Origin of the sequence: Nonomuraea jiangxiensis, from assembly GCF_900099965.1 — a bacterium.
Lineage (GTDB): Bacteria > Actinomycetota > Actinomycetes > Streptosporangiales > Streptosporangiaceae > Nonomuraea > Nonomuraea jiangxiensis.
Genome location: NZ_FNDJ01000052.1, coordinates 1 through 46,005, shown reverse-complemented (window position 1 = coordinate 46,005; position 46,005 = coordinate 1). Strand labels below are relative to the sequence as shown.

The following is a 46,005-nucleotide window of genomic DNA, read 5'->3' as shown; positions in this document are numbered from 1 at the left end:
CGGTGGCCAGGTGACGGTGGCCAGGTGACGGTGGCCAGGTGACGGTGGCCAGGTGACGGTGGCCAGGTGACGGTGGCCAGGTGACGGTGGCCAGGGACCTGGTGGCGGGGCCGGGTGACACCGGCAGGGGAACGGGGGCGGGGTGGGTGGGGTGTTATGTCGTGAGTTGGGCGGATGCGCTGGAGAGGAGCATGTCGAGGGCTGTGGGGTAGGCGCTGTTGTTCATGCGGGCCACCAGTAGCGGTGCTGTCGCGGCGATGTTCGGGTGGGTGCGCGCCGGCAGCCGTGCGTACGTGTCCCGCCACACCTCCTCGTCCGCCTCCCGGGCGGGCGCGGGCAGCGCCAGGGTGGCGGCGTCCAGGATGGCGAAGGCCAGGCTCTGGTCGATGAACGCGTGATAGATGCGCACCGCGTCGGCGTCCGCGAACCCGGCCCCGCGCAGGATGCCGAGGATCGTCTCGTCGCTGGCCACCTCGTTCGGCCGGCCCGTGACCCGGCTGGCCGTCAGCAGGGCGGCCTGCGGGTGGGCCAGGTAGGCGTGGTGGATGCGCAGCCCCAGGTCGCGCAGGTCTGCCCGCCAGTGGCCGGTGGGCCGCCAGTCCGCCATCGCGTTGGCGAACACCTCGTCCGCGATGGCCAGCACCAGGTCGTCCATTCCACGGAAGTACCGGTAGACGGTGCTGGCGTCGGCTCCCAGGGCAAGGCCGAGGCGGCGGGCGGTCAGCCCGGCCGCGCCGTGCTCGCGCAGCATCCGTAGCGCGGTCTCCACGATGAGCCGGTGGGTCAGCACCTGCCCCTGCTTGGTGGGGCGCCGCCGCCGGCGCGCCGTCTCCGGCACCACCCGCTTGGTCGTCATGTTCCCACCTTATGCCAACACCATTGACGTTGAAGACTCTACTGGCGTTTGATGAACGACATACCCCACAAAAAGCGTACAAAAGGGGATAAATCGCTATGCGCATCTTGCTTGTCGGTGCCGGCGGCGTGGGAACCGCCATCACCCGGATCGCGGCCCGCCGCGAATTCTTCGACCATATGGTGGTCGCTGACTACGACCTCCCCCGCGCCAAGGCCGCCGTCGCCGCACTCGGCGAACGGGCGGCCAGATTCACGCCCGTCAAGATCGACGCCGCCGACTCGTCCGCCGTCACCGCCCTGCTGACCGAGTACGAGTGCGACGTCCTGCTGAACGCCACCGACCCCCGTTTCGTGCTGCCGCTGTTCGACGCGGCGCTGGCCGGCGGGGCCGACTACCTCGACATGGCGATGTCGATGTCCAGGCCGCACCCCGACCGCCCGTACGAGGAGGTGGGGGTCAAGCTGGGCGACGACCAGTTCGCCCGCGAGGCCGAGTGGACCGCGCGGGGCAGGCTCGCGCTGGTCGGCATGGGCGTGGAGCCCGGCCTGGCCGACGTCTTCGCCCGGTACGCCGCCGACGAGCTCTTCGACGAGATCGAGGAGATCGGCATCAGGGACGGCGCGAACCTGACCGTCGAGGGCTACGACTTCGCCCCCTCGTTCAACGTCTGGACCACGATCGAGGAGTGCCTCAACCCGCCGCTCATCTACGAGAAGGACCGTGGCTGGTACACCACGGAGCCGTTCAGCGAGCCCGAGGTCTTCGACTTCCCCGCCGGCATCGGCCCCGTGGAGTGCGTGAACGTCGAGCACGAGGAGGTCGTACTCGTCCCCCGGTGGATCCCGGCCCAGCGGGTGACCTTCAAGTACGGCCTCGGCGACGACTTCATCGACAAGCTCAAGACCCTGCACGCGCTGGGCGTGGACCGCACCGAGCCGGTCGCGGTCAAGACGGACCGCGGCACGGTCAAGGTGTCGCCGCGTGACCTAGTGGCCGCCGTACTGCCCGACCCGGCGGAGCTCGGCGACCGCATGCACGGCAAGACCTGCGCGGGCACCTGGGTGAAGGGCCGCAAGGACGGGCGGCCCCGCGAGGTGTACCTGTACCACGTGGTGGACAACCAGTGGTCGATGCGCGAGTACGGCTCCCAGGCCGTCGTCTGGCAGACCGCCGTCAACCCGGTCGTCGCCCTGGAACTGCTGGCCGGCGGCGCGTGGCATGGCGCGGGCGTGCTCGGCCCCGAGGCGTTCGAGCCCCGGCCGTTCCTGGACCTGCTGGTGGAGTACGGGTCCCCGTGGGGGATACGCGAGCAGTAGGCGGATCATGGAAGGGCCACGAACCGCATCACCGGAGGAGTGCCCTTGAGCATCGCCGAGGATCCCGACCGCGCACCGGCCCGCTCCCACCTTTACGCCATGGGCATGTCGGACGAGGACATGCGCCGCCCGACGGTCGGCATCGCCACCACCTGGACCGGCACCATGCCGTGCAACCTCACCCATCGCGAGCTGGCCGCCCACGTGGCCGACGGAGTGCGCGCGGCGGGCGGGACGCCGATGGAGTTCAACACCATCGCGGTGTCCGACAACCTCACCATGCACACGCCCGGCATGCGCGCCTCGCTGATCAGCCGGGAGGTCATCGCGGACTCGATCGAGCTCATGGGCCGGGCGCACGGCTTCGACGCCCTGGTGGCCATCGTGGGCTGCGACAAGACCGTACCGGCGGCGATCATGGCGCTGGCCCGGCTGGACGTGCCCGCCGTCGTGCTCTACAGCGGCAGCATGATGCCGGGCCGCTGGCGCGGGCGCGACGTGACCATCCAGGACATGTGGGAGGCGCTCGGCGAGCGGGCCGTCGGCCGTCTGGACCAGGCCGACCTGGACGACCTGGCCCGGCACGCCTGCCCGGGCGCCGGCACCTGCGCCGCTCAGTACACCGCCAACACCATGGGCGCCGTCGCCGACTTCCTCGGCCTGGCCCCGTTCGGGGTCGGCGACATCCCTGCGGTGGCCGAGGAGAAGAACGCCGCCGCGCGGCGGGTGGGCGAGATCGCCATGGGCGCGCTGGCCCGCGACGCCCGCCCGTCGCGTGTGCTCACCGAGGACGCGCTGCACAACGCGATCGTGTCGGTCGCCGCCATGGGCGGCTCCACGAACGCCGTGCTGCACCTGCTGGCCATCGCCCGCGAGGCGGGGCTGCCGCTGCGCGTCGACCGCATCGGGGAGGTCTGCCGCGAGGTCCCGATCATCACCGGGCTCAAGCCGAGCGGCGGCGAGCACACGGCCCTCGACCTGTGGCGGGCGGGCGGCACCTCGCTGGTGGTGCGCCGGCTGCTGGCGGCCGGGCTGCTGCGTGAGGACGTCACGCTGGTGGACGGCCGCACGCTCGCCGAAGTCGCGGCGGACGCCCGGGAGAGGCCGGGCCAGGCCGTGGTGGCGAGCGTGGCGGAGCCGTTCAAGCCGCACGGCGCGCTGGCCATCCTGCGGGGCTCGCTCGCGCCGGACGGGTGCGTGCTCAAGCTGGGCGGCAAGCAGGATTTCCGGCACGAGGGGCCCGCGAAGGTGTTCGACTCGGAGGCCGAGTGCTCGGCCGCCATCGACGCCGGTCAGATCGTGGCCGGGGACGTCGTGGTCGTCCGCTACGAGGGTCCGGCGGGCGGTCCCGGCATGCGCGAGATGCTCTCGATCACCGGCCCGCTGGTCGGCCGTGGCCTCGGTGACTCGGTGGCGCTGGTCACCGACGGGCGCTTCAGCGGGGTTTCGCACGGGCTGGTGATCGGGCACGTGGCCCCGGAGGCGTACCACGGCGGGCCGATCGCGCTGGTGCGCGACGGCGACCCGGTGGTCGTCGACAGCGCGGCGGGGACCCTGGACCTGGTGGTGCCGGAGGAGGAGCTGGAGCGGCGCCGGGCGGCCTGGCGGCGGCCCGAGCGTGCGGTGGAGCGCGGGGTGCTGACGAAGTACGTCGCCACGGTCGGCTCGGCCTCGGACGGCGCGGTAACGACCTGACCCGAACGGAACGAGCACCTGGCGGGGGCGGTTAAGCTGCAGTCAATCATGCCGTCCCCGCAGAAGGAGACCTACGCGATGTACAAGGAGTTCGCTCTCGAGGCCGTGATGTGGCTCGTCCCGGTCGTGGTGCTGATCGGAGTGGCGCTTCTCGTCACCGCGTGAGGCCAGGGGACCGGCCGGGGGTCGACCGGCCCCTGGCGGTCACTCAGCGGTAATACCGGTAGGACACCGAGGTGCGGGCGTACTTGTTGAAGGACCTGAGGTCGCCGTCCAGCCAGGTGTTCCAGTAACGGTCCAGCGTGGCGGTGCGGATCGTGCAGGACGCGTTGCGGACCTTACGGGCACGGATGGTGCCCACGCTGTCGTAACAGGTCCCGACATTGCGGCCGTTGATCGTGAGCCTGGCGTTGAGCTTCACACTGAAGAGGGTCTTGCGGGAGATGTTCGTGATGCGGACCTTGATCTGGCAGGTGTCCTTGCACCGGCCGAACGACAGCTTGGTCCGGATGAGCTGAGGTCTGGCGGCGGTCGACTCGACGGTGGCCGTGCTGGTCGCGGACGCGTTGGCGGGTGCCGCCAGGAGGGTGGTCGCGGCAGCGGCGACTAAGGCCATGCCGGCAAGACTTCTGAGCATGTGGTGCCCCCAAGTGATGAAACGGCCGCTTCCCCCTGTTGGCAGCGGCCAGTACCTGATCGAACTCTTTCAAGAAATTCGCCGGCCCGACTTTCGCCGGACACTACCGATACGAAACGGTTATCCGCTTATATCGCCCTTATGCGGCTATCTCCTGCGAAGCCCCGGGGCAGGAGCGGACCTCCGGCAGCGGGCTCTACCCGGTGTACGGCGGCGAATTCCCGGGTTCGTTGAGTTCAGCGATGGCCAGCTCGGCCGTGCTGCGGATGTCGAAGAACTTGTCCAGCGCGGTGATCGCGAAAAGGTGCTTGCACCGGCCGTTCAGCCCGGACAGCAGCAGCTTGCCGCCGGAGGCGGTGACGGCCTTGTGCAGGTAGACCAGCACGGAAAGCCCGGAGGAGTCACAGACGCTGACCGCCTGCATGTCGATGACCAGCAGCGGGGGCTGGGTGAGGTCGAGCGCCTTGGTGACGCGGTCGCGGACCTCGGCCGCGGACCCGAAGTCGAAATCCCCCGTCAGCCGCGCGATGACGCAGGGTCCCTGGAGCCCGAGGCTGATCGACAAGGCCTGGTCCGAAGTCACCCAGCTCCACCTACCTGTGCTTTGCTCTCCCGATCTGACCTACTTTACGAGAAGTAGCGTTTCGGGTTGAACACCAGCATCTGCTCAATCTGGTCATCGGTCACACCCGAGTGCAGCAGCGCGGCCAAGACGTCGTCGTGAATGTGATCGTAGCGCCAGTTCGGCGCGAGCGTGGGGCGGGCCTCGTCCCAGGTGCCCCCAAAGTAGTCCATGAAGCAGGCCGTATCGTGGCTGAGGACCATGCGGTCGGCGTATCCCCGCTGGCAGAGCGCGGCGATCGTGGCCACCCGCTGGGCGGTGGAGTTGTAGACATCCAGGCCGAATCGGTCCATCCCCAGGATCGCGCCCGTGTCCGCCATCCGCATGAGGTAGTCCAGGTCGTTGCTGTCGCCCGCGTGCCCGACGACCACCTTCGTCAGATCGACCCCCTCCTTCCCGAACAGGTCGAGGGCGAGCAGGCCGCTCTGGGCGAAGGCGTTGGTGTGCACGGTGATCGGCGCGCCGGTACGCACATGCGCCCGCGCGACGGCTCGGCAGATGCGCTCGACCCCGGGGGTCAGGCCCTTCGCCTCCACCACGCACTTGAGGAAGGCGGCCCTGACCCCGGTGTCGGCGATGCCGTCGGTGAGGTCGCGGACGAAGTCGTCGATCATCGGGTCGGGGCCGTCGATGATCAGGCCGGGGCCGCGGTACTCGTACTGGTGCGGGAGCTCCTCGAAGGAGTAGATGCCGGTGGCGACGACGATGTTGAGCCCGGGCACCTGCTCGGCGACCCGCTGGACGCGCGGGATGTAGCGGCCCAGCCCCCACACCGTCGGGTCGACGAGCGTGCGCACCCCCTTCGCGGCCACCGCGTTGAGCTTGGTGACCGCGTCCGCCACCCGGAACTCCTCGTCCCACCAGGCGCCCTTGCCGTAGTTGTCCAGATGCTCGGTGGACACGATGAAGATGTGCTCATGCATCAGGGTCTGACCGAGTTCGTCCACGTCAAGGGGGCCGCGAATCGTGTTGACGGTGGGCACGAGCACCTCCATACCGACTGGTTGGTCGCGCCGCCAACCTAGGCTCCTATGCGATCTCCGTCAACCTTCGCCGCGAGCCGCCGGAACAGCGGCTCCGGCGGCGGCAGCCGGTCCCCGCGCACCGCCGCGGCCACCCGCGCCGCCGCCGTCGGCAGGAAGGGCTCAAGCTGTACGGCCAGCTCCCGGCACGCGTGCACGAGCGTGGCCAGCGACACCTCCTGCTCCGCCCGGGACTGCCGCCACGGCTGGGCCTTCTCGACGTACTTGTTGGCCTCCTCGACGATCGTCCACACGGCCGCCGCCGCCCGCCGGAAGTCGAACTCCTCCAGCGCCTCGTGCACCGCCTCGGACACCTCGGCCAGCGGTCGCGCGGGGACCTCGGGCACCCGGCCGCCCAGGAACCGGTGCACCATGGTGACCACCCGGTTGACCAGGTTCCCCAGGCCGTTGGCCAGGTCCTCGTCGGCCCGGCCTGCCAGCCGTTCCTCGGTGAAGTCGGCGTCGCCGACGCGCGGCACCTCGCGCAGCAGCCACCACCGCACGGCGTCCACCCCGTACGCCTCCACCAGCGCGAGCGGGTCGGCGGCGGTGCCCGACGACTTGCTGATCTTGCGGCCGTCCACCGTGAGGTAGTCGTGCACGAAGATCTCGGTGGGCAGCGGCAGCCCGGCCGACAGCAGCATCGCCGGCCAGTAGACCGCGTGGAACCGGATCACCCCCTTGCCCATCAGGTGGGTCTTGCGGCCCTCCGACACCCACCAGCGCCCGTAGTCGCCGTCCTGGAGCGCGGTCACGTAGTTGGCCAGGGCGTCCCACCACACGTACACCACCTGGTCGGGGTCGCCGGGCACCGGGATCCCCCACCCCCGGGCGCGTACGGCCGAGCGCGAGACGCTGATGTCGGCCAGCCCCGCCCGGACGAACGCCAGCACCTCGTTCCGCCGCCCGGCCGGCTCGATCCTGAGCCGCCCACCGTCGATCAGCTCCAGCAGCGCGTCCTGGTAGCGGGACAGCCGGAAGAACCAGTTCTCCTCCGACACCCGCTGCAGCGGCGCCTCGTGCCCGTCGGGGCAGGGGTCCGCCGGGTAGAACTGCTCGCAGCCCACGCAGTAGAGCCCGGTGTAGTGGCGCTGGTAGAGATCGTGGCGGGTGGCCGCCCAGATGCGCTCGACCCCGGCGCGGTGCCCCGGATGGCTGCTCGTCCTGATGAACGAGTCGAAGGACAGGTCCAGCGGCCGCCGGAGCCCCTCGAACGCGGCCGCGTTCCTGTCCACCAGCTCGCGCACCGGCACGCCCTGCGCCTCGGCGGCCAGTACGTTCTTCAGCGAGTTGTCGTCGGTGCCGGTCTGGAACCGTACGGGCTCGCCCCGCCGCCGGTGGTGCCGGGCCAGCACGTCGCCCTGGACGAGCTCCAGGGCGTGCCCGAGATGCGGCCGGGCGTTGACGTAGGGGATGGTCGTCGTGATGTACATCGGATGCCTCCAAGGGCCCCGGACACGACGAGAGGCCCCGCTCGCAGGGCCTCGACAAGACGTCGCCGGTGAAAGCCCCTAGGGGGCCATCATCACCAGGCAGGTCGTCATGCCCGCCATGCTAGCCCGCTGTAGGCGGACCCCGCCAGCCGATAAGGCCCCGTCAGTCGGCCTTCTCCGGGGCGGGCACCACCAGCACCGGCCGTCTGGTGTGGTGCAGCACCCGGTCCGACGTGCCGCCCAGCAGCAGCGAGCGCATCCCGCCGAGCCCGCGCGTGCCGGTCACGATGAGGTCGGCGTCGATCTCGTCGGCGACGTCCACGATCGTCGACCAGACGGACAGCGAGTCCGTGTCGCAGCGCGCGCTCGCCTCCAGCCCCGCCTGCCGGGCCAGCTCCGCGCCCTGCTCGGCTAGCTGCCGCATCGCCTCCCCGATCGCCTCGTCCTCAAGACCGGACTGGTCGAGCGTCAACATGAGCCCCGCCGAGGCCCGGGAGGCGGCCATCGCCACCCGCTCCCACACCGTCAGCACGACCGCGCGCTGCCCGGGCATGATCCGGCCCGCGACGGCGATGGCCGCCTTGGCATCGTCGGAACCGTCATACGCCACCAGAATCGTCATTTCAGTCCTCCCGCGTCAAAGTAGGCACATCCCCTTTCCCGATCAACGCGTTTCACGCATCTGGGCAGCGAAAAGGCCCCCGGGACGCCGAGCACCCGGGAGCCTGCAAGACGACGCCGGCCGGTTACGCCAGGGCGGCCCCGACCGCGGCGTGCCGCACCCCGGGCCGCAGCATCGACAGCGCGGCCAGCGCCAGCACTCCCAGTTCCGTGACCACCACGACCCGCTGGGTCAGCCCGGCCGGGATGTCGTCGTTGGTCAGCGGCACCCCGAACATCCGCACCACGTACGGGATCACCACCAGCAGCAGCGCCCCGAGCGCGATCCCGCTGAGGACGCGCACCGCCTTGGCGTGGCGGATGCGGGCCCTGGCGAGCAGCAGTCCCACCACGGGCATCACCAGGAAGGCCACGAAGGCGGCGTAACGGTGGATGCCGCCCGACAACGACAGCGGCACCCCGGGCCGGTCGGTCGGGAAGGCGCCGATCAGGAACATGCTCGCCGCCCACGTCAACAGCAGCGCGAAGACCCAGCGGCTCATCCCGGCCCGGCGCAGCGCCTCGGCGATCAGCGTGGCGCCGATCGCGAACAACGTCAGCGAGGCGGGCAGCAGCCAGCCGCCGGTGTGGAAGGCGTACTCACTGATGACACTGTGCATGGGGTCGAGCCCCGCCTCGGCGTGCAAAGTGAGCATGGCGCCCGTTCCGGTGCCGATGGCCGCGAACCCGCTGACAAGCAATCCCTTCATGCCTACAAAAGTCCTGGAAAGCGGCCACGCGCAGTATCGGAGATGGACCCCAACCGGCCCTGAAGGATCCCTTAATACCTTGGTCGGTGTCTCCCCTGAGAGCACCTGGTGACCTGTGCGAACACGACCCTTGGTAGGGTCCGCCTCCTCAGGGTGGGTACAGGGGTCCGCACCCCGGTTTGACTTAGAGCGCGCTCTAAGGGCGAACCTGGTGTCATGAACAAGCGCACTCTAGGGCAGGGCAACCTTCAGGTCTCCGCGCTGGGGCTCGGGTGCATGGGCATGTCCGAGTTCTACGGCCAGACCGACGACAAGGAGTCGATCGCCGTCATCCACCGCGCGCTCGACCTCGGCGTGAACTTCCTCGACACGGCCGACATGTACGGCAGGGGCGCCAACGAGCAGCTCGTCGGCCGCGCCATCAAGGACCGGCGGGACGAGGTCGTGCTGGCCACGAAATTCGGCATCAAGCGTGAGGGCACGACCCGCTCCGTCGAGAACAGCCCCGAGTACATCAGGGCCGCCTGCGACGCCTCGCTGCGCCGCCTCGGCGTCGACCACATCGACCTCTACTACATGCACCGCCGCAATCCGGAGGTGCCGATCGAGGAGTCGGTCGGCGCCATGGCCGAGCTGGTCAAGGCCGGCAAGGTCGGCCACCTCGGCCTGTCGGAGGTGGGCGCGGACACGCTGCGCAGGGCCGGGTCGGTGCACCCGATCGCCGCCCTGCAGAGCGAGTACTCGCTGTTCACCAGGGACCTGGAGGCGGAGATCCTGCCGGTGGCCAGGGAGCTGGGGGTGGGGCTGGTGGCGTACTCGCCGATCAGCCGCGGTTTCCTGGCCGGCACGGTGCCGCCCGCCGACGAGCTGCCCGACGACGACTTCCGCAAGTGGATGCCGCGCAACTCGGGCGAGAACGCCGCGCACAACGCGGCGCTGGCGGCGGAGGTGAAGAAGATCGCGGACGCGGCCGGGGTGACCGCGGCGCAGATCGCGCTGGCGTGGGTGCTCGCCCAGGGTGAGGACGTGGTGCCGATCCCGGGCACGAAGCGGCTGAAGTATCTGGAGGAGAACGTGGCCGCCGCGGACATCACGCTGACGTCCGAGCAGCTCGACGCGCTGACGGCGGCCGTGCCCGCGGACGCGGTACGCGGCACCCGTTATCCCAACATGTCGGAGATCGGACGCTGATCCAGCCGGTCCGGGAGGTCCGGTCCATGCGGAAGGTCCGGATGGTCCTGCCTCTCCGGGAGGTCCTGCCGGCCCCGGAGGTCCTGCCGGTCCGGGATGTCGAAGTAGACGCGGACCGCGGTGCCGCCGGCCCCGGTGTGGACGCGGACGAGGTCGCTGAGCAGGTTGACGATGAGCAGCCCGCGCGAGCCCGCCGCACGCGGATCGACGGGCTTCCGCCCGGCCAGCGGGTCGGTGATGTGGCCCGCGTCGCTGACCTCGCACACCAGCCGCCCCTCCGCGACCCACACCCTGATCAGCCCCGCGCCGCCGCCGTGGTCGAGGCTGTTGGCGCCGAGCTCGGCCACGGTCAGCCGGACGTCGTCGCGCCGGTCCTTGCCGAACCCCAGCTCGGCGGCCCGGCGCCCGGCCAGGCCCCGCACGGCGGACAGGTTGCCGTGGTCGAACCGCAGCGAGACGAACTCAGCGGGCTCGTCGAACGGCCGGTTGTGCCCGTCGATCACCAGGTCCGGCGCGTAGTCGGCGCTGGGCCACTCCCCCGTGGCGTCCCGCAGCACGGGATGAGTGCGGGCGGCCTCGCGGAGGATCGCGGGATCCAGGCGCTCGGCGTCGTACGGGCACAGGATCGTCATGTGCCGCCCCGCGAACGACAGGTTGATCAGAGCCTCGTGCTGCGCGCACGCGGGATATTCGGTCGCCGTCCGGCCCGGCCAGATCGGCTCGCCGATGATCCACACGTGCCGGCCGTGATGCCGGTCGGCGAAGTCACGCAGCACGGCGGGGATGATCCGCCCCGGGTTGCGCCCGGCCCTGCTCATGTCGAGCAGGTGCACGGCCTCGGCGTCGGAGCCCAGCGCGGCCTCGATCAGGCCGAGATTGCCGGCCGGGACGGCGACCGCGACGGGCTCTCCGGCGGCCAGCCCGGCCCGCACGAAAGCCGTGGTGGCAGCCAGATATTCCCGCTCCCCCCGATAGAAGAGCGCCGGGTGTAGGAAGGGTTCCGCCAGCATCAGCACCAACGCTACCCAACGGGAACGACTTCATGACGAACCATTGGGTACGTACGTGTCGTGAAGAGAGTCCAGGTCACCCCCCGCCCCCGGCCGATCCGACGACCGGCTCCCGTCGATCTGCGCACCCCTTCTGGCCGACATCTCCCGTTCTGAGCGCCGCGAACCTATGCTCAAGGCATGTCGGAATTGCAGATGCGGGTCTCCGACGAGGACCGGGAGCGCACCGCGCGGCGCCTGCAGCACGCGTTCGCCGAGGGCCGCCTCAACCAACTGGAGCTCGAAGACCGTCTTGAGCTGGCCCTGAGCGCGAAGACCTATGGCGACCTCCTGGGCCTGATCAGTGATCTGCCCCAGGAGCAGCCCCCGGTCAGCGACGTGGTCGAGCTGGAGGCGAAGAACGGCCACCTCAAGCGTTCCGGCGACTGGGCGGTCCCGCGCCGGCTGCGGGTGACCTCCAAGCACGGCAGCGTCGACCTCGACCTCTCCGAAGCCGTCATCGACCACCAGGTCGTCGAGATCGAGCTCAACCTCACCTACGGCTCGGCCCGGATCACCCTGCCCGAGGGCGGGGTGGCGAACGTGGACGGGTTCAGGAGCGACTGGGGCCACGCGACCTCAAGCGTGCCGAGCAGGCCCCGCCCCGGCGCGGTCCACGTGGTGATCAGCGGCCGGTCGAAATACGGCGGCGTCACGGTGCGCTATCCGCGCAAGCGCTGGTTCACCCACTGATGGAAGGCCGAGATGTGGTGCTCGCTGGGCACCAGCACCCCGCCGTCCCGGTAGGCGCGTGACGACATCCCCGGCTGGGTCTGCTCGCATGCCGCGAAATCCTGCTCGTTGACCCGGTGGAACAGCTCGACCGACGCCGACAGGTCCGCCCCCGAGGCGACCACGTCGGGGTGGTAGAGCCAGTCGCACTCGACCACCGTCCGGTCCACGGCCAGCGGGAACATCCGGTGCATGATCACGTGGTCGGGCACCAGGTTGACGAAGACCTGCGGCTTGACGGTGATCGCGTAATAGCGGCGGTCCTGCTCCGGGGCCACGCCGGGCAGCTTGCCGAACCCCGCGCGTCCGTCCACGGTGAACCCCTCCGCCCGCTCGGCGAACGCGGCGCCGTGGCCCACGTAGGACTGGGCCGCGTAGCCGCCGACGAACTCCGGCAGCACGGCGGTCAGCTCGGGGTGGATCGTGGCGCAGTGGTAGCACTCCATGAAGTTCTCGACCAGGAGCTTCCAGTTGGCCGCGACGTCGTAGACGATCCTGCGGCCGAGCGCGAGCCCTTCCACGTGGTAGTGCTCGATGGCGGCGGGGTCGCCGAGCCGCTCGGTGGCCGCGTACGTCACCGTCTCCTCGAACGAGGGCGGCCGCTCGGCCAGGCACACCCAGGCGTAGCCGAGCCATTCGCGCAGGTGCACGGGGACCAGGCCGTATTCCACCCGGTCGATGTCGGGCATCCGGGCCAGGTTGGGCGCGGCGGCGAGGCGGCCGTCGAGGTCGTAGGACCAGGCGTGATAGGTGCACCTGATCGTGCGCCTCACCTCGCCGCTGTCCTCCAGGCACAGCCGGGCGCCGCGATGCCGGCACACGTTGAGGAAGGCGCGCAGCCGGTCGTCGCGGCCGCGTACGACGATCACGCTCTCCCTGCCGACCTGGACCGTCCTGAACGCGCCCGGCGCGGCCAGGTCCGCGGCCCGGACCGCGCAGAACCAGAGGTTTTCGAAGATCCTGGTCTGCTCGTCGGCGAACACCTCCGGGTCGGTGTACGAACGGCCGGGCAGCGTGGAGATCAAGCTGGACGTGGTGGTCAACCCGCACCCCTTGTTGCGTATTACGCACCGAGTTGCTCTATATGCGAATATTCGGGCGGGCCTCACGAGGTGTCAAGGGGCCGTCGCCCGCCGGGCGTTCCCCGGCCGCGGCGCGGATTTACGCTCACTTGACGCCCGCGGTGTTAGTGGGGTGCAAGTGACGATCAAGCGCTGATCCATAATGTTCCCTTCGTTAGTAAATCTACGAAGGGCACGGAAATGACACCCCCTCGTCGTCGCCTCGCCGTTGCGGCAGCGACGCTGACTCTTGCCGTTCTCACCACGTCCTGTGGTGCGGTCGGCCAGGCCGTGGACTGCGCCACGCTCAGCCAGGAGATCACGAAGATCACGAGTGAGCTGAGCGCCGCGGCGGCCGACCCCACGGCCATCGAGAAGGCGAGTCAGGACGCCTCAGGGAAGCTCAAGACCCTCGCGGGCAAGTACGACGGGGAACTCGCGAGCGCGGTGAACGACCTGGCGACCATCTTCGGGAGCGTGAACTACGACGACCCGACCGCCACCACGAACGCGATGTCGAAGATCCCCGAGATGCAGGCCAAGATCGTCTCGGCCTGCGGCTGATCGACGCGGCCGCCGCGTACCGGCCTGTGGGGGGCAGGTCGCGGCGGCGGTCGCGTCCCGACCGGTCGCCGCACCGCCCGTGGGGGGCAGGAAGGTGCGGCGGCCGTGTCATGTAAGGGGCTATGAGGGGCCGCTTCGTGACCGGCGCGCCGCCTGCTCGTACGCCCGCTCGAACCCCTCCAGCACGGTCGGCCACGAGCCCGCGGCGGGCGGCGTGGAGCGATTGTGCGCGGCCATCGCCTCGCGCAACTCCGCGTCCACGCACAACCGCGCCACCGCCCGCGACAGGTCGCCGAGCGTGCGCCCGAGCAGGCCCTCCGTGCCGTGTTCGACGAAGTCGGCCACCCCGCTCTGCGCCCTGGCCACCACCGGCAGCCCCGCCGCCCGCGCCTCCAGCGCCGCGATGCCGAACGACTCGCGCGGCGCGGGCGCCACGAACACGTCGGCCGACTCCAGCACCTTGGCGATCTGCTCCCTGGTGTAGCGGCCGGGCAGGGAGACCCAGCCGGTCATGCGGTGCCGGGCGAGGAAACGCTCCATCTGGCCCCGGGCTGGACCGTCGCCGACGATCGTGGCCCGCAGGGGAATCTCCGCGGGCACCCGCGCCCGTGCCGCCTGGAGCAGCTTCAGCAGGCGTACGGGCTGCTTTCGCGGCGCCAGCCGGCCGACCGCCACGATGTGAACCTCGTCACCGCGCCGCGGAGTCCCCGGCGGCGGCGCCCAGCCGGACAGGTCGAGGCCGTTGGAGATCACCCGCACCGGCACCGCCGGCCCCGCCACCGCGCGGATCGGGGCCGCGGCGGCGTTGCTGACCGTGGTGGCCACCAGCCCCCACCTCTGCCAGCCGAACACCAGCCGCAACAACCGGTAGGCCCCCCGCGTGAGCGGATCCCACATGCTGTGCACGGTCACCACGCACGGCACCCGCGCCCGCACCGCCGCCCGCACCCCCATCCAGGCGAACGGCGAGACCGCCCCCGCGTGCACGTGCACCACGTCGGGCCGGTCCGCGGTGATGCGGCGGATGAGCCGTCCCACGCCGAACGGGTGCACCGGCAGGTCGAAGGGCATCCTCGCGACGATCCTGTGCACGCCGGGCAGCGGCTCCCCCCGGGTCGCCGTGGCCACCGACACCTCGTGCCCGGCCTCCCGCTGCATCCGCACGAGGTCGGCGACCTGAACCTCGATTCCCCCCAGTCGCGGCAGGTAACAGTCACTCACGTGGAAGATCCGCACCCCTCCCAGACTAATCTGGGCGTGTGCCTCCACGTACCGCTGTGTTCTTCCATGCCCATCCCGACGACGAGGCCCTGCTGACGGCGGGCACCATGGCGATGCTCGCGGCCGAGGGACACCGCGTGGTGCTCGTGGTGGCCACCGCGGGCGAGCGCGGGCTGGCCGAGATGGAGCCGGGCGAGGCTCTCGGCGAGACCAGGCTCAAGGAGCTCTACAAGTCGGCCGCGCTGCTGGGCTGCGCCCGGGTGGAGTGCCTCGGCTACGGCGACTCGGGGCTGAGCCCCAAGGGCGGCATCGCCGAGGACCGGCCGGACAACGCCTTCATCGACGCCGACAGCGAGGAGGCTGCCAAGGCGCTGGCCGCCATCCTTCAGGAGGAGCAGGCCGACGTGGTGGTGATCTACGACCCCGCGGGCGGCTACGGCCATCCCGACCACGTGCAGGTGCACCGGGTGGGCAAGCGGGCGGCCAAGATCGCGGGCACGAAGGTCGTCCTGGAGGCGACGGTCAACCGCGACCCGCTGGTCAGGCTGCTGCGGGTGGCGGGCAGGTTCTACAAGTTCCCGCCGGAGTTCGACGTACGGACGTTCGAGAGCGCCTACTCGTCGAACGAGACGATCACCCACCGGGTCAACGTCCGGAAATACACCAGGCAGAAACGGGCCTCCATGTCCGCGCACGCCTCCCAGGCCAGCGGCGGCGACAGCGACCGCACGCTCGCCGTCATGCTCAAGGTCCCGCGCCCTCTCTACCGGCTGGTCTTCGGCACGGAGTGGTACGTACGCCGCGACCTCCCCCCGGGCACCCGCCTCACTCATCCCTTCGATCGGTGGCCGAACTAATACTTGAGTCTGACGAGGCCCCCCGTCACCAACGGGCAGACTGGATCCCGATGAAGAACAAGTGGCTCCAGATCATCCTCTCCGTGCTGTCGCTCGGCCTGGCCGCGCTGCTCGTGTTCTACCTGCCGCAGCTCGTGCACGCGCTCACCGGCAAGCCCGTCTCCTGGCAGCAGATCCTCCAGGTGTTCGGCACGCTCGACGGCGGCGAGATCGCGCTGATGACCGCGCTGTGGCTGCTGAGCCTGCTGGCCTACACGTTCGTGCTGACCAGCTCCCTGCCCGGCCTGAACAACCTTCAGGGCCTCACGCTCAACGCGGCGGGCAGCGCGGTGAGCAACCTGCTGCCCTTCGGCGGGGCCGTGGGGGTGGCGCTGTCCTTCGCCATGACCAGGGGCTGGGGCTTCACCAGCCGCGCGTTCGTGGTCATGACGCTGGTCAGCGGCATCTGGAACACGTTGTTCAGGTTCATCCTGCCGGCCGTCGGGATCATGGCGCTGCTGGCGGCGGGCAAGGCGCCCAACCCGACGGTCGCGAGCGCGGGCTGGACGGGCGCGGTCTCGATCCTCGTGTTGTGCGCGGTCGTGGCCGCCGCCCTCTACTGGGACCGCGCGGCGAACGTGCTCGGCCGCGCGGTCGACGGCGTCGTCCGGCTGCTGCGGCTGAAGTTCCACGCCTCGCAGGCCTTCCAGCGGCTGCGCGCGGACACCGCGGGCGTCGTCAGGACCCGCTGGCCGGGGTTGTCCCTCGGCATGGTGTTCTTCCTCGGCTTCCAGTGGGCGATCATGGCGGCCTGCATGCACGGCACCGGCGCCTGGCCCGGCCTGGCCGAGTCGATCGCCGTCTTCGCGCTCTCCAGGGTCCTGACCAGCGCTCTGATCACGCCCAGTGGCGCCGGGATCATGGAGAGCGGCGTGGCCGCGCTGCTGATCACCTTCGGCGTGCCGGCCACTCCCGCCATCGCGACCGCACTGCTCTTCGGCTTCTGGACTTACACTATCGAGATCCCGTTCGGTGGCCTGGCTCTGGGCGCGTGGGCGCTCCTGCGCAGGCGCAACGGCCGGAACGCCGGCGCGGAGCCCCCGTCCGCGATCCCGAAGGCCACCCGGTGACAATCCCAAACCCAACAGATGCTAATCAACCACGGGACTTGTGCGTGATTCCTAGGCACGCATAGCGTGGCGGCTGACATGGTGGCGTTCCGAGTTCTGGGGCCAGTCGAGGCGTACGAACACGACGACGAACTCGACCTCGGCGGGTTGCGGCAGCGGGCCGTCCTCGCCCGACTGCTCGTGGCACGAGGTCAGGTCGTGCCAGTTGACACACTTCTTTACGATCTGTGGGACGACGACGCAGCCAAGGGCGCGCAGTCGGGCCTGCAGGTCTACATCTCGCGCCTGCGCCGGGTGCTGGAGCCGGGCCGCCCGCGCGGCGGGCCCAACCGGCTGCTGGTGACGGTCGCCTCCGGCTACGCGTTGCGGGTGGCCCCCGACCAGGTCGACGCGCTCAGGTTCGAGCAGCTCGTACGCGCGGCGGGCGAGCACCTGGAGGAGGGCGACCCGCAGTCCGCCCGCGGCCGTCTGGAGAAGGCGCTGGGCCTGTGGCGCGGCACCCCCTACTCCGACTTCGCGGACCAGCAGTGGGCCGAGGCCGAGGTCAACCGGCTGGCGGAGCTGCGCGTGGTGGCCCGCGAGCGGCACTGCGACACCGGCCTGCGGCTGGGCCTGCACGCCGAGACCGTGCCCGACCTGGAGGCGCTCACCACCGAGCACCCGCTGCGCGAGGAGGGCTGGCGGCTGCTCGCGCTCGGCCTCTACCGCTGCGGCCGTCAGGGCGACGCGCTGGCCGCGCTGCGCAGGGCCAGGAACATCCTGGCCGACGAGCTCGGCATCGACCCCGGGCCGGCGCTGCGCAAGCTGGAGTCCGACATCCTGGCCCAGTCGCCCGAGCTGGAGCTGGCCACCCCGGCCCGGCCGCCGAGGCCCGCGCCGGTCACCGACACCTGGCCGCCCCGGCCGGCCACGCCGGTCGAGCCGCCGCCGCTGGAGCCGGAGCCGTTCGTCGGCCGCGACGCCGAGCTGGCCCGGCTGACCACGGCGGCCTCCCGCACCGGCCGGTTCCAGGTCGCGATCGTTACCGGGGTCGCGGGCGCGGGCAAGACCACGCTGCTGCGCCAGCTGGAGAGCAGGCTGGCCACGGACGGCTGGATCGCCGCCTCCGGCGCCTGCCCCGACTCCAGCGCCACCCCGCCCGGCTGGGCCTGGGTGGAGATCCTGCGCGCGCTCACCGAGACGACGGGCGCGGGCGAATACGCGCAGCTGCTCGCGCCGCTGCTCGACGACGCCGCCCCCGACCCCGACGAGGACGAGGTGTCCGGCGGGTTCCGGCTGCACCGCGCGGTCGGCGGCTACCTGGCCGGGGTGGCGCGCCGCGCGCCGGTGCTGCTGACGCTCGAAGACCTGCACTGGGCCGACGACCAGACGCTCGCCCTGCTGCGGGCGCTGCCGAGCCTGCTGGCGACCAGCCGGGTGCTGCTGGTGGTGACGTGCAGGGAGAGCGAGCTCGACGACCGCCAGTCCGACGTGCTGGCCGCGCTGGCCAGGCTGGGCCCGGTGCGGGTGGGCCTGTCGGGGCTCGATCCGAAGGCCGTGGCCGAGCTGGTCAGGGCGACGTGCGTACGCGAGATCGACGAGGACGCGGTCGAGTCGATCGTCGAGCGCACCGGCGGCAACCCGTTCTTCGTCCGCGAGACCGTGCGCCTGCTCGACTCCGAGGGCGCGGCCGACCGGGCCAGCGCGACCGAGGTGCTCTCGCGGGTGCCCTCCGGCGTGCGTGACGTGCTGCGGCGGCGCATCTCGCGGCTGCCGGCCGGCGCGCAGCAGATCCTGCTGCAGGCCGCGGTGATCGGCCGGGACGTCGATCTCGACGTGCTGGTGGCCGTGGCGGTGGACGAGGAGTCCGTGATCGAGGCCGTGGAGGCGGCGCTGCTGGCGGGGCTGGTGACGGAGCCGGGTCCCGGGCTGCTCAGGTTCGACCACGACCTGGTGCGCGACACGCTCTACTCCGACGCCTCCCGGCTGCGCCGCACCCGGCTGCACGCGGCAGTGGCCTCGGTGATCGAGCAGCGCACGCCGTCCGACGTGGCGGCGCTGGCCCACCACTACTTCCTGGCCGACGCGGCCGGGAAGGCGGTGCACTACGCGGGGCTGGCGGCCGAGCAGGCCGAGCGGCGGTTCGCCCACCGCGAGGCGGCCACGCTGTGGGAGCAGGCCATCGCCGCGTTCGACCGGTCGCGCAACGACGACCAGGGCGGCCCACAGGAGCCCGAGCGCGCCAAGGAGCGGCTGCGGCTCATGCTGCGCCAGATCAGGGCGCTCGCGCTGTGCGGTGACATGACCGCGGCCAGGATGCTGCGCCGCCAGGCCATGGACGCGGCGCTGCCGCTGGGCGACCTGGAGATCACCGCGAAGGTGGCGGCCTCGCTGGCCGTGCCGCACAAGGGCATGGCCCGCGACTTCACCCGCACCGCGTGGGAGATCGTCGACGTCACCGAGAAGGCGCTCATGGAGCTGCCCGCGGGCGAGCAGCGGCTGCGGGCCAGCCTGCTGACGACGCTCGCGCTGGAGCTGGAGGGCTCCTCCTCGCCCGAGCGCGGACGGCAGGCCTCGCTGGAGGCGCTGGAGCTGGCCAGGCAGAGCGGTGACCCGGCGCTGATCGCGGCGGCGCTCAGCGGACGGCTGCGCCAGTCCTACGACATCCCCGCCGTGGACACCCGCGAGAGCATCGGCCGCGAGTTGCTGGAGGTGGCCCAGCGCTCCGGGCAGATGGCCACGCAGGCGCTGGCGCACCTGGTGCTGCTGGAGTGCGCGGCGGCCCGGGGCGAGTTCGCGGTCGCCGACGAGCACGCGGCCGCCGCCGACACCCTGGCCAGACAGTACGACCTGTCGGCGCCCGCCGCGGTCGTCGTCTGGTACGCGGGCCAGCGGCAGATGATCGCCGGCGACTACGAGAGCGCCGAACGGACCTACCGCGAGGCGGCCAGGATGACGCAGCGGGCCGGCATGCTGGAGGGCCGCCAGGACCTGCCGCTGATCACGCAGTTCTGCCTGCACCTGGTGGCGGGCCGGGCGGCCGAGACGGTCGATCTGCTGGCCGAGAAGCACATGCAGGGCGCCAAGTGGACGCTCGACGCCTACGCGCTGGCGCTGGCCTCGGCCGGGCACCTCAACGACGCCAAGGCCGTGGCCGCCACCCGCCCGCCGGTGCGGCCGGACTTCCTCTACGAGCTGGCGATGACCTGGCGGGCGCTGGCCGGGATGCTGCTCGACGACCGGGAGCGGATGGTCGACTGCTACGACAAGCTCAAGCCGTTCGCCGACCGGGTGGCGGGCGCGGGCACCGGCGTGGTGGCGCTGTGGCCGGTGGCGCTGACGCTCGGCGACCTGGCCGTGCGCCTGGGGCAGCCGGAGGCCGCGCGTGACCACTACAAGAAGGCTCTTGAGGTGGCCGAGCGGGTCGGCGTGCCACGCTGGGTGGAGGCGGCGCGGCAGTCGGTCAGCAGCTGACCTGGAAACGGTCGCTCTTGATCGCCTCGGCGCCCGCGACGGACAGCTCAACGCGATACCAGCCCGGGTCGCCGGAGACGTGGAGCCGCCACTCGGCGGTGTCCGTGCCGCCGGAGAAGCCGTCGTAGTCCGCGAGATAGGTGCGCCAGGTCTTGGTGGCCTGGCTCCAGCGGGTGAGCTTCCAGCCGTACGTCACGAACTGGGCGGGGTCGGACCGGGTGGTCCTGCCCCGGGCCACGTACTCCTTGGCGCAGTGCCCGCTGCCGCCGGCCAGGGCGCTCAGGGTGACCTCGCCCACCTTGACGGGGGCGGCGATCTTCTCGATGACCGGCAGCTCGCGGGCCGACAGGACGATCTGGTGGGCGGGGCGGGCCTGCGTGCCGGCGGTGGCGTTGCTGTAGGCGGAGAAGCCGACGTACGCGCTGGTGAAGGCGAGGGCCGCCACGAAGAGCTTGGCCGCGTTCGCGCTGCCGGTGGCCAGGACGGCCGTGCTTCTCGTCGTCATCTTCAACACCCCTTCTGGCTCACCCCTAGAGTGGATGAGGGTGGTTGAGTACCGCTTGTCGGCGAGTTGCACCTTTTGCAGGGGGCTTGCAGGCGGGTGTGGCGAGAACTTGCCCCTTAAACTAAGGTGAGGCTGACCTAAGGGGTGGGAGGGGCGATGGGTCAGAGATGTGGCAGGCGATGATCCCTGACCCGGCGCGCCCGTCGTGGTTCGGCCTGCCGTACTGGCTGGTGGGCGCCGTGCTGATCCTCGCCCTGTTCGGCGCGTTCCAGGTCTACTACTGGGTCGGCCGCAAGCTGGGTGAGAGGCTCTACGACTCGCGGATCGGCGTCAAGCTGGGCCGCGAGCGCATCGCGAAGATCGAGCAGATCGTCGAGAAGTGGGGCGCGCTGGCCGTCTACGGCTGCTTCTGGGTGCCCATGCTGCGGCACACGCTGCCCTGGGTGGCAGGGGCGTTGCGCGTCTCCTATCCCTGGTACGTGGTCGCCAGCGCGCTGGGCTGCCTGACCTGGGCGCCGATCTGGTGGTTCGGGCTCACGGCGATCGTGTGGGGGTGGCTGGAGCTGGCCGCGCGGTCACCGATCACGGCGGGTGTGGTGGCGGTGGCGGTCGTCGCGGGCGCGGGGTGGTTCGTGGCCCGGCGCAGGCGGAAGCGGCGCGCCGCCGACGCGAAAGCCGTGGTGTCGTAGACCGTCCTAGATCTCGGGGGCCGGGGACGCCTGCCCCCGGCCGGTCCGGTCGTCGATCGCGGCCTCGGGAGCGTTCCTGCGTACCGTCTCGATGCCGTTCACGCAGGCCATCTTGGTGGGGAAGCCCTCCCCCACCGCCAGCGTCTGCCCGTTGTTCGCGACGAGCTCGAAGCGGAACCCGCCGCGCTCGTCCTCGCTGATGACGAACCTGCCTGCCACGGCCGCCCCCCGCCCCGTTGGACCTGCCATACATTTACCCCCATCTGATGGTGCCTTATGGCCCGAGTAGGCAAACGAACCCTTGATCAACTGACACCATGTTTGCCATGCGTACTGGGGGTTTCATAGGTTCTGCCACGCTCGCACTGGTTGTGGGGTTCGCCTCGCCGGCCGTGGCCGTGGCGCAGGAGACGGCCGCCCATGCTCCGAAGGTGGCGGCCAGGGCGGCGTACGTGGTCGACTCATCGGGAACGGTCCTTTTCGGGAAGCGGGAGACCGACCGCTTCCCGGTGGCCAGCCTGGTCAAGGTCATGACGGCGTACGTCGTGCTGCGCGAGGCCCGGCTGAGCGACACCATCACCATCACCTCCGCCGACGTCAAGTACGGCTCCAGGGGCGGGGCCACCACGGCGGGACTCAAGCCGGGCGAACGCCTGACGGTCAGGGACCTCCTCTACGCTCTCCTGCTCCCCTCGGCAGCCGACGCGGCCAACGCCCTGGCCCGGCGGTACGGCCCCGGCAGGACGGCCTTCGTCGCCAAGATGAACCAGGCGGCCCGCTCCCTCGGGCTGGAGGACACCCGCTACACCAACACGGACGGCATGCCCGACCCCAGCCCCGGCCACTCGACCGCCGTCGATCAGGCCAAGCTGGCCCAGCACATGCTGGAGAGCAGCACGTTCAGGACCATCGTGGGGACCAAGGTGCACACGGTGGCCAAGTCGGCGGTGCACCGGCCGCACACCTGGCGCAACTCCAATGAGCTGCTGTCACGGGCGAGCGGGGTGCTGGGCGTGAAGACCGGCTACATCAAGGCGGCCGGCTACTGCCTGATGTTCGCGGGCGAGCGGAGCGGGGAGCAGGTGGTGGGCGTCCTGCTGAACGGCAGCACCTCCGAGAGCCGCTTCGCCACGGCCGAGCGGCTGCTCGACTACGCCGGCGACCGGCTCGCGGGCCGCTGACCGGCCGTCCGGGACGCGGCTAACCGAAGGTCACGCGGCCGGAGCCGGGCAGGCCGGTCATGCCCTGGGTGGCGCAGACGAGCAGGGGCGTGGCGGGGGTGACACCGCCGCTGACGCGCTCCCCGGCGAGGGGGCCCGCGGTGACGGAGCCGGTGAGCAGGCTGTCGGCCGGGCGCTGGACGGCCAGTCCGTCGGCCCTGACCCGTAGCTTGGAGGTGCCGACCGGGCGGCCGTCCAGGCCGAACCAGGTGATGACGGCGCTGCCGCGGACCTGGCGCGTGCTGGTGCAGGAGGCCAGCGCGGTGGCCTTGACGGCGACCCAGCCCGAGCTCAGGGCGGTGGCCGTGCCGTCGGGTGACACGCAGCCGGTGAGCTCGAGATGGCCGCGGGCCGTCACGCGCCTCGGCGTCAGGCCCACGCTGGGGCTGAAGGTCAGGGGGTCGCCCGCCGGGGTGGCGGCGTGGCAGGCCAGCGCGGCCGGGGCGTGCGGGGCCGGGGTCTGCGGGGCCGCCGCGGCCGCGACGACGATGATCCAGGCCATGTGCATGGGATGCTCCGAGCACTACTGAGGGTGACATGCCCGTCACAGTCTAAAGGGGAAGCCGTGCTGAGCGGGCACCCGCCAAAAGCCACGCTGACTCATGTCCCTGCGGCTGCACATATTTCGGCAAAACAGCACCTTTACCGGGCGACTCGCCGCATGCCCCCCTCCGGTAGCGGTACCTGATCGGAAGGAGCCGAGCCGGACGGGAAGCAGGCAGCCATGCTTGAGGTGATCGGGGCGGGATTGCCGCGGACGGGCACCCTGTCACTCAAAGCGGCGCTGGAACGCCTCGGTTTCGGTCCCTGCCACCACATGTACGAGCTTTTCGATCACGCGGAGCTGGTCGAGCGGTGGCTGCCGGCCGTGCCCGACGGTCCCGCGGGATGGGAGCGGGTCTTCGCGGGTTACCGATCGGCCGTGGACTGGCCCGCCAGCTTCTTCTGGCGCCCGCTGGCCGAGGCGTTCCCGCGGGCCAAGGTCGTACTCACGGTCCGCGACCCCGGCCGCTGGTACGCCAGCTTCCGCGCCATGGTCAGCCGGCGGGCGGCCTCGATCGCCGCCGGCGGCCTCTCCCGCGACCCGCTCCTCGGGCTGCACCCGCTCCTGCGGCGCATGGCCCGCGAGACCTTTGGCGAGACCAGGCCGTTTCCCGACTGGACGCCCGGCAGGGAGCAGGCGATCGCCGCCTTCGAACGCCATGCGGCCACCGTCCGGCGCTCCCTGCCCGCCGATCGGCTCCTGGTATTCGACGTGCGCCGGGGATGGGAGCCCCTGTGCGGCTTCCTCGGCGTCGCGCCGCCGCCCGGCGAGCCGTTCCCCCTGCTCAACGACCGCGAGACGACCATGCGCAGGCTCGACGGGCTGAGCGCCGGCCGGCCCTTCGGAGGGAGTGAACGGTGACCAGCCCGAACGGGATCGCCGGCCTGCTGGTACGAGCCGCCCAGTGCCCCGGTCGCGGCGTCCGGTACGTCTGCGACGACGGCACCGAGACCGAGCAGTCGTACGCCGCGCTCAAGGAGGCGGCCTTCGAACTGCTCGGCGGGCTGCGACGGCACGGCGCCGAGCCCGGCTCGGCGGTGGTGCTGCTGCTGGAGCGGCCTGACGAGGTGATCCCGGCCTTCTGGGCATGCGTGCTCGGCGGCCTCGTACCGTGCCCGATGGCGCCGCTCCGCGGCGACTCCGCCCGCTGGTCCGCCCATCTGGAGCACGTCACCAGACTGCTGGCCGACCCGCTGATCGTGACGAATGACGCCGTCCGGCGCGACCTCCCGCCGCTGCCCGGCCGGGTGGTGCTCCTCGACGACCTGCCAGGAGGGCCGGCGCCCTCCCCCGCGTCCTGCGACCCCGACGGCCCGGCGCTGCTGATGCTCACGTCGGGGTCGTCAGGCGCGTCCAAGGCCGTCCCGCTGACGCACGCCAACCTGCTGGCGTCGATGGCCGCCAAGGCCGAACGGCTGGAGGTCGGCGACGCCGACGTGATGCTGAACCTGATCGCGTTCGACCACGTCGCGGCCATCGAGGGGCACCTGCTGCCGATGTCGGCCGGCGGGTCCCAGGTGCAGGTGCAGCCGCAGGTCGTGCTCGGCGACCCGGTACGCCTGCTGCGCCTGGCCGCGGACCACCGCGTCACCTTGACCTTCGCCCCCAACTTCCTCCTCGGCGAGATCCTCCGTGCCTTCCCTGACGGGGACCAGGACGACGACCTCGACCTGTCGGCGCTGCGGCACATCATCTCCGGCGGCGAGGCGGTCGTCTGCGCCACCGCGCGCCGCTTCCTGGACCTCCTGGCCCCGTACGGGCTGAGCCCCCGAGCGATCGTGCCCGCGTTCGGGATGACGGAGATGTGCGCGGGAAGCACCATGAACCTGGACTTCCCGGCCGTGGACGCCGGGCAGGAGTTCGCCTCGCTCGGGCCGCCGATCCGCGGCCTCGACCTGCGGATCACCGACGAAGGCGGGCACCCGGTCCAGGACGGCATCGAGGGTGAGCTGCAGGTACGCGGCCCGATGGTCTTCCCGGGCTACCACAACGACCCGAGATCGAGCGCGGCGGCCTTCACCGCCGACGGCTGGTTCCGTACCGGTGACCGGGGCCTGCTGGACGGCGGGCGCCTGCGGCTGACCGGCCGCAGCAAGGACAGCATCATCGTCAACGGCGTCAACTACTTCAGCCACGAGGTGGAGACGGCGCTGGGCGAGCTGCCCGAGGTCGAGTCCTCCTACGTCGCCGCCTTCCCGACCCGGCCGCCGGGCGGCGACACCGAGCAACTGGCCGTGCTGTTCACGCCGGCGGTGCCCATGTCCGACGAGGCGCGGATCCACCAGGCGGTCGCGGCCGTCCGCAGCACTGTCACGCTGGTGTGGGGCTTCCGCCCCGGACTGGTCCTCCCGCTGCCGCGTCCGGAGATGCCCAGGACCAGCCTGGGGAAGATCCAGCGCACGCTCCTGCGGCACCGGCTGGAGGAGGGTCGCTTCGCCGCCCGGCAGCGATGGCTGGACGAACTGACCGCGCGGCGGCTCGGCGGCCACGTGCCACCGGACGGCCCGGCCGAGCGCAAGGTCGCCGCCGTCTACGCCGACCTGTTCGGTCTCGACCCCGGCTCGGTCGGCGCCACGACGACCCTGCTGGAGCTGGGCGGCACCTCCCTGGACGTGCTGCGGCTCAAGCAGCGCCTGGAGCGCGACTTCCCCGGCACCGATCTGCCGGCGGTGTCGATCCTGCGCGCCCCGGCCGTCCGCGACCTGGCCGCCCTCCTCGGCGATGCCGGGCGGAGTCGCGGTTACGACCCGATCGTGCCGCTCCAGCAGACCGGTGACCGTACGCCGCTGTTCTGCGTCCATCCCGGCGTGGGCGAGGTGCTCGTCTTCGTCAACCTGGCCCACTACTTCACCGGCGAGCGTCCCTTCTACGCCCTGCGCGCCCGCGGCTTCGGCCCCGGCGAAACGCATTTCAGCGGCTTCGAGGAGATGGTCTCCTGCTACGTGGAGGCGATCCGCCGCCGCCAGGAGCGCGGGCCGTACGCGATCGCGGGCTACTCCTACGGCAGCGCGGTGGCCTTCGAGACCGCCAAGGCCCTGGAGGGGCAGGGCGAACAGGTCGACTTCGTCGGGATCGTCAACCTGCCGCCGCACATCAAGGCCCGGATGCGGGAGCTGGACTACACCGAAGGCGCGCTGCACCTGGCGCTCTTCCTCGACCTCATCGCCCCGGACCAGGCCGAGCGGCTGGCGGGGCCCCTGCGCGGTCAGCCCAGGCGGCGGCAGATCGACCAGATCATGGCGCTCGCCTCACCCCGCCGCCTGGCCGAGCTCGACCTCGACCGGGACGGCTTCGCCTCCTGGGTGGAGCTGGCCCAGTCGCTGGTCCGCGCGGGCCGCACGTACGAGCCGAGCGGCACGGTCGCCTCTGTCACCGTCTTCTACGCCGACCCGCTGCGCGGCACCAAGCAGGAGTGGCTGGACCACGAGCTGCGCGCCTGGGACAAGTTCACCCGTGGCGAGAACCGGTACGTGGAGGTGCCGGGCGCGCACTACACCCTCATGAACGCCGACCACGTCGCGACGTTCCAGCACATCCTGCGCAGCGAACTGGACCGGGCACTGGACGGGCGCTGACCCCTCAGGCCGGGCGGCAGGCGGGGTCCAGGCGGTCGGCGGTCCATCTGAGCGAGTACGCGAGCCGCACCCGGACCGTGCGCCTCTCCCGGTGCGGGCGGCGCGGCGCGCCGGGCAGGGCCTCGCCCAGCGAGGCGCTATGACCCATGGCGGTCTGGTGTGCGAGCACTTGCATGGCCTCCATGACTCCTCCTTAATCCATTAAGACCTTAATTGATTAAGGAGGGGTCGGCAACCTCTTTCGATACCGTTGGACGATGCCCAGGGTCACTCTCCAGACGATCGCCGACCGGCTCGGCGTCTCCCGGGCCACGGTGTCCTACGCCTTCTCCCGGCCCGACCAGCTCAGCGACGGGTTGCGGCGGCGCATCCTGGAGGTGGCCGACGAGCTCGGCTACGCGGGCCCCAACCCGACCGCGCGCTCCCTGCGGCTGGGGCGGGCGGGGGCGCTCGGGCTGCTGTTCGGCGAGACTCTGGCCTACGCGTTCGCCGACCCGTACGCGATCGGGTTCTTCCAGGGGCTGGCCACGGCCGCCGAGGACGCGGGGGTGGGGCTGCTGATCCTGCCGCTGCCGCACGGCGACCGGCGCAGCGACACGGTCAAGGACGCGGTGGTGGACGCCTTCTGCGTGGTCTCGCTGCCGGACGGGCATCCGGCGCTGGCGGAGGTACTGGCCAGGAAGTTGCCCGTGGTGGTGGTGGACGAGCCCTACGTGCCCGGCCGGCCGTTCCTGGGGATCGACGAGCCCGCCGCCGCGGCGGCGGCTGCCCGGCACGTGCTGGAGCTCGGGCACCGGCGGCTGGGGGTGGCCATGGTCGCGCTCAACGACGACGGCCACTCCGGCTGGGCGGACCTCGGGCGCCAGGAGGGCGCAGTGTTCGAGGCCATGCGGCGGCGGCGGACGGGCTACCAGCGGGCCTGCGAGGAGGCCGGGGTGGACTGGGCCGGGGTGCCGCTCTACGAGCTGGCGCGCAACACCCGCGAGTCCGGGCGCCGGGCGGGGCACGCCCTGCTCGGGCTCGATCCGCGGCCCACCGCGATCCTGACCAACACCGACGTGCTGGCGCTGGGGGTGCTGGACGCCGCGGCCGACCTGGGGCTGGAGGTGCCCGGGGAGCTGTCGGTGGTGGGGTTCTCCGACAGCGCGGCCGAGGAGGCAGGGCTCACCACGATCAGGCAGGCCAAGCAGGAGATCGGGGCGGCGGCCGGGCGGCTGCTGCTGTCGGGGGAGGCCGCCCCGCCGGAGCGGCTGATCTTCCCGCACGAGCTCATCATCCGCTCCTCCACCGCCCCACCACCCCCCTGAGCCACCCGCCCCCTCAACGGCGTCCGCTCTTCAACGGCCCCCTGAGCCGCCCGTATCCGCTCCTCAACGGGCCCCTGTGCCGCCCGTTGGGCCGTCAGGCGTTCCAGACGGCGGCGACTCGTTCCGCCGCCCGTACCGAGCGGCCGTTCCTGGCGGCGGGGGCGCGGCGGGCCGGGTCGAGGAGGCCGGACAGCGAGCGGCCCCTGGCCTCGCGCCAGCTCGCCGCGTCGGGCGTGATGAGCGCCACCTTGGCCTGGTCTCCCAGCTCGGCGATCTGCCGCTCCACCCCCGGTATGACCCCGCCGCCCCGCGTGAACGGCGCGATGACCACGATGCGCTCGTATCCGGCGGCCAGGTCAACGTTGGCCGGTGAACGTGTCCCGCCGTCGATGTAGCGGCGCCCTCCGATCGTGGCCGGCGGACGGGTGCCGGGGCCGGCCGTACTGGCGCACACGGCGTCCACCAGGTCCACCCCGCCGGCCGCGTCGAAGTCGGCGGCCTTGCCGGTCTCCGCGTCGACGGCCGTGATGACCAGCCGCCTGTCCGGCCATTCCCGCACCTCGTCGCCGAGCCACCGCGCCACCTCCGCCCGTCGTTCCTGCTCCGAGGGGGTCCTGGCGGCCAGGGCGATCCTGCCCATCCGGGCGCCGTACTCCTCGATCGTCTTCGACCTGGTCAACTGCCACGCGATCCGGAACGGCGCGAACGGCGACGCCTTCGGCGCCTGCTCGCCGACCGGCGGGCGGAGCTGGCGGGCGTACAGGTCCTCGGGGTGGAGCCCCGTGGCGAGCTGGGCGCCGACCACCGCGCCCGCCGACGTGCCGACGATCAGGTCGGCCTCGCGCAGGTCGAGACCGTCCGCCGCGAGCGCGGCCAGCACGCCCGTCTCCCAGGCGATCCCGATGACCCCGCCGCTGCCCAGAACCACTGCCCTGCCTGCCATCCACGGCTCCCTCGAAGCTCAGAACATGGTCGATCCCCTGCTCGGGCGCCTCTGTGCCCGGCTCCCAGGGACGTTCTCGCGACCGCTTGAACACCCGTACGGTACGGTCCGCTCACCGAAGCCACATAGGGACATATGTCATGATTTCGGCCTGGCTGGATCCCCGCTCACCTCGCCTGCCGGAGGCGTGGCCCGCCGCGATTCCCCGGTGGGCCGTCCGTCCTCCGGGCGATCCGATGGGTAGGGTGAACCCACCCCGCCAGAAGGAATCCCTCATGTCGGAATTCATTGAGGTTCACACGACGATCGAGGGTCATGAGAGGGCGGCCGAGCTCATTCACGGCATCCTCGGCGCGGACCTCGCGACCTCGATCGACATCTCCGAGGTGCCACGGGCCGGCGGCTCCTCAGGCGACATCACCACCTGGGAGCTCACGTTCATCACCCCTGCGCGCCGGGTCCCTGACCTCGAACGCCACATCAAGGAGCGAGACGGCGGCCTGATCGTCAGCCTGCCGGTCACCCACGACCTCAACGACTATCCCGACTGGCTCGCCGACGGCCAGGGCTGAGCCGCCTCCCCGCGATCCCGCAGGCCGAGCTTGCCGAGCACGCGGCCGACATGAACCGTCACCGTCGCCTCGGAGATGTGCAGCCGGGCGGCGATCTCGGCGTTCGAGCGGGCGCGGGGGAGCTCCATCAGCACGTCGCGTTCCCGCGTGGTCAGCTCGTCGAGCGGCGCCGGGGTGTCCGAGGCCGGCAGGTGGGGGGCGAACTCCGAGATCAGCCGCCGCGTCACGCCCGGCGCGACGGCGGCGTCACCGGAGGCGACCACGCGGATGCCGCTCAGCAGGTCCGCCGGCAGCGCGTGTCCGGCTCCTGCTCCAGCACCGCCCGGAACCCCAGCCGCAACCAGGGCTGGTCGTCCACCAGGAGCACGCGGATGGTCATGGCGGCACCGGCAGCCGCGCGTGGACCCGCCGGCCGCGAAGGAGCGCGGGTCGAGCAGGATCTCGGGGAAGCGCAGCGTCGCGGACAGGGCGAGGGCGCTGAGGAGAACGAGGGCGAAGGCCAGGCGGAAGAACCCCGGTGTGTTTGACTCGATCACGAGACCGACGCCAGGAGCCCGGCCTCCCACGGCGTATCAGCCCGGAAGCGAGCGTCCCCCGGTCCGGATACGACTTGAGTCGTATGTCCCGCACGGTAGAACCCCCATCAGCCCGTCGAGCGCATCAACCCGTGGCAGGCGATGGCTGCCGCGGCCACGACGTTGAGGGAGTCCACGCCCGCCGCCATGGCCTCGGCGCTCATCGGGATGCACACCGTCTCGTCCGCCTCCTCCAGCCAGTGGGAGGAGAGGCCGTCGCCCTCGGAGCCCAGCAGCAGGGCCACCCGTTCGCCCGTCTTGACGGTGTCGATGGGGGTGGCGCGCTGGTCGGGGGTCAGCGCCAGCGTACGGAAGCCCGCCTCGCGCAACCGGCCGAGCCCCTCGAACCAGTCGTCCATCCGCGCGTACGGGATCGAGAACACCGCACCCATGGAGACCTTCACCGCCCGCCGGTAGAGCGGATCGGCGCACCGCGGCGACAGGACGATCCCGTCCACCCCCAGCGCGGCCGCGGACCGGAAGATCGCGCCGACGTTGGAGTGGTCGACCAGGTCCTCCAGCACGAGCAGGCGACGCGGGCCGCCCGTGATCAGGGACTGCACGGTGGGGAGCGGGAGGCGCTCCATCGAGGCCAGGGCGCCGCGGTGGACCTGGAAGCCCGCGATGCCGGACATGATCTCGTCGCTCACCACGTAGACGGTGGCGTCCCCGAGCACGTCGGCGAGCGAGGGCAGCCAGCGCCGGGTGGTCAGGACCGAGCGGATCGGGTAGCCGGCGCCGATGGCCCGCCTGATCACCTTCTCCCCCTCCGCCAGGAACAGGCCGCGCTCGGCCTCCAGGCTCTTGCGCAGCTCCACGTCCCGCAGCCGGGTGTAGTCGGACAGGCGCGGGTCGTCGGCGTCGGTTACGGGCTCATGCACCTTCCGATACTGCCATGCGCCGGAGGACCTGCCAGACCACGGCGTAGCAGGCCAGGACCAGGCACAGGCCCACCACGGTGCCCGCGCCGGTCTTGGTGATCACGCTCGGCAGGCCCAGTTCGGGGACGGGCTCGTCCACGAGCGGCCACAGGACGGCGCCCGCGACGATGCCGAACGCGGCGGCGGCCAGCACGGTCCAGCGTACGCGCGGGGCCAGGCGCAGGCGGTCCGGGACCGCCGTGGCGGTCATCCGGGCCAGGCCGCGCCAGCCCCACCAGACCACGACGGCCAGACCGACCGCGGACGAGACGTACTGGAGCAGGCGGAAGAGCCTGATCACGCCGAAGACCGAGACGGACAGCCAGGGACCCCACTCCATGGGGCCGGTGGAGTGGGTGAAGGAGTCCCACAGGACGTGCGAGGCGGCGCCCACCACCCCACCCGCGGCCATGGGCAGGACGGCCATCCGGTACGGGACGAGCAGGGCGGCGCGGCCGGCCAGGGACGGCGGCAGGAGGGAGATCAGCGGGTCCCGCAGGACGAGGTGGAACAGGGGCAACAGCAGCAGCACGGCCGCCAGGTCGAGGGTGACCACGCCGGCCCAGGAGTGCCAGTCGGTGTAGTCGGGCAGGAACGGCAGGAAGATCGGCAGGTCCGGGACCATGGCCCCCAGCGCCAGCGCCCATGGATCAACGAACCTGCGCACGCGCGGCGAAACCATCAGTGGCACCACCAAGGCCACGTGACTGGGCGTGAATGGCACGAACCCTCCCCCAACTGATCTTCGGTCATTATGCGGCGAAGCTTGAACATCCTTTGCCAAGGTAGCCTTGAGTTACTGTCCGTAGTGGGTAAGGTACATATCGCTGTCGACGGCCGGATAGCCGGGAGTTCGGGGGATCATGGTGCCTGACCAGCGGATTCAGGAGCATCCGGCCGCGTCAGCCGACTGGTTGCACGCAGCGCGAACGGCTCGTTCGCTGTCCGTGTTCACGCTGGCCTGGCTGGGCGTGGAGAGCACGCTCGGCCTGGCCGCGGGGCTGGCCGCGGATTCCGTGGCGTTGATCGGGTGGAGCCTGTCGGCCTTCGTGGAGGCGGCGGCCAGCCTGATCGTGGTGTGGCGGTTCACCGGCGCCCGCACGCTCTCGCCGCACGCGGAGACGACCGCCAGGCGGGCGGTCGCGGTGAGCTTCTGGCTGCTGGCGCCCTATCTCATCGTGCATGTCGCACACGATCTGGGCTCAGGACAGCGGGCGGCGCCGAGCACGCTGGGGATCGTGGTGACCACGCTCAGCCTGGTCGGCATGCCGGTGCTGGGAGTGGCCAAGCGGCGGCTGGGCCTGCGGCTGGCGTCGGCGGCCACGTCCGGCGAGGGCACGCAGAACCTCATTTGCGCGGCCATGGCGGCGGGGGTGCTGGCCGGGCTGTGGCTCAACACCTTCGGCTGGTGGTGGGCCGATCCGGCGATGGCGGTGGCGCTGGCGGCGGTCGCCGTACGCGAGGGCAGGCGGGCCTGGAGCGGACATTTTTGCTGTCATCGAACGTAACAAGCATCACATCCGTATCACTGGTTGATACGCCAGAACAGTTACCTATGCAGCCATAGCCCATCACATTGGGTAATCGTCGCATTAAATGGGCTGTTTTCCCACATAGACCGCACCGAGTATCGTTCCCGGAGTATTGCGGAGCATCTCCCGCTAGGGTCTCCGGAAGGTCACAAGCACACCGAAGAGGACATCGTGGGGCGACACCGCACAGACGAGTTCGACGGCGGATACCGCGCGCACGAGCCCTCGGCTCGTAGACGGTCCCGCGGCCGAGGCAAGGTGCTCGTACCCCTGGCCGGGGCCGTCGCCCTGGCCGTGCTGCTCGGCGTCGCGGCCTTCGTGATCTTCAATCGCGACCACGACTGCTCGGACGGCAAGCTACCGCTGCGCGTCGTCGCGACCCCGGACATCCAGCCCGCGCTCAGCAAGATCGCCGGCCGGTACAACAAGGCCCTGCACTCGGTCGACAGCCGCTGCGTCGAGGTGACGGTGGCCAAGGAGGCGGCGGCCAGGACCGCGAACTCCCTGGCGGCGGGCAAGGTCTCCGCCGACTTCTGGGTGGCCGACTCCAGCCTCCTCCTGGAGAGCGTCCGCAGGACCCCCGCCGGCGAGGCGCTGCCGCAGCCGGAGGGCTCGGTCGCCACCTCCCCCGTGGTGCTGGCGGCGGCCAGGTCGGCCGCGGCGAAACTGTCCGGCAGCATCCAGCCGAGCTGGGTCAGCATGGTCGCCGCGGCGAACGTGGCGAACGTGGACGGGCCCGGCAGGAAAGTGCGCGTGCTCGCCCTCGACCCGCAGAAGAACTCCGCCGGCCTGGCCGCGCTGCTGGCCGCCGCGGGCGTGGCCAGGGAGGCCAAGCAGGACCAGGCGCTGGTGGGCGCGATGAAGGAACTGTCGGGCCAGCTCGCCTCCGACTCGACGGCGCTGCTGGCCAGCCTCACCGTGAAGTCCGGCAGCAGGGTGCCCGTCGGCGTCACCTCCGAGCAGGCCATCTACGCCCACAACTCGCAGAAGCCGGACGCGCCGGTGGTCGCCCTCTATCCGAAGGAGGGCACGCTGAGCCTGGACTACCCGGTCACGATCCTGGCCAAGGACCCGTCGGTGATCAAGGCGGCGACGGACTTCAAGCAGGACCTCGCGACGGACTCGGCCCAGAAGACCCTGCGCGAGGACGGGTTCCGCGGCACGGACGGCTCGGCGGGAGCCGCGCTGTCCAAGGACAAGGGCTTCACGCCGGACACGCCGCCGGCCCTGGACCCGCCCGACAGCGCGACCGTGGCCAGGATGGTGCAGACCTGGTCCAGACTGAACCTCGGATCGCGGCTGCTCACCCTTCTCGACGTCTCGGGCACGATGGCGCTGCCCGTGCCGGGCACGAACATGACCCGCATGCAGGCCATCAACAAGATCGCCACCGAGGGTCTCGGCCTGTTCCCCGCCGACTCCGAGCTGGGCCTGTGGTCGTTCTCCACGCACCTGGACGGGCAGGGCAGGGACTGGAAGGAACTGGTCTCCGTCGGACCGGCCAGCGAGACCGTCAACGGGGTGCTCCGCAAGGACCTGCTCGTCCGGGCCTTCGCCCAGGTCCAGGCCAAGCCCACCGGCGACACGGGGCTGAACGACACGGTCAAGGCGGCCTACACGGAGCTGACCAAGACGTACGCGGGAGACAAGATCAACACCCTGCTGATCCTCACGGACGGCGCGGGCAACGACGATCCTGACGGTGGCGTCAGCAACTCCCAGCTGCTGCAGTTCCTGAAGAAGACCTACGACCCGAAGCGGCCCATCAGCATCCTGCTCATCGCGTTCGGCCCTGAGGCCCAGAAAGGCAAGGCGCAGATGGACGCGCTGGCCAAGGCCACGGGTGGCGAGGCGTACATCGCCAAGGACATCCTGCAGGTCCGCGACTTCTTCCTGCAGGGCATGGAGCGCCGCCTCTGCTCCCCCAACTGCGACGGCTGATCCCTGCCTCGAAGCTCGGCGCCATGCCTGTTGGGCATGGCGGGCGAACCCGCCCGAATGAGGCCGCGTCCTCTCCGCGTGGGGCCTGAGTGCCCGTACCACCCGCGGGGAGGGAAATCCGTGCCCGGATGGCCGACCGTCGATCGCGCCGAGGACCACGAGCTCGTCGATGCGCTGCTGCGCGCCCACGCCGATGCTCCCGCCAAGCTCTACGACCTGTACGGCGAGCGGCTGCACGACTACGCCTACGGGCTGGCCGGCGACGGGGACGTGGCGGCGGACGCCGTACATGACGCGCTCGTCACCGCGCAGGGCGGCATGCGGCGGCTGCGCGAGCCGGGCCGGCTGCGGGCCTGGCTGTACGCGCTGACCCGCTTCCAGGTCCGGGCCAGGCTCGCGCACCGGACCCCCGTGGCCGGCATGCCGCTGCCGCAGCCGTCCGAGCACGACGACCCCGAGCTGGCCGACCTCGTCCACGAGACGCTGGGCGACCTGAGCGGGAACGGGCGCGAGCTCCTGCTGCTGTCGCTGCGCCACCGGCTGAGCCCGGCCGAGGTCGCCGCGGTGCTCGGGCTGACCTCGCGGCAGGCGGCGGCCCGGCTCGGCAGGGCCCGCGACCGGCTGGAGAACGCCGCCGCGGCCGTGGTGCTGGCCAGGACCGGCCGGGCGCACTGCCCCGACCTGTCGGCGATGGTGGACTCGTGGGAGGGACCGCTCACCCCGCTCCTGCGGCGCCGGCTGGCCGGGCACATCAGCGGGTGCGAGGTGTGCACCGAGGGGCGGCACCGGCAGGTCTCGGCCGGGCGGCTGCTGGCCATGGTGCCGGTGGCGTACCCGCCGCTCTCGCTGCGCCGCCGGGTGATTGACACGTGCGTCAACCCCGAGCGCGACCCGACCCGGACGCTGATCATGGAGCGCGGGGACTCCTTCGACCGGGCGGGCTTCCCCGTGGCCCCCGCCCAGCGCCCGCGCCGGCGCAGGCCGCTCCGCCTGGCGCCGGTGGTGCTGGCCGGCGCCTGCGTGCTGGCCGCGACCGGCGCCATGGTCGTGATCAACGGCCGCGGCGCCTCCAACACCACGACCCTGCAGCTCGCCCCCTCCCCCACGCTCACGCCTACGCAGGAGGAGGAGAGCCCCGCGCCCGAGCCCGTGCCGGAGCAGGACGAGCGCACGCCGTCGCCCTCCCCGACGGAGACCCCCACGCCCACGCCGACGCCGAGCGGCAGGGAGTCCGTAGGGGTCCAGCCGACCTCCCGGCCGGCCGCCGCGCAGCCCCGCACCCGGCAGGCCACCACGCCCTCGCCCACCCGCCGCCGCCCCGCGCCCACCGCCCGGCTCGCCATCACGTGCCCGGCGAAGATCGACGAAGTGTCCGAGATCGGGATGCGCGCCCGCCGCGCCGCCGTCTCCTGGGTGGCGACCGCCTCGGACGGCCTCGATGTGTATCCGGCGAGCGGGTCGATCAAGTCCGGCGGCTCCATGAAGGTCTGGGTGACGGTCGTGGACCCGGCCGGCTCCGGCAGCGGCCGCGTCGTGTTCACCTCCAACGGCGGCACCGCGACCTGCGCGTTGTCCTGGAACGGCGAGCGGCTCCCGGTCTCAGAACCGCCGGACGACCAGCCCACGAGCTCCCCGGAGCCGAGCGAGCCGCTCTCCGATTCGCAGCCGTCATTCCGACAAAGCGCTCCTACGAGTGAGTAAAGCGGCAAATAGCGAGCAAACTCACAGGAGATCCCCAGTTTAAGCGACAAAAAGGTATAAATCGGGCCCTGAGTCGAGGATCCCCGGCCAGATAGGGCATTCTGGTGTGCTTGGGGACCTTGCCGGGGCTACAGACGGCTTGACCGTGTGCTGAAACTCACACGAAAAAACTTTGCCTGCCGGTAAACCGAGACGGGTCGCCAAGCGTCGGCATTGACGTGTCCGCGCGCCGATTGGTCCCATGAACTGCGACCCGATCGGCCTTTACCAGGAAGAGCAGGAGAGAAACAGGAGATGCTCAAGCACCGCAGAGCGCTGGCCTGGCTGCTGGCCCTCGCCTGCATCGCCGGGGCGGTGGTCGCGCTGTTCGACATAGAGACGCCGCTGCGCCCGTTCCTGATCTCCTTGTTCCTCCTGGTCGTCCCAGGGGCGGCAGTGGTGGGACTGTTGCGTGATCGTGATCCCCTCGCCGCGCTTTCGGTTGGAGCCGCGGCAAGCCTCGTACTGAACGTGCTCCTCGCCCAGGCCATGCTGCTCTTCGGCGCGTGGTCACCCCGGGCCGGTGTGGCTACCGTCGCCGTTCTCGGCGGGTTCATGTACGTGCTGCGCGTGCTTTACCGGGGGAAGAGCATTCAGACCGAACAGGGGGCCAGGGCAAGGTGAACATCCAGGTAGTTCGGCCGCGGGAGCTCGGCGACGCCGAACGGGCCCGGTGGCGGGAGCTGCAGAAGGCCGACCCGAGTCTGGACAATCCGTTCCTGTCCGTCGAGTTCGCCGTGGCGATGGACCGCTTGCGCGACTACGTGAGGGTTGCGGTCATCTCCGACGGCGGCCGCGTCGCGGGATTCTTCCCGTACGAGCGGCACAGCTTCGGCATCGGCAAACCGCTCGGCGGCTTCCTGACCACGTGCCACGGGCTGATCTCCACCCCGGACCTCAAGCTCGACGCGAAGGCCCTGCTGCGGGCCTGCAAGCTCAGCGTGTTCGACTTCGACCATCTCGTGGCGGGGCAGCCGACGTTCGCCCCTTACGAGATGGACGTGCGCCCCGCCCCGGTCATGGACTTCACCTCCGGGTTCGAGGCCTGGATCGAGCAGGTCAAGGCCAACTCGCCGAAGAACCTCAAGACCGTGCGCTACAAGGAGCGCAAGCTCGGCCGGGAGCAGGGCGAGCTGCGCTTCGAGTGGGCCTCGGCCGACCCTGAGGTGCTGCGCACGCTGCTCAACTGGAAGTCCGACCAGTATCGCCGGACCGGCCGGGTCGACAGGTTCGCCCAGCCGTGGATCGTCGAGCTGACCGACATGATGCATGCCGAAAAGTCATCGGACTTCGCGGGTGTGCTGACCATGCTGTATGCCGGAGACGTACCGGTGGCCGGGCATTTCGGCCTCCGTACGGCGACCACGCTTGTAGGGTGGTTCCCCGCCTACGACACCGAGTTCGGGCGCTATTCGCCGGGCATCGTCCACCACCTCCAGATGGCCGAGGCCGCCGCGAACGACGGCCTGCACATGGTCGACATGGGCAAGGGCGGCAAGGAGTACAAGGACTGGCTCAAGAGCGGTGTCCTGTACGTCGCCGAAGGCCGCATCTCAAGACCGTCCGCGACGGCGGCGGTCCACTGGATGGGCCGAACTCCTTTGAACAAGGCCCGAACAATTGTCATGGACCGGCCGTCTCTTTATAGAGCGGCCGACCGTGTCCTCAAGGGCTTCGGTCGGGTGCGCACCTCGATGCAGCAACAGGAGTCGCCCAACTCAGTAGTCAAAGAACCATCGGGAGCGAGCTGAGCGCTCCCGAGCCCGGCACAGCACACCCTCACAGCACAGGACCCGTCGATGCACCGTTCAGCGGCTTCGCCATTCCCACGGCACCCGGGACTGGCTCCAACCCGGCCGCTTGCAGAGCCGGGTCCCGGAAGGAATTCCCTCGTCATGAGTCCCGAGATGACCAAACACAACGGCCAGCGCCAAGGCTCTCCCTTGCGCTCGATGCCGCCACCCTCGAGCTTCACGCCGGTCACCCCGCACCTGGCCATCTCACCCACGGTGAGCGTGGTGGTGCCGGCGATGAACGAGGCCGAGAACCTGCCGCACGTTTTCGCCACGCTGCCGCAGTGGATCGACGAGATCGTGCTCGTCGACGGCAACTCCACCGACGACACCGTGGCGGTGGCCAAGCGCCTGCGACCCAACGTGAAAGTCGTCACGCAGACGGGCAAGGGCAAGGGCGACGCCCTCGCCGCCGGGTTCGCCGCGTGCACGAGCGACATCATCGTGATGATCGACGCCGACGGCTCGACCGACGGCAGGGAGATCATCAACTTCGTGGGCGCGCTGGTGACGGGCGCCGACTTCGTGAAGGGCTCGCGCTACGCCTCCGGCGGCGGCAGCGACGACCTGACGATCAACCGGCGGCTCGGCAACAAGGTGCTGACCGGCATCGTCAACGTGATGTACAACACCAAGTACACCGACCTCTGCTACGGCTACAACGCCTTCTGGGCCCGTCACCTCGACGTGCTCAACCTCGACTGCGACGGCTTCGAGGTGGAGACGTTGATGAACGTGCGCGCCGCCAAGGCCGGGCTGAAGGTGCACGAGGTGCCGAGCCACGAGCGCAACCGCATCCACGGCGAAAGCAACCTGCACGTCGTACGAGATGGCTTCCGCGTGCTCAAGACCATCCTGAAGGAGTGGCGACGCCAGCCCTCTCCTGCTCAGCCTGAGCCGACCGCCACTCCCGCCGCTGACCGAGGCGTCGCGTAAGAAGGACCGTTGTGAACACGTCTGTTGTCATCTGCGTCTACACCGAGGAACGGTGGGAGGACATCAGGCAGGCAGTCGAGTCGGTCGAGAACCAGACCCGCCCGGCACACGAGCTGATCCTGGTGGTCGACTACAACCCGGACCTGCACCTGAAGCTCAAGCGTGAATATCCGCAGGCCATCGTGGTGGAGAACACGCACGAGCAGGGCCTTTCCGGGGGCAAGAACACCGGCGTGGCCACGGCCAACGGTGAGATCGTCGCGTTCCTCGACGACGACGCGGTCGCCGACGCCGGGTGGCTGGAGGCTTTGGAGGAGGGCTTCCAGAACCCGGACGTGGTGGGCGTGGGGGGTCGTACCGACCCCTTGTGGGCGTCCTCACGGCGCCCGCGGTGGTTCCCGTACGAGTTCGACTGGACGGTCGGGTGCACCTACCGCGGCATGCCCGCGGTGCGTGCGCCCATCCGCAACGTGATGGGCGGCAACGCCGCCTTCCTGCGGGACGTCGTGTCCGAGGTCGGTGGGTTCCACAGCGGCATCGGGCGCAGCGTGCAGGGGCGCAAGTCGCGCCCGCTGGGGTGCGAGGAGACGGAGTTCTGCATCCGGCTGAGCCAGCGCAAGCCGGGCTCGGTGATGCTGTTCGAGCCGCGCGCGGTGATCGGGCACAAGGTGTCCGCGCAGCGTGAGCGGTTCGCCTACTTCAGGTCCAGGTGCTACGCGGAGGGGCTGTCCAAGGCCCTGGTGACGCGGGAGGTCGGCACCCAGGACGGGCTGGCCAGCGAGCGGGCGCACGCGCTCAAGACGCTGCCGCTCGGGGCGCTGCGCGGGGTCGGTGAGGCCCTGCGGGGCGACCTCGGCGGGCTCGGCCGGGCCGCCGCGATCGTGATCGGGCTCGCCTGGACGACCTGGGGTTACGTGGTGGGTTCCGTACGGCTGAAGGCGGCACGCTCATGATCCGGGTCCCGATCCTGATGTACCACTCGGTCACCGACGCCCCCAACCCGGAGACCAAGCCGCACTCGGTACGGCCCGGCGACCTGGCCGAGCAGCTGGCCTACCTGTCGGAGAGCGGCTTCACCCCGCTCACGCTGGGTGACCTGGTCGCTTCGCTGAACAAGAACAACGGCCGGGCACTGCCGGCCAAACCGGTCGTCGTGACCTTCGACGACGGCTACGCCGACTTCCACAGCCACGCGCTGCCGCTGCTGGAAAAGCACAACTTCCCCGCCACGGTCTTCCTGACCAGCGGGTGGGTGTCCGACGCGGGCAAGGACGCCGCGGGCCGGCCGCTGGACGACATGCTGTCCTGGAGCCAGGCCCGCGAGGCCGCGCAGACCGGCATCGAGATCGGCGGGCACAGCCACAGCCACCCACAGCTCGACCAGCTCCGCATGGACGACCTGCGGCAGGAGCTGCGCAGGAACAAGGGCCTGCTGGAGGAGAAGATCGGCGCGCCCGTCGCCACCATGGCCTACCCCTACGGTTACTCCAGCGCCCGCGTGCGCCAGGAAGTCCGTAAGGCCGGATATTTCGCCGCGTGCGCCGTGAGCAACACGATCGCCGCGGACCGGCACGACATGCTCGCCATCCCCCGGTTGACGGTGGGCAAGGGCACCACCATCAACATGTTCAAGCGCGCCGTCGAAGGCAATGCCGTGCCTCTCATCTACCTGCGCGAACGCATCCTCACCAAGGGGTACGCGGTCGTGCGGCGGACGAGGTACGGACTGCAGCGGGTGCGCGGAAATGTCTAGGGTCTGGGGGAAGATCCTCGTCGACCTCCGTAACCCGCTTTTCCGCCAGGGTTACGCGCTCATGGCGAACACCGTCATCACCGGCGTGCTCGGCATGGGCTACTGGTTGCTGGCGGCGCACTACTACACGCCCGAGGAGTTCGGCCGCGGGCAGGCGGTGATCACGGCGATGCGGCTGTTCGCGTCGCTGACGGCGCTGGGCTTCGTGGGCGCGCTGGCCCGCTACCTGCCGGTCGCGGGCCGCCGTACGCCGGAGCTCATCCTGCGGGGGTACGGCCTGGCCGCCGCGACGGGCGGGGTGGCCGCCATCGGGTTCCTGCTGACGCTGCCGCTGTGGGGGGAGACCTACTCCGTACTGGCCGGGTTCGGGCCCGGGCTGTTCTTCCTGGCCTCCGTGGTCGTGTGGGCCGTGTTCACGCTGCAGGACGTGGTGCTGACCGGGCTGCGCAGGGCGACCTTCGTACCCCTGAACAACCTGATCTTCGGCGTGGTCAAGATGGGGTTGCTGGTCGCGCTGGCGGGCGCGCTGCCCGAGGGCGGGATCTTCGTCTCCTGGGTCATCCCGACGGCGCTCGCGCTGATCCCGGTCAACTGGCTGATCTTCGGCGTCGTGGTGCCCCGGCACGTCAGGGAGGCCGACGGGGCCGCACAGCCGCCCCGGCTGCGCGAAGTCGGCAGGTTCCTGGCCGGGGACTTCCCTGGGACGCTGTCGATCCTGGCGATCGTCTATCTGGTGCCCGTGGTGATCGCCACGCAGGTGGGCGAGGCCACGTTCGGGCGCTTCTCGATGGCGTTCACCCTGGCGAGCATGATCGAGCTGCTGGCCATGAACATGGCGGTGTCCCTGACCGTTGAGGGCTCTTTAGACCGTGCCAAACTCGCGACGAACGCCCGCAACGCCCTGCGGCGCGCCTTCCTGATCGTCATCCCGATCATCACGGTGGCCATCGTCGGGGGGCCGCTCATCCTGACCGTCTTCGGGTCGGAGTTCGCCGACGAGGGCTCGACGCTGCTGCGGCTGATGGCGCTGGCCGTGCTGCCGCGGGTGCTGATCGAGGTCTATCTGAGCGCGTTGCGGGCGCAGAGCAGGCCACGGGCGCTGGCGACCGTACAGGTGGGGCTGGCGGCGCTGGTGCTGGCCTCCATCGCGGCGCTGTTCCCCTTCGTCGGGGTCGACGCCGTAGGGTACGGGTTGCTCTTCAGCGAACTTCTCATGGCCTTTTTGATCTTCGGAAATCTACGCAAAATTCTCAAGTATGACGAAACTGGTAAGCCGACTGTCACCCAGGGGTCGTCCGGGGCCGCATGATGGTCAACGTGAGGCAACGGGACGGCGATGGCATGACAACCGGGATCACCGGCTCCTCGGACGGGGGCGCAGGCAAGGAGGAGTCGGAGGTGCCCTTCGATCCGGAGGCCACCGGGGTGATCCCGCGGCTGACGTTCGATCCTCCCGCCGATCCGGAGGAGTCCGGGTCGGCCAAGGGGGCTGCTGAGGGACCTTCCTCGGGTGTGTCCGCGGGTTCCGCGGACGCGGCCGAGGCCGCCGATCCGGGGGCGGAGCGGACGACGGCCTTCCGGCTTCCCGGGGCGGTGCGGATCGGGCACGCGCCTACGGCGGAGAAGGAGGCGGACACCGCCTCGGCCGCCGGCACCGTGCCCACGCCCGTCCAGCGGGCGGGGAGCACGGAGAGCCCCTCGAAGGCCCCCGCCCCGCCCAGCCCCAAACCCCAGGAAGCCAGGACCACCCCTCAGCCCAAGCCGAGCACGCCACCGGCCAAGCCCGCGCAGGCCGGGCAGGAGCCGGCGGCTCCTGATGGCTCGCAGGCGAAGGGGGGCACTCCGGCGACCGCTCCGCCGGCCAAGGGCGCCGCCGGCACGACCGCGCCTCCCGGCAATGGCACGACCGCGCCCGCCTCCAAGGGGGCGGGGGGTGCGTCGCCGGTCGCCGGGACGCAGCCGATGAGCCTTCCCACCGTCGGAGGGGAGTCCGGCGAGGGAGCGTCGTCCGCCGGGGCCTCCTCCGGGGACGAGGCGCCTGCCGGGAAGGAGCCCGGGAGGTTGGTGCATCCCGTCGGGGCTCCGGCACTCGCGCCCCGGCAAGCTCCGCCCGCCGCACCGCAGCAGGCGCCGGGCACCGGACCTCAGCAGGCGCCCGGGACCGCACCGCAGCAAGCGCCGGCCCAGGGGCTTCAGCAGGCACCCGCGCAAGCACCGGCCCCGGGGGTCGCGCCTCAGCAGGCACCCGGGACAGGGCCGCAGCAGGCGCCGGGGATCGCGCCTCAGCAGGTCCCGGGGACAGGGCCGCAGCAGGGGCCGGGGATCGGGCCTCAGCAAGGTGAGTGGCAGGGGGCGGGCGGTGGGCTGGGGCAGGCCGCCGGGGCCAGGGCCGGGCAGGGCGTGGGGCAGCGGAGTGGTGCTGCCGCTGGGCCTGCCGGGCGGATCGGGGCGCTGGTCGCCAGCGCGCCCAAGTGGCTGCCGGTCCTGCTGGTCCTAGAGGGCCTGCTCATGTACATCCTCGCCCTCAAGGTGCCGCCGGGACCGCTGCGCGGCGTGAACCCGGCGAACATCGACGGGCTGGGGCTGATCTCGGCGCTGCCGGTGAGCGCGTTCGTGGCGATCCTCATCATGATCGTGTCGTTCTTCGTCACCGTCGCGCAGAGCACCGACCGCAAGTTCCTGCTGCTGTTCCAGATCGCGGCGATCACCTTCGCCCTGCACGGGGCCGGGGCGCTCGTGTCGAGCGAACCCCGCTTCCCCACGGCCTACATCCACGCGGGCTTCGTGGAGTTCATCGCCAGGACCGGCGAGAGCGCGATCAACATCGACGCCCGCATGGGCTGGCCGGGCTTCTTCGCGTTGTTCGCGTTCGTCACCAAGGCGGCGGGCATCACCGACTTGACGACGATCCTGCAGTGGACGCCGTTGCTGTCCAACCTGCTCTATCTGCTGCCGTTCGTCCTGATCCTGCGCCAGGTGGTGGCCACCACGCGGGCGCGGTGGTTCGCGGCGCTGCTGTTCGTGCTGGTGCAGTGGATCGGGCAGGACTACTTCTCGCCGCAGGGCTTCACGTTCGCCCTGTATCTGGCCTGGGTGGCGATCCTGCTGCGCTGGTTCGGGCGGGTGGAGCCGCGGACCAAGCCGATCCCGCCCAAGGGGCTGCGCAAGCTGCTCGGGCGGCTGGACGCGATGACGCCGGGCGAGCTCGCCAACACCGGGACGTTCCGGGCCGACAAGCTGCTCATGCTGATGATGCTGCTGGCGCTGTTCTTCGCCTCGACGGCCTCACACCAGATCACCCCGTTCATGATGCTGGGCGTGGTCACCGCGTTCCTGATCTTCAGACGGACCTCGCTGACGTGGGCGCTGCCGTTCTTCCTCGGGCTGGTGGTGCTGGCCTGGATCAGCTACATGACCGTGGGGTTCTGGGCCAGCCAGATCGACACGATCTTCGGCGGGCTCGGCAACATCCTGGCCAACCTGCGCAGCAACACCGGCGACCGGATCGAGGGCACCGACCCCGCGCACACGATGGTGCTGCAGGCCCGGCTGGGCATCCTGGTGGTGATCCTGGCGCTGGCCGCGACCGGGCTGTTCCGGCGGTTGCGGCGCGGGGTGTTCGACCGGTCGGCGCTGATCCTGCTGTGCGTGCCGGTGCTGGCGCTGGGGCTGCAGAGCTACGGCGGCGAGATCGGGCTGCGGATCTACATGTTCGCGCTGCCCGGCGCGTGCCTGCTGGCCGCGTACGCGTTCTTCCCCAACCTGCCCGCCGACAGCGCGGACGTGCGGGAGGAGACCGTGCCGCTGCGCAAGCGGAACGTGCGCTTCAATCCCGAGCTGACCAAGAAGCTCACGGTCGTGCTGGCGGCCTGCTTCGCCGTCATCTTCGCGATGGCGTTCCTGCTGGCGAGATACGGAAACGAGAAGTTCGAGCGGGTCACCACCGGCGAGGTGGCCGCCATGCGGTACATCTACGACCACGACCAGCCCAGCGCCAGGGTGGTCTACCTGGTGCCCAAGCTGGGGCCCGAGGTCACGCCCACCATGCCGTGGGGAGAGCAGGACATCGAGCGGGTCAACTTCGGCGTGCAGGCCCTGGTGCACAAGGACCCGACGCGGATCGCGGACGCGGTGGCCAGCGTGAAGGCCCAGCCGCGTAACACGTACCTGATAGTGAGCACCGGCCAGGTGAGCTACCTGCAGCTCAACGAGGGTTATCCGGACGACTGGGGACAACGGTTCCGGGCGGCGCTGGACGCCTCGCCGGACCTGAAGCGGGTCTACTCCAACGCGGACGCGGCGCTCTACACCTGGAAGAACTTCGTGCGGGGCACGGAGATCCCCGAACCCAGCCCGTACCAGGGGCGCGGCGACCCCACCACGCCCTGGACGCCGGTGGGCATCGGCGCGCTGGCCGTGACGTGGGTGGCGCTGCTCGGTTACGAGATCATCCGGCTGAACGGCCCGAACCGGGCGCGGAAGGCGCGCAAACGCCTGCTGTTCCTGGCGGTGCCGGGCTTCGTGGTAGCGCTGGCGGTCATCGTCGAGCGGTTCATCTACATCGCGGCGAACAACTGAACCCGGCGGATGCGTCCCTTGTGGCCCCCGTGCCGACGCAAGGGACGCATCCTGGCCTCTGGAAGCACGGTAGCCAGGCCCGACCGGCACCCGGAATCCGGTTGCCGGCAAGGCCGGGGTGCACCTAGATACACCTCGCCGATAGGTTCTCGTGGTGGATCTCGTACGTCACTCGGTCTCGACCTGGCGGCAACCGCTCCCGCCGCCGGCCTCCCCGGCCCGGACGGCGCTGGTTCGGCAGGTCGCCGCCCGCGTCACCGCGCTCGGGAGCGGACGCCTGCTGGTGGGCATCGACGGGCTCACGGCGTCGGGCAAGACGAGCTTCGGGCACGAGCTGGCCCAGGAGATCGCCACGGCGTCCCGGCGTCCCGTCCTCCGCGCCGGTCTGGACGACTTCAAGCAGCCCTGGAAGGACCGGCACCGGTACGACAGGGAGTCAGACATCCCTGGAGCTTGGATGTCAAGCCGCGACGTCGTGGGATCGGTGAGACCAAGCGGTTGCCTGGTCGTAGTGGGTTCCGGTTTTGAGGCATCCGTGCAAGATGCCGACGAGGCGGTTGCCGACCTGGCGGAGGGCGGCGTTGTGTTCGACGTCGCGGGCGCGTAGCTGGTCGTAGTAGGCGCGGACCTCTGGGTCGTGCAGGATCGCGCAACTGGCTTGCAGATGCAGGGCGTCGACGAGGCGGTCGTT

At 70.9% G+C, this 46,005-nt stretch carries 43 protein-coding genes; 25 read left to right on the top strand and 18 right to left on the bottom strand.

What is annotated here, in order from left to right:
* Positions 1-154 precede the first annotated feature (154 nt).
* Complete coding sequence (locus BLS95_RS52630) at positions 155-856, bottom strand: TetR/AcrR family transcriptional regulator (RefSeq protein ID WP_090947165.1); 702 nt, start codon at positions 854-856, stop codon at positions 155-157.
* Positions 857-954: 98 nt separating this feature from the next.
* Here BLS95_RS52630 and BLS95_RS52625 point away from each other — a divergent pair, with 98 nt between their 5' ends.
* The gene (locus tag BLS95_RS52625) at positions 955-2,175 is read left to right on the top strand and encodes a saccharopine dehydrogenase family protein (protein ID WP_090947164.1); all 1,221 of its coding nucleotides are present in this window, start codon (positions 955-957) and stop codon (positions 2,173-2,175) included.
* Positions 2,176-2,220: 45 nt separating this feature from the next.
* Entirely contained in the window at positions 2,221-3,870 is a 1,650-nt protein-coding gene (ilvD, locus tag BLS95_RS52620; protein WP_090947163.1) for a dihydroxy-acid dehydratase, read from the top strand.
* Between the two features lie 208 nt (positions 3,871-4,078).
* Here the strand turns inward: ilvD and BLS95_RS52615 are convergent, their stop codons facing one another.
* From BLS95_RS52615 to BLS95_RS52590, 6 genes are all read right to left on the bottom strand, one after another.
* Positions 4,079-4,486 carry a hypothetical protein gene (locus BLS95_RS52615; RefSeq protein WP_090947162.1) on the bottom strand — a complete coding sequence of 136 codons (408 nt, stop codon included), beginning with the start codon at positions 4,484-4,486 and terminating at the stop codon, positions 4,079-4,081.
* A gap of 217 nt (positions 4,487-4,703) precedes the next feature.
* Positions 4,704-5,090 carry an STAS domain-containing protein gene (locus BLS95_RS52610; protein WP_090947161.1) on the bottom strand — a complete coding sequence of 129 codons (387 nt, stop codon included), beginning with the start codon at positions 5,088-5,090 and terminating at the stop codon, positions 4,704-4,706.
* A 44-nt stretch (positions 5,091-5,134) separates the two neighbouring features.
* Entirely contained in the window at positions 5,135-6,112 is a 978-nt protein-coding gene (locus BLS95_RS52605; RefSeq protein ID WP_090947169.1) for a phosphotriesterase family protein, read from the bottom strand.
* A 38-nt stretch (positions 6,113-6,150) separates the two neighbouring features.
* Entirely contained in the window at positions 6,151-7,584 is a 1,434-nt protein-coding gene (locus BLS95_RS52600; protein ID WP_090947160.1) for a methionine--tRNA ligase, read from the bottom strand.
* Positions 7,585-7,747: 163 nt separating this feature from the next.
* Positions 7,748-8,206 carry a universal stress protein gene (locus BLS95_RS52595; RefSeq protein WP_090947159.1) on the bottom strand — a complete coding sequence of 153 codons (459 nt, stop codon included), beginning with the start codon at positions 8,204-8,206 and terminating at the stop codon, positions 7,748-7,750.
* Between the two features lie 124 nt (positions 8,207-8,330).
* On the bottom strand, positions 8,331-8,954 hold the full coding sequence (locus BLS95_RS52590) for a DUF998 domain-containing protein (RefSeq protein WP_090947158.1): 624 nt from the start codon (positions 8,952-8,954) through the stop codon (positions 8,331-8,333).
* Between the two features lie 216 nt (positions 8,955-9,170).
* Here BLS95_RS52590 and BLS95_RS52585 point away from each other — a divergent pair, with 216 nt between their 5' ends.
* On the top strand, positions 9,171-10,145 hold the full coding sequence (locus BLS95_RS52585; protein ID WP_090947157.1) for an aldo/keto reductase: 975 nt from the start codon (positions 9,171-9,173) through the stop codon (positions 10,143-10,145).
* Here the strand turns inward: BLS95_RS52585 and BLS95_RS52580 are convergent.
* Positions 10,115-11,155, bottom strand: coding sequence for a sensor histidine kinase (locus BLS95_RS52580; RefSeq protein ID WP_090947168.1), 1,041 nt, complete (start codon positions 11,153-11,155; stop codon positions 10,115-10,117). The two genes, BLS95_RS52585 and BLS95_RS52580, sit on opposite strands and share 31 nt — an antisense overlap.
* 180 nt (positions 11,156-11,335) lie before the next feature.
* Between BLS95_RS52580 and BLS95_RS52575 the strand changes: the two genes are divergently transcribed.
* Positions 11,336-11,887 carry a DUF1707 SHOCT-like domain-containing protein gene (locus BLS95_RS52575; RefSeq protein WP_245765821.1) on the top strand — a complete coding sequence of 184 codons (552 nt, stop codon included), beginning with the start codon at positions 11,336-11,338 and terminating at the stop codon, positions 11,885-11,887.
* On the opposite strand, the gene BLS95_RS52570 is transcribed toward BLS95_RS52575, so the two are convergent.
* Positions 11,857-12,969 carry an aromatic ring-hydroxylating oxygenase subunit alpha gene (locus BLS95_RS52570; RefSeq protein WP_090947155.1) on the bottom strand — a complete coding sequence of 371 codons (1,113 nt, stop codon included), beginning with the start codon at positions 12,967-12,969 and terminating at the stop codon, positions 11,857-11,859. The two genes, BLS95_RS52575 and BLS95_RS52570, sit on opposite strands and share 31 nt — an antisense overlap.
* A 219-nt stretch (positions 12,970-13,188) precedes the next feature.
* Here BLS95_RS52570 and BLS95_RS52565 point away from each other — a divergent pair, with 219 nt between their 5' ends.
* Positions 13,189-13,551 (top strand): hypothetical protein, encoded by a 363-nt coding sequence (locus tag BLS95_RS52565; protein WP_143044295.1) that lies wholly within the window; start codon positions 13,189-13,191, stop codon positions 13,549-13,551.
* Between the two features lie 120 nt (positions 13,552-13,671).
* Here the strand turns inward: BLS95_RS52565 and BLS95_RS52560 are convergent, their stop codons facing one another.
* Positions 13,672-14,772 carry a glycosyltransferase family 4 protein gene (locus BLS95_RS52560; protein ID WP_090947167.1) on the bottom strand — a complete coding sequence of 367 codons (1,101 nt, stop codon included), beginning with the start codon at positions 14,770-14,772 and terminating at the stop codon, positions 13,672-13,674.
* A 38-nt stretch (positions 14,773-14,810) separates the two neighbouring features.
* On the opposite strand from BLS95_RS52560, the gene BLS95_RS52555 reads away from it, so the two are divergent.
* The 3 genes from BLS95_RS52555 (at position 14,811) to BLS95_RS52545 (ending at position 20,191) form a co-directional block, all read left to right on the top strand.
* Positions 14,811-15,629 (top strand): PIG-L deacetylase family protein, encoded by an 819-nt coding sequence (locus BLS95_RS52555; RefSeq protein WP_245765820.1) that lies wholly within the window; start codon positions 14,811-14,813, stop codon positions 15,627-15,629.
* A gap of 50 nt (positions 15,630-15,679) precedes the next feature.
* Positions 15,680-16,738, top strand: a complete 1,059-nt coding sequence (locus BLS95_RS52550; RefSeq protein ID WP_090947152.1) for a lysylphosphatidylglycerol synthase domain-containing protein — start codon at positions 15,680-15,682, stop codon at positions 16,736-16,738.
* A gap of 78 nt (positions 16,739-16,816) precedes the next feature.
* A complete protein-coding gene (locus BLS95_RS52545; RefSeq protein WP_090947151.1) occupies positions 16,817-20,191 on the top strand; it encodes an ATP-binding protein in 3,375 nt (1,124 codons plus the stop codon).
* On the opposite strand, the gene BLS95_RS52540 is transcribed toward BLS95_RS52545, so the two are convergent.
* Positions 20,181-20,696, bottom strand: a complete 516-nt coding sequence (locus tag BLS95_RS52540) for a hypothetical protein (protein WP_143044294.1) — start codon at positions 20,694-20,696, stop codon at positions 20,181-20,183. The genes BLS95_RS52545 and BLS95_RS52540 overlap by 11 nt on opposite strands.
* A 179-nt stretch (positions 20,697-20,875) precedes the next feature.
* On the opposite strand from BLS95_RS52540, the gene BLS95_RS52535 reads away from it, so the two are divergent.
* Positions 20,876-21,385 carry a DedA family protein gene (locus BLS95_RS52535; protein ID WP_245765819.1) on the top strand — a complete coding sequence of 170 codons (510 nt, stop codon included), beginning with the start codon at positions 20,876-20,878 and terminating at the stop codon, positions 21,383-21,385.
* 6 nt (positions 21,386-21,391) lie between these two features.
* Here the strand turns inward: BLS95_RS52535 and BLS95_RS52530 are convergent, their stop codons facing one another.
* Positions 21,392-21,604: a YegP family protein gene (locus BLS95_RS52530; protein WP_090947148.1), complete on the bottom strand. Its 213-nt coding sequence runs from the start codon at positions 21,602-21,604 to the stop codon at positions 21,392-21,394.
* Between the two features lie 107 nt (positions 21,605-21,711).
* Here BLS95_RS52530 and BLS95_RS52525 point away from each other — a divergent pair, with 107 nt between their 5' ends.
* Positions 21,712-22,566, top strand: coding sequence for a D-alanyl-D-alanine carboxypeptidase family protein (locus BLS95_RS52525; protein ID WP_245765818.1), 855 nt, complete (start codon positions 21,712-21,714; stop codon positions 22,564-22,566).
* A 19-nt stretch (positions 22,567-22,585) separates the two neighbouring features.
* On the opposite strand, the gene BLS95_RS52520 is transcribed toward BLS95_RS52525, so the two are convergent.
* Positions 22,586-23,113: a hypothetical protein gene (locus tag BLS95_RS52520; protein WP_090947147.1), complete on the bottom strand. Its 528-nt coding sequence runs from the start codon at positions 23,111-23,113 to the stop codon at positions 22,586-22,588.
* 216 nt (positions 23,114-23,329) lie between these two features.
* Here BLS95_RS52520 and BLS95_RS52515 point away from each other — a divergent pair, with 216 nt between their 5' ends.
* The gene (locus tag BLS95_RS52515) at positions 23,330-24,010 is read left to right on the top strand and encodes a sulfotransferase family protein (RefSeq protein WP_176993900.1); all 681 of its coding nucleotides are present in this window, start codon (positions 23,330-23,332) and stop codon (positions 24,008-24,010) included.
* Positions 24,007-26,724, top strand: coding sequence for a non-ribosomal peptide synthetase (locus tag BLS95_RS52510; protein WP_090947146.1), 2,718 nt, complete (start codon positions 24,007-24,009; stop codon positions 26,722-26,724). Before BLS95_RS52515 ends, BLS95_RS52510 begins: the two co-directional genes overlap by 4 nt.
* A 4-nt stretch (positions 26,725-26,728) precedes the next feature.
* Here the strand turns inward: BLS95_RS52510 and BLS95_RS52505 are convergent, their stop codons facing one another.
* On the bottom strand, positions 26,729-26,908 hold the full coding sequence (locus BLS95_RS52505; protein WP_090947145.1) for a hypothetical protein: 180 nt from the start codon (positions 26,906-26,908) through the stop codon (positions 26,729-26,731).
* 73 nt (positions 26,909-26,981) lie between these two features.
* On the opposite strand from BLS95_RS52505, the gene BLS95_RS52500 reads away from it, so the two are divergent.
* On the top strand, positions 26,982-28,031 hold the full coding sequence (locus BLS95_RS52500; protein ID WP_090947144.1) for a LacI family DNA-binding transcriptional regulator: 1,050 nt from the start codon (positions 26,982-26,984) through the stop codon (positions 28,029-28,031).
* Between the two features lie 94 nt (positions 28,032-28,125).
* On the opposite strand, the gene BLS95_RS52495 is transcribed toward BLS95_RS52500, so the two are convergent.
* Positions 28,126-28,974 carry a patatin-like phospholipase family protein gene (locus BLS95_RS52495; protein WP_090947143.1) on the bottom strand — a complete coding sequence of 283 codons (849 nt, stop codon included), beginning with the start codon at positions 28,972-28,974 and terminating at the stop codon, positions 28,126-28,128.
* A 275-nt stretch (positions 28,975-29,249) separates the two neighbouring features.
* Here BLS95_RS52495 and cutA point away from each other — a divergent pair, with 275 nt between their 5' ends.
* Positions 29,250-29,546 (top strand): divalent-cation tolerance protein CutA, encoded by a 297-nt coding sequence (gene cutA / locus BLS95_RS52490; protein WP_090947142.1) that lies wholly within the window; start codon positions 29,250-29,252, stop codon positions 29,544-29,546.
* Here cutA and BLS95_RS52485 read toward each other — a convergent pair.
* The 3 genes from BLS95_RS52485 to BLS95_RS52475 form a co-directional block, all read right to left on the bottom strand.
* Entirely contained in the window at positions 29,513-30,082 is a 570-nt protein-coding gene (locus tag BLS95_RS52485) for a response regulator transcription factor (RefSeq protein WP_245765817.1), read from the bottom strand. The two genes, cutA and BLS95_RS52485, sit on opposite strands and share 34 nt — an antisense overlap.
* A 107-nt stretch (positions 30,083-30,189) precedes the next feature.
* Positions 30,190-31,002, bottom strand: a complete 813-nt coding sequence (locus tag BLS95_RS52480) for a TrmH family RNA methyltransferase (protein WP_090947141.1) — start codon at positions 31,000-31,002, stop codon at positions 30,190-30,192.
* Entirely contained in the window at positions 30,995-31,765 is a 771-nt protein-coding gene (locus BLS95_RS52475) for a DUF4184 family protein (RefSeq protein WP_090947140.1), read from the bottom strand. Before BLS95_RS52475 ends, BLS95_RS52480 begins: the two co-directional genes overlap by 8 nt.
* A 139-nt stretch (positions 31,766-31,904) precedes the next feature.
* Here BLS95_RS52475 and BLS95_RS52470 point away from each other — a divergent pair, with 139 nt between their 5' ends.
* The 11 genes from BLS95_RS52470 to BLS95_RS57420 all read left to right on the top strand — a co-directional run bounded on the left by BLS95_RS52470 (position 31,905) and on the right by BLS95_RS57420 (position 45,921).
* Positions 31,905-32,549 (top strand): cation diffusion facilitator family transporter, encoded by a 645-nt coding sequence (locus tag BLS95_RS52470; protein WP_090947139.1) that lies wholly within the window; start codon positions 31,905-31,907, stop codon positions 32,547-32,549.
* Between the two features lie 195 nt (positions 32,550-32,744).
* A complete protein-coding gene (locus tag BLS95_RS52465) occupies positions 32,745-34,514 on the top strand; it encodes a substrate-binding domain-containing protein (RefSeq protein WP_245765815.1) in 1,770 nt (589 codons plus the stop codon).
* Between the two features lie 120 nt (positions 34,515-34,634).
* The gene (locus BLS95_RS52460; protein WP_176993899.1) at positions 34,635-36,215 is read left to right on the top strand and encodes an RNA polymerase sigma factor; all 1,581 of its coding nucleotides are present in this window, start codon (positions 34,635-34,637) and stop codon (positions 36,213-36,215) included.
* A gap of 294 nt (positions 36,216-36,509) precedes the next feature.
* Complete coding sequence (locus BLS95_RS52455; RefSeq protein ID WP_090947136.1) at positions 36,510-36,878, top strand: hypothetical protein; 369 nt, start codon at positions 36,510-36,512, stop codon at positions 36,876-36,878.
* Entirely contained in the window at positions 36,875-38,005 is a 1,131-nt protein-coding gene (locus BLS95_RS52450) for a GNAT family N-acetyltransferase (protein WP_090947135.1), read from the top strand. Before BLS95_RS52455 ends, BLS95_RS52450 begins: the two co-directional genes overlap by 4 nt.
* Before the next feature lie 201 nt (positions 38,006-38,206).
* The gene (locus BLS95_RS52445) at positions 38,207-38,983 is read left to right on the top strand and encodes a glycosyltransferase family 2 protein (RefSeq protein ID WP_245765814.1); all 777 of its coding nucleotides are present in this window, start codon (positions 38,207-38,209) and stop codon (positions 38,981-38,983) included.
* An 11-nt stretch (positions 38,984-38,994) separates the two neighbouring features.
* Positions 38,995-39,936: a glycosyltransferase family 2 protein gene (locus tag BLS95_RS52440; RefSeq protein WP_090947133.1), complete on the top strand. Its 942-nt coding sequence runs from the start codon at positions 38,995-38,997 to the stop codon at positions 39,934-39,936.
* The gene (locus BLS95_RS52435; protein ID WP_090947132.1) at positions 39,933-40,736 is read left to right on the top strand and encodes a polysaccharide deacetylase family protein; all 804 of its coding nucleotides are present in this window, start codon (positions 39,933-39,935) and stop codon (positions 40,734-40,736) included. The genes BLS95_RS52440 and BLS95_RS52435 overlap by 4 nt, the downstream gene beginning before the upstream one ends.
* The gene (locus BLS95_RS52430; RefSeq protein ID WP_090947131.1) at positions 40,729-42,045 is read left to right on the top strand and encodes a lipopolysaccharide biosynthesis protein; all 1,317 of its coding nucleotides are present in this window, start codon (positions 40,729-40,731) and stop codon (positions 42,043-42,045) included. Before BLS95_RS52435 ends, BLS95_RS52430 begins: the two co-directional genes overlap by 8 nt.
* A gap of 32 nt (positions 42,046-42,077) precedes the next feature.
* Entirely contained in the window at positions 42,078-45,314 is a 3,237-nt protein-coding gene (locus tag BLS95_RS52425; protein WP_090947130.1) for a hypothetical protein, read from the top strand.
* Between the two features lie 154 nt (positions 45,315-45,468).
* Complete coding sequence (locus BLS95_RS57420) at positions 45,469-45,921, top strand: nucleoside/nucleotide kinase family protein (protein WP_218136443.1); 453 nt, start codon at positions 45,469-45,471, stop codon at positions 45,919-45,921.
* The last annotated feature ends 84 nt before the right edge of the window (positions 45,922-46,005 follow it).

Excerpts from the sequence above, each read along its gene's own strand:
- BLS95_RS52630 (WP_090947165.1), bottom strand. The coding sequence starts at position 856 with ATGACGACCAAGCGGGTGGTGCCGGAGACGGCGCGCCGGCGGCGGCGC.
- BLS95_RS52625 (WP_090947164.1), top strand. The coding sequence starts at position 955 with ATGCGCATCTTGCTTGTCGGTGCCGGCGGCGTGGGAACCGCCATCACC.
- BLS95_RS52615 (WP_090947162.1), bottom strand. The coding sequence starts at position 4,486 with ATGGCCTTAGTCGCCGCTGCCGCGACCACCCTCCTGGCGGCACCCGCC.
- BLS95_RS52600 (WP_090947160.1), bottom strand. The coding sequence starts at position 7,584 with ATGTACATCACGACGACCATCCCCTACGTCAACGCCCGGCCGCATCTC.
- BLS95_RS52595 (WP_090947159.1), bottom strand. The coding sequence starts at position 8,206 with ATGACGATTCTGGTGGCGTATGACGGTTCCGACGATGCCAAGGCGGCC.
- BLS95_RS52590 (WP_090947158.1), bottom strand. The coding sequence starts at position 8,954 with ATGAAGGGATTGCTTGTCAGCGGGTTCGCGGCCATCGGCACCGGAACG.
- BLS95_RS52585 (WP_090947157.1), top strand. The coding sequence starts at position 9,171 with ATGAACAAGCGCACTCTAGGGCAGGGCAACCTTCAGGTCTCCGCGCTG.
- BLS95_RS52580 (WP_090947168.1), bottom strand. The coding sequence starts at position 11,155 with ATGCTGGCGGAACCCTTCCTACACCCGGCGCTCTTCTATCGGGGGGAG.
- BLS95_RS52575 (WP_245765821.1), top strand. The coding sequence starts at position 11,336 with ATGTCGGAATTGCAGATGCGGGTCTCCGACGAGGACCGGGAGCGCACC.
- BLS95_RS52565 (WP_143044295.1), top strand. The coding sequence starts at position 13,189 with ATGACACCCCCTCGTCGTCGCCTCGCCGTTGCGGCAGCGACGCTGACT.
- BLS95_RS52550 (WP_090947152.1), top strand. The coding sequence starts at position 15,680 with ATGAAGAACAAGTGGCTCCAGATCATCCTCTCCGTGCTGTCGCTCGGC.
- BLS95_RS52545 (WP_090947151.1), top strand. The coding sequence starts at position 16,817 with ATGGTGGCGTTCCGAGTTCTGGGGCCAGTCGAGGCGTACGAACACGAC.
- BLS95_RS52540 (WP_143044294.1), bottom strand. The coding sequence starts at position 20,696 with ATGACGACGAGAAGCACGGCCGTCCTGGCCACCGGCAGCGCGAACGCG.
- BLS95_RS52535 (WP_245765819.1), top strand. The coding sequence starts at position 20,876 with ATGATCCCTGACCCGGCGCGCCCGTCGTGGTTCGGCCTGCCGTACTGG.
- BLS95_RS52525 (WP_245765818.1), top strand. The coding sequence starts at position 21,712 with ATGCGTACTGGGGGTTTCATAGGTTCTGCCACGCTCGCACTGGTTGTG.
- BLS95_RS52520 (WP_090947147.1), bottom strand. The coding sequence starts at position 23,113 with ATGCACATGGCCTGGATCATCGTCGTCGCGGCCGCGGCGGCCCCGCAG.
- BLS95_RS52515 (WP_176993900.1), top strand. The coding sequence starts at position 23,330 with ATGCTTGAGGTGATCGGGGCGGGATTGCCGCGGACGGGCACCCTGTCA.
- BLS95_RS52505 (WP_090947145.1), bottom strand. The coding sequence starts at position 26,908 with ATGGAGGCCATGCAAGTGCTCGCACACCAGACCGCCATGGGTCATAGC.
- BLS95_RS52500 (WP_090947144.1), top strand. The coding sequence starts at position 26,982 with ATGCCCAGGGTCACTCTCCAGACGATCGCCGACCGGCTCGGCGTCTCC.
- BLS95_RS52495 (WP_090947143.1), bottom strand. The coding sequence starts at position 28,974 with ATGGCAGGCAGGGCAGTGGTTCTGGGCAGCGGCGGGGTCATCGGGATC.
- cutA (WP_090947142.1), top strand. The coding sequence starts at position 29,250 with ATGTCGGAATTCATTGAGGTTCACACGACGATCGAGGGTCATGAGAGG.
- BLS95_RS52470 (WP_090947139.1), top strand. The coding sequence starts at position 31,905 with ATGGTGCCTGACCAGCGGATTCAGGAGCATCCGGCCGCGTCAGCCGAC.
- BLS95_RS52455 (WP_090947136.1), top strand. The coding sequence starts at position 36,510 with ATGCTCAAGCACCGCAGAGCGCTGGCCTGGCTGCTGGCCCTCGCCTGC.
- BLS95_RS52445 (WP_245765814.1), top strand. The coding sequence starts at position 38,207 with ATGCCGCCACCCTCGAGCTTCACGCCGGTCACCCCGCACCTGGCCATC.
- BLS95_RS52435 (WP_090947132.1), top strand. The coding sequence starts at position 39,933 with ATGATCCGGGTCCCGATCCTGATGTACCACTCGGTCACCGACGCCCCC.
- BLS95_RS52430 (WP_090947131.1), top strand. The coding sequence starts at position 40,729 with ATGTCTAGGGTCTGGGGGAAGATCCTCGTCGACCTCCGTAACCCGCTT.
- BLS95_RS52425 (WP_090947130.1), top strand. The coding sequence starts at position 42,078 with ATGACAACCGGGATCACCGGCTCCTCGGACGGGGGCGCAGGCAAGGAG.